Source organism: Polaribacter litoreus (assembly GCF_054584775.1).
Genome location: NZ_JBTLRD010000003.1, coordinates 1 through 57671, shown reverse-complemented (window position 1 = coordinate 57671; position 57671 = coordinate 1). Strand labels below are relative to the sequence as shown.

Sequence of the window (57671 nt, the reverse complement as noted above, 5' to 3'; positions counted from 1 at the left end):
TTTCTCCAGTAAAAATTATCATACTGTCCAATTCTTCTTTTAGATGCAGGTTCATTAAAAAGTTCTTCTATAAGTTGAAACGCATTATCGAAATCGTTCATAATCTTAGTCATAAAAGTATCTTTTTCAGCTGTATCATCATCTAAATCAGCATAAACTTTCATGATATCTCTTTGAGATAAGATTAAATTGGTTTCGGTTTGTATGATTAAAAACTTTAAAAAAGACCAATCATTAATATTTGATTTTAAGTTTTCGAAATCTTCAGGTTTTTCTGTTTTTAAAGATTTTAATGCACTACCTAATCCATACCAACCAGTAAGCGAAATTCTAGAAAGATTCCAACTAAAAACCCAAGGTATTGCTCTTAAATCTTCTAAAGATCTTGTACCTGTTCTTCTAGAAGGTCTAGAGCCAATTTTACTTTTTTCTAAAACATCTATACAGGTAGCTTTACCGTAAAAATTAATAAATCCAGGTGTTTCAATAAAATCTCTATAATGTTCATAAGATTTTTGAGATAAATACTCAATGACATCAAAAGGATATTTTTTATCCTTAGACTGGTATTTGCTTAAAATTGTTTGTTTAGCTACACCAGATGCCAAAGCATTTAAATTGTAAGTAGCAGTTACAGGATTCCCAAATAATTGTGAAATTGTTTCTCCCTGAACAGTAATTTTAATAGTACCATTAACAGTGTTTGCGGGCATACTTTCTAAAAAACGGTGGTATTTTCCACCACCTCTACTGATAGTACCTCCAGCACCATGAAAGAAATAAGCCTTAAAGTTATTTTTTGCAGCGGCTTTTGCAAGTTCTGTTTCAGCTTTGTACAAATTCCATTTGCTTGAAATTGTTCCACCATCTTTATTACTATCACTGTAACCCAACATTACTTCTTGTTCGTAATTAATTTTTGTGGCTCTTTCTTGTGATACAGGATGTTGTAAGTATTCTTCTAGTATTGCAGGTCCATTGTGTAAATCTTCAATAGTTTCAAAAAGAGGCACTACTTTTATAGGCGTGTTTAGAAGTTGTGTTTCTTTCATTAATAAATAGACAACTAATAAATCACTCAAGCTACGTGTCATACTAATAATAAACGACCCAATACCTTCAGAACCATATAAATTAATGTGATTTCTAACCACTCTATAGCAATCTAAAACATTGTCTGCTTCTTTACCATACGAAACAGAAATATCAGTTATTTGAGAGTTGTTTGCCAAACATTGGCTTAGATAAGCAACTCTTTTTTCTTCGCTCCAATTTTCGAAATCGTAATCTTTTTCTCCATTAGATTTTAATATTTGAGATATAGCTCTGTCATGGAATGCACTATTTTGTCTAATGTCTAATTTTGCTAGGTGAAAACCAAAACAATCCACAGCTCTTTGTAATGAAAAAAGTAAGCTTTCTGCCAAACCTTTCATTCCGTTTTCAACGAGAATATCTCTAAAGAAATTTAAATCATCTTGTAAATCTTTACTAGATTTATAATAGCTGTTAGAATCTGCTACTTTATTAGAAATTGTATTGTTTAACTTAACAACCAACAAATTAATATATTGTCTCCAAGGTTCATAAGGGTTTCTTTCAACAGCTTTTTTACCTGCAACTCCTAATGCATTTTTCTTTTTATCTATACTTTCTAAAAGTTGAAAAGGAATTGGATTAGTAACTGCAGAAACTGAAAATTTAATGGCAGCCTCCTTTAATTTCTCAAGAATTAAAGCCAATGCTTTTTTTCTGTGAATTTCAAGAGTTTCTTGGGTAATTGTAGGAGTAACAAAAGGGTGTCCATCTCTATCTCCACCAACCCAACTACCAAAGTTTATTTTTGGAAAAATATTTGGATTTTTTATTTTAGAAGGATCTAATCCCATTTCTACCCAAGAGTTTTGTAAATGAGCATCACTCTGTTGTAAAAGTTTTGGGAAAATTTTACTGAAATAATAAATCACATTAGCTCTTTCATCCTGAATTTGTGGTTTCTCTAAATATATTTCTCCAGTTCTCCACCAACGCTCTAAAAGACTAATAATTTCTTCTCTTGTGCTATTTTGTTCTAATTTGCTCATTGCTGTATTTTCTCTTTTTGCCAAGAGTAAATACAATTCTCTATGAATTTCGATAACAGTTACACGTTTGGCTTCTGTTGGATGTGCTGTTAAAACAGGAATAACACGAGTGTCTGCAATAGCTTTAATCATTTCGTCTTCTGAAACATTTTGATCTTTCCAAATTTTAAAAGCTTCGCCCCAACTACCTCTTATGCCATATATTTCTTTTTGATTTTCATTTTCTCTACGATATTGGGTTGCTGCGTTTTCTTCAACTAATGTCATTAATTGAAAATAAATGCTTAAAGATTGTACTACTTTATCATCAGATAGCTGCTCTTTGCCAAGAGAAGAGAAAGTATTACTTTTAATGAGTTCTACAACTTCATTTTCTTTAATTCTTAAAAGCATGTCAGTATAACAATCAATGATAAAATTTCTCTTATCCGTAATTTTTTTAAACTTGCTATTTGTTTGTGTCATTTTATTTTTGATTTAAATATAAGTTTCATGTTTAAAATTATATGACAAAAATAGAAGAGAAATATTTAGAATTAGATGATTTAAGTCATATAGCTAATTTTTTTTTAAAATTTTAGTTTACCTTCGTTTTTTTAAAAATCAAGCTTAAAATGAGTAGAACAATTAAAGACTATATTGTTGTAGGTTTAAAAGGGATGGCAATGGGTGCTGCAGATGTTGTGCCTGGTGTTTCTGGAGGTACAATTGCTTTTATATCAGGTATATATGAAGAGTTGTTAGGGTCTATTAGCAATGTTAAAATTGGTTTGTTTAAAACCTTAAAAAGCAAAGGTTTTAAAGAAGCTTGGAAAGAGTTAAATGGCAATTTTTTGTTGGCTCTTTTTATAGGAATTTTTATAAGCATTGTATCTTTAGCAAAACTGATTAAATATTTACTTGAAAATGAACCTATTTTATTATGGTCTTTCTTTTTTGGGTTGGTGTTAGCTAGTATAATATACATTGCGAAACAAATTTCAAAATGGAATTTAATTTCGGTTTTAGCTTTAATTATTGGTGCATTTTTAGCTTACTATATCACTACTTTAAATCCTTTAGTTTCTGAAAATTCATCATCTTTATATATCTTTTTTGCAGGTGCAATTGCTATTTGCGCCATGATTTTACCGGGTATTTCAGGATCTTTTATTTTGGTTTTATTAGGGGCTTATAAACCTGTTTTAGATGCTGTAAACGATCGTGATTTTAAAACAATTTTGGTATTTATGATTGGTGCCATTATTGGTTTATTATCTTTTTCTAAAGTATTAAAATGGTTATTTGCAAATTATAAAAACTACACTTTAGCTGCATTAACAGGGTTTATTATAGGCTCTTTAAATAAAATTTGGCCTTGGAAAGAAACCTTAACTTGGCGTACAAATTCACATGGAGATAAAGTTCCTTTTAATCAACAAAGTATATCTCCTTTTTCTTTTGATGGTGATGCACAATTAACTTTTGCTATTATTTTGGCAATTATTGGTTTTTCTTTAATTTTATTGATGGAAAGATTAGCAGTAAAAAAGCAATAAATGCAGCAAGAAAGAACTTTTGCAAAAAAAATAATGTTGTTTATTAAAGGTTTAGCAATGGGGGCTGCTAATAAAGTACCAGGTGTTTCTGGAGGTACAGTTTCTTTTGTTTTAGGCTTTTATGAAGAGATGATCTATTCGTTTCAAAAAATAAACTTCACCGCTTTTAAATTACTGTTTTCGGGTAAATTTAAAACCTTTTTCAAGTATGTAAATGCGCAATTTATGTTGCTTGTTATGGGAGGAAGTATTTTTAGCTACTTTAGTGTTTCGCTAATTTTAGACTACTTTTTAGAACATTATGAGCTATATGTATGGAGTTGGTTTTTTGGTATGATTATAGGTTCTGTTTTTTACATTGGTAAAGGGTTTGAAGATTGGAATAGGAAGAGTGTTATCTATATTATATTTGGAGTTACTTTAGGTATAGGAATAAGTTTTTTAACACCAGCCAAAGAAAATGATAATCTTTGGTTTGTTTTTCTTTGTGGTATTATTGGAGTTTCTGGAATGACATTACCAGGACTTTCTGGCTCATTTATTTTAATTTTACTAGGCAATTATGTGCTTCTTTTGGTAGATTCTGTAAACGTTTTGTTCAGTATTATAACCAATGTGTTAACAGGAAATTTTCAAGTGTTTTCTGATCCAGTAAAAATGAAATATTTAAAAATTATATCTGTTTTTACAGCAGGTTCTACTTTTGGTTTGGTGTCTATATCTCATGTTTTAGGGTACGTTTTAAAGCGTTGGCGTAACATTGTAAATGCCATTATTATTGGTTTTATAACAGGCTCTTTAGGTATTGTTTGGCCTTGGAAAAAAAAGGTTTATGTAACTGATGGTGAGTCTTTTTTATTAGATATAGATGGGCATAAAATTATAAAAAATTATGAACGCTTTGTACCAGATGCACTAACTACTGAAACAGTGGTTGCAGTGCTCTTTATTTTTATGGGAATTGGTTTAATTTTAGGTATAGATTATTATGAAAGAAAAAGAGGAAAATAAATTATTTGGGTTATTGGGTAAAAATATTTCATACTCTTTTTCTAGAGGATATTTTTCAGAAAAATTCAAAAACTTAGCGCTAAAAGATCATAAATATGTCAACTTTGATCTAGAACAAATTCAAGATTTTCCTTCGGTGATAGAAGAAAATAAACATTTAAAAGGAATGAACGTTACCATACCTTATAAAGAAGCTGTAATACCGTTTTTAGATACGTTAAACAAAACAGCTGAAGAAATAGGCGCAGTAAATACTATAAAAATTACCCCAAAAGGCAATCTTAAAGGATATAATACAGATGTATTTGGTTTTGAAAACTCAATGGGGCCCTTGTTACAAAAACATCATAAATACGCTTTAATTTTAGGAACAGGAGGAGCATCCAAAGCCATTGCTTATGCATTAAAAAAGAATAATATAAAGTTTAAGTTTGTTTCTAGAAATCCTAAAGGAAATAAAGAAATTTCTTATGATAGTTTAACAAAAGAAAAGATTCAAAAATATACAATTATCATTAATGCAACACCCTTAGGTACTTCACCAGATATAGAAAAGTGTCCAAACATTCCTTATCAACACATTACAACTAAACATATACTCTACGATTTAATCTACAACCCTGCACTTACCACTTTTTTATCAAAAGGTAAAGATAAAGGAGCAACCGTTAAAAACGGTTTAGAAATGTTACAACTACAAGCAGAAGAATCTTGGAGAATTTGGAAAGATTAATCAATTATCAATTTTACTTATAAATTTATCTTGGAATTACTATTAGTAGTCACTATTTTTGATGAGAATATAGTATAATACTATATACAGACCTTTTAAACATAGTAATTATGTTGGATAAAAATGAAAAAAACGTTGAAAAATCGGAAACATCTTCATCAGAAGAAGTAAAAAAGTCAATAAATACCGCATCTGAAACACCAAAAGAAGTAGTTGATGAAAATTCTGAAGCAGTAAATGAAATTGAAAATTCGGTTGCCGAAAATTCAGAAAAAAATGAGGGCAAAGCACAAGAAGCAACTATTGTAGATTATTCTAAGTTTACTTTAGAAGAGTTAGTTGTTGCTTTGCAAAAAACATTAAAAGATGGTCCGATACAAGCTATTAAATCTCAAATAGATTCAATAAAAAGTACTTTTAATCAGAAATTTGGTGCTTTATTAGCAGAAAAAAAAGCAGCATTTTTAGCAGAAGGAGGCAACGCTATTGATTTTCAATTTTCTAGCCCAGTAAAGATAGAATACAATCGTTTATTAGGAGATTATAAAAAGCAAAGAGATGCTTATTATAAAAATTTAGAAAAAGAACTGAATCAAAATTTAGAAAAACGAGTTCAGGTTATTGAAAGCTTAAAAGAGTTAATTGAAGAGGCCGATGCTAAGACAATGTATAAAAACTTCAAGCAGCTACAAGATACTTGGAAAACAATAGGTCCTGTTCCAAAATCTTATTATAACGATACTTGGAAAATATACCATCATCATGTAGAGCGTTTTTATGATTTACTGCACTTAAGCAATGATTTTAGAGATTTAGACTTTAAATACAACCTAGAAGAAAAACTTAAAATTATAGCAAAAGCAGAAGCACTAACAACTGAGGCAGATATTAATTATGCTTCTAAAGAATTGCAAGAATTACATAGAGCTTGGAAAGAAGATATAGGACCAGTAGCCAAAGAAATGCGAGAAGAGATCTGGCATAAATTTAGTGTAGCAACCAAAAAGATTCATGATAAGAGGCACAACCATTTTAAACAGATGCGCTCTAAACATCAAGAAATTATAGATAAAAAAGAGGCAGTTGTAGCTTTAATTAATGCTTACGACACATCTAATAATAAAACACATAACGATTGGCAAAAAAGTATTGATGATATTGAGACGTTAAGAAAACAATACTTTGATGCAGGTAAATTACCTTACTCTAAGAGTGAGGAAGTTTGGCAAAAATTTAAAGCTGCTACCAAAAAGTTTAATAGTGCTAAAAACACTTTTTATAAAAACGAAAAGAGTATTCAGCAAGAAAATTTAAACAAAAAACTAGCTTTAATAGAACTTGCAGAATCTTTAAAAGATAGCGAAGATTGGGAAATGGCAACTAATGCCATGAAAAAAGTTCAATCAGATTGGAAAAAAATCGGACATGTTCCTAGAAAATTTTCAGATGAAGTTTGGAAACGTTTCAAAGCTGCATGTAATCATTATTTTGATCGTTATCACCAACAAAAAAATGCTATCAGTAAAGAAGAGTTACTAACTGTTGCCTCAAAAAAACAATTTTTAGAAGATGTAAAGGAAATAAAAGATCCTACAAAAGAAACCATCTTAAAAGCAATTGAAGATTGGAGAGAATTAGGGCGGTTACCAAGAAATGCACGTCATTTAGAGGGTAAGTTTAACAAGCAAATAGATAAAATGTTAAGCAATTTATCTTTAGATAAAACCGAAGTTGCTATGTTAAAATTTACCAACGTAGTAGATGGTTATGCTGCTGAAAACGACACTAGAAAATTAGATTCAGAACAACTTTTTGTGAGAAAAAAGATAGATGAAATTGTAAGAGAAATACAGCAATTAGAAAATAATTTAGGTTTTTTCTCTAATGCAAAAGACGATAATCCTTTAGTGGTTAATGTAAAAAATAAAGTAAATGAATTTAAAGATGATTTAGCAATCTGGAAACAAAAACTAAGTTATCTAAAAAAGTTAGATTATTAATAGATTGTTAATATTTATTGCACAAAAAACTCGAAGCTTTTGCTTCGAGTTTTTTTATATTTATGCAGATATATTAAGAAAACAATTTATCCATTTTCTCTTTTTCTTCAGCAGCTAAAGCAGCATCAACTAAAATACGTCCACTATGTTCGTCTATGGTAATTTTTTTTCTATTTGCAATTTCTAATTGCACTTGAGGCGGAATTGTAAAATAAGAGCCACCAGAGGCACCTCTCTCTATAGCTACAACAGCCAAACCATTTTTTACTTTGGTTCTTATTCTATTATATGCCGCAAACAAATGCGCATCTAAAGAATCACCAAACTCTTTAGATTTTTTTAATAAAAGCTCTTCTTCTTTACGTGTTTCTTGTAAAATAGCATCTAACTCAGCTTTTTTGTGCTCTAAATGTTTTTCTTGTTTTGCAAGTTTTTCTTTAGTAGCATCAATTACCTCATGTTTTTGCGCAATTTTAGCTTTATACTCATTAATTCTTTTTTCTGCCAATTGAATTTCTAAATCTTGATATTCAATTTCTTTAGATAAAGAGTCAAATTCTCTGTTATTTCTTACTTTCTTCTGTTGTTCTTCGTACTTTTTCATTAAAGCATTAGATTCATCAATCGCTAACTTTTTGTTATTGATATCAGTTTCTAAATTAGTAACATCTTTATTTAAATTAGCAATTCGAGTATTCAATCCAGCAACTTCATCTTCTAAATCTTCAACCTCTAAAGGTAATTCTCCTCTAACATTTCTAATTTCGTCAATTCTAGAGTCTATTAATTGTAAGTCATATAAAGCTCTTAATTTTGCTTCAACCGAAATTTCTTTCTTCTTTGCCATGATTATATATAGTATATAGGATTCGTACTTTTTTCTGATAAAACGTTTGCAAAATTACTAAATTTTTTCGTAAGATAGTCAACCAAAAGGTTTTTTGTAAACTGTTCGCTTTCATAATGTCCAATATCAGCTAAAAGAATATTATTTTCTGCTTTAAAAAAGTCGTGATATTTAAAATCTGCACTTATATACGCATCTGCTCCAGCTCTTTTAGCGTTTGAAATAGCAAAACTACCTGAGCCACCTAAAACAGCTACTCTTTTTATTTTTTTGTTGATAAATGACGAATGACGTACACAGCTTGTTTGCATCGTTTTTTTTAGGTACAACAGAAATTCTTTTTCACCCATATCTTGAGGTAGTTCACCAATCATTCCCATACCAATATTTTGATGGATATTTTCTAAGGTAATAATTTCGTATGCTACTTCTTCATAAGAATGATGTTTTTGCAAAGCTTTTAAAATGTTACTTTCATTTTTACTTTCAAAAGTAACTGTAAGCTTTATTTCATTTGCAGTTTCTAATTTGCCTTTTTCACCCAAAACCGGATTCGACTCTTCATTGCCTTTAAAAGTACCCACTCCAGAAACAGAGAATGAACAATGATCATAATTACCAATGTTTCCAGCACCCGCAGCAAATAATGCAGACTTTAATTCTTCTTTATTTTCAGCGGGTACAAAAGTGTTCAGTTTTTTTATGATTCCCTTTTTAGGAATTAAAATTTTAGTATTATTCAGCCCTAAAACTTCTGCTATTTTTGCAGAAACTCCTACTTTTGAGTTGTCTAAAGCAGTATGTGTAGCGTAAATAGCAATATCATTTTTAATAGCTTTAAGAACTACACGCTCTACATAAGTAGTACCATTTAATTTTTTTAAACCGCTAAAAATAATAGGATGAAAACTTATAATTAAGTTACAATTGTTAGCAATTGCTTTTTCAACAGTTTCTTCTAAGGTGTCTAAAGTTACTAAAATACCAGATACAGTTGTGTTATAGTTGCCAACTAATAAACCCACATTGTCAAAATCTTCAGCATAATTTAAAGGGGCAATTTCTTCTATGTAATTTGTAATATCTTTTATTATCATACAGGTAAACTAAATCAGAATCCAAAGTTAGCATTTTCAACGCATCAATCCATAAAAATGACTTATTTTCGTATTGATGAAATTTTTTCGATTTTTATTATTTCCGTTAGCAGTAATTTATGATGTTGTGACAACTATCAGAAATTTCTTTTTTGATGTAGGTTTTTTTAAACAAACCTCTTTTCAAATTCCTATAATCATTGTTGGTAACCTAAGTGTAGGTGGTACAGGTAAAACCCCTCAAATAGAGTATTTAATAAGGTTGTTAAAAGAAACCTTTAAGGTATCTGTTTTAAGTAGAGGATATAAGCGTAAAACTAATGGTTATGTTTTGTTGAATGATAATCATACTGCTTTAGATGTGGGTGATGAACCTCTGCAATATTATAAAAAATTTACTAACATTAATGTAGCTGTAGATGCAAATAGGGTAGAAGGGGTTACAAATTTAATTGATCAAAAATCTCCAGAAGTTGTATTGTTAGATGATGCTTATCAGCATAGAAAAATAAAAGGCAGCTTGTATATTCTACTCACTAAGTATAACGATTTATTTACAGACGATTTTTTGTTACCAACTGGTAATTTAAGAGAAAGTAGAAAAGGGGCAGCAAGGGCAGATATTATTATTGTTACAAAGTGCCCACCTAATTTAGGTTTAGATAAGCAGCAACAAATAAAAAGAAGATTACAACATTACAAAAAGGATGTTTTTTTTACTTTTATTTCATATGGTCATTTAGTTTCTGTTAAAAATAAATTAGCAATAAACGTTTTAATAGATTATGAAGTTGTTTTAGTTACAGGAATTGCAAACCCAACTCCATTATTAGAGTTTTTAGAAATTAAAAATATTAACTTTAAACACTTAAAATATCAAGATCACCACCAATTTTCAAAGAACGATATTAAACAGATACAATCAGCCTTTAATAGTATAAAGTATGAAAAGAAAATAGTATTAACCACTGAAAAAGATTATGTTCGGTTAAAAGAATTTATAGTCGATATTTATTTTATTGAAATTGAAACTACATTTTTAGATAATCAAAACGAAGTTTTTAACAAGCAAATTACTCGTCATATACAACAAAACCGATGTTGTTAACATCGGTTTTTCTTTTTTGAGTTTTTTGTTAGAAGCTATCATTAAAATGATTACTTAACACTTGTAAGACACATTATTTTTTAACAAGTCACATTTTAAATTTTATATTGGTATTATTTTTGATATTTTTGAATAAACAAAGGTATATTATGAATAAATTCTTAGTTTTTTTTGCGATTGGCTTTTTGGCTTTTCAGTCTATGCAATCTCAAATAATTACAGCAGATAGTGTAAGCGTTTTTGAATCTAAAAAGGTTGAACTTAATTGGACACCAACGTATAAAGAAGCGCTAAAGATTTCTAGGAAAGAAAAGAAACCTGTTTTAATTTATTTTACAGGATCTGATTGGTGTGAACCATGTAAAGTTTTAAATGATGAATTATTTTATACAGATAAATTTAAATCTATTTCTGATAATGAATTAGTATTGTTAGAAGTAGATATTCCAAGAAGAAAAGATTTAATTGATCCTGATAAGATGAGTGAAAATTTATATTTAAAAGAAAAATATAAGGTAAAATCTTTTCCCACATTAATGGTAGTGAATCATAGAGGTAAAAAAATAGCAGAAAAAAAAGGGTATGTTATGACGGAATATTATTATCCTTTTTTTAAAGAAGTTATCAGAAAATATTAAACATAAAAAAACCAAAGTACAATTACTTTGGTTTTTTTATAAATGAAATTGATTCTTAATTTTGATTTACAACTCTAAAAGTTGTTCTTCTGTTTACAGAGTGTTCTGCTTCAGAACATTTAACATTGTCTGAACATTTATTAAGTAATCTAGATTCTCCAAACCCTTTTGCGAATAATTGACTTGGATTGATACCTTTAGAAATTAAGTAGTCTGTAACTGCTTTCGCTCTTCGGTCAGATAAATCTTGATTATCACTTTTAGTACCTCTCATGTCTGTGTGAGACTCAATATAAACAGCAACACCATCTTTTAAAATTGGTAATAATCTTGCATCAATAATTTGTTTTGCCCCATCATTTAAAACAGCACTAGAAAAGTCCCAATTAATTGGTAACGGAGTATTGTCAATTAGTTCACAATCAACAGCTTTCCAAGAAGTAAGCCCTCCTTTTCTAACCAAAATTTGTTTGTTAACAGATCTATATACTGCAGGTACAATTACTTCTTCAGTTCTTGCATCTTTAACCAAAATTGTCTTTTCAATAGTTTTATATTCTGGCTCTGTTTTTACAATACTAGTGGTTGGTGGCTTTACCATTACTTTTCTTTTGTAAGTTTTTTTAACACCAGGAATAGGAATTTTTGTAACAGAAGCATCTTTTTGTAGTTTTTCTACAGGCATGGTTTTAAACTCTGCAGGTTTTGGTTTGTAACACCAATATCTACAATCATCAGGATTGCTAGACTCGCAATTTGGTAGTTTTTCACTCATTTCCCAGCTTGCAGTGGCCGCCTTTATCTCAACAGTTTCAAAGCCTTGAACAAAAACTGCTTTTTCTGTTTCTATTTTTGTACCATCTTCTTTTTCAAAATACGTAACCTCTTGAGTTCCCCAAACTGCTGGTACCACTAAAATTTTTTGACCAGCCTCTTTAATTAAAACCTTTTCTTGAATTGTCTTATATTCAGCAGGATAAGTAATTATTTTCTTATATTCTGGAGATACAGCAACGTTTATAGTTTCGTTTTTATACACATCTGGCGTTTTACAACGAACATAACACTTACCAGGTTCAGGGTTTGGTGGTAAATCCTGACCAAAAGACATTGCAGCCATCATTAGAAAAACTGCGCTTAATAGAATTTTTTTCATTTTTTTAAATATTAATAAATACTTTGATGTAGTCGATTAGCATTGAGCCAAATGTACTAAAAACATTTAAAAATCGGCAGTAAAAACAAGAAATTATAGTTTGTTGTAGTATAAACTTTTTATGATACCATCTGCAAGACCAATTTTAGGAACATATATTTTTCTAGAGCCACTCCATTTCATTGCAGAAAGATAAATTTTTGTTGCAGGAATTATAACATCTGCTCTATCAGGGTTTAAACTTAATTCAGAGATTCTTTCTTGGTAGCTCATTTGTTTTAAAAATTGATATTGAGCGTTTAAATAAATGTAAGAAATGGGTTTACCTTCTGTTCTACCAGACATTTTAAACAGTTTATTGATGTTTCCTCCAGAACCAATTAAGGCTATTTTTTTAAGATTTTTAGTGTTTTTGGTAATCCATTTTTCAACACTGGCAAAGATTTCTTTATTTACTGATTTTTTATTGTTTAATAAACGCACTGTACCCATCTTAAAAGATTTTGAATTGGTGATTTTACCTCCAGAAAAAATAGTAAATTCTGTACTTCCTCCACCAACATCTACATATAAATAAGAATTATCACCTTTAATAAGCTGATTTAAATCGGTTGAAGATATAATAGCAGCTTCTTCTTTACCACCAATAATATCTATTTGAATTCCTGTTTTATCTAAAATTTCTGCAACAACCTCATTTCCATTTTTAGCCTCTCTCATTGCTGAAGTTGCACAGGCTTTATAGCGCTCTACATTATGTACTTCCATTAATAGCTGAAAGGCCTTCATAGCGTTTACCATTCTAGTAATGTTTTCATCACTAATAAAACCTTTTACAAAAGCATCTGCTCCTAAACGAATAGGTACTCGCACCAAAGAAGATTTTTTAAACTGGGTTTCTTTACCTTCTTTTATAACGATATTAGAAACTAATAGTCGTATTGCGTTAGACCCTATATCTATAGCACCATATTTTTTTATTGTTAAAGCACTCAAATTATTTATGATTTTTAGGGAATTCGATCATAAATGTTTTCCCTTTTTTAATATTTTTCCAATGTTTTTCTTGAAACTTAAGACCTATAATTCCACAAGTGGTTACATGTGCAATGGGTTTGCTGCCAAACTTATTTACAAAAGTGTTGATACCATGATCGTGACTAAAAATAATAGCAGAATTAAAGGCATCATCTAAAGCACTTACTGTTTTTACCAAATAACCGTCACTAAAACTGTATAATTGCCTGCTAATTTGAAGGTTTGATAAAGGAAAACCTAAGTTGTCACAAAATATAATTGCGGTGTGTAAGGCTCTATTTGCACTACTAGAAACAAAAACATCAGGTCTATCAATATTTTTCGACAAAAATTTAGACATTAAATGAGCGTCTTTAATTCCTCTTTTTTTTAATGGTCTATCTACATCATCAATTCCTGAATATTCCCAAGACGATTTTGCATGACGAACTATATACAGTGTTTTCATTTATTTTGGTTAATGGTTTTGTAAATATAAAAATTAAGGTGATAAACGGTCAAGTTTCCAAGAAAAATCTTTTTGTAACTCGTATCGTAACCTGTCATGCATTCTGTTGGGTCTTCCTTGCCAGAACTCTATAGAAATAGGTTTCACCAAATAGCCTCCCCAGTGTTTTGGTCTTAAAATTTCTTTTCCTTCAAAATTTCTTTCAAACATTTTTAAATTTGCTTCTAATTCTTCTCTAGATGCTACTACAGTACTTTGATTAGAGGCCCAAGCACCTAATTTACTACCATCAGGTCTAGATTCAAAATAACCATCAGATAAATTTTCGGCTAGTTTTTCGGCATTGCCTTTAATGATAATTTGCTGTTCTAAAGCTGGCCAAAAAAAAGAACAACAAATATTATTATTAGCAGCAATAGCTTTTCCTTTTTCTGAGGTATAATTGGTATAGAAAATAAAACCTTCCCAGGTGATTTTTTTTAGTAAAACAACTCTATTTTTAGGGAATCCGTCTAACCCAATAGTAGATACATGCATAGCGTTGGTTTCTTCTACAGTGTTTGATTCGTCTGCGTTTCTAAACCAAGTTTGAAATAATTCTATAGGATTTTCAGGACAATTTTTTTCTAAAAGTTCTTGCTTTTCATATGATTTTCTGTAGTCACTTAAGTCTTTAGTCATATTGTTTCTTTGAGGATTACACAAAAATACGAATGTTTTTTAGCTAATAAAAACGCGTAATTTGAGATTATTTTTAAAAAAATTAACTTTTTTAAAAACACTAAGTGTTGGTATAAAATGTTAATTTTCAATACTTAGGTGAAATAATGCATCACCTTTATTAACAATAGGTGTTTTATTAATACAAAATACAAATCCATTAAAAGGAGCATAGATTTTCTTTTTAAATTCACCAAACGGATCTTGAACGATACCTAAAACGTCTCTTTTTTTAACAAAAGTGCCATTAAAAACCATCACCTTTAACATACCAGAGTCTGAAGCTCTAATCCACTTTGATTTTTTTACAAAAATAGGTTTTTCTCTTACAGTTATTTCGCCTTTAATTAAACCTAAATGAATCAATACATTTCGTGTTCCATTAACACCTTCGTTAATAATTGTTGGATTTAATTCGTACGATTTTCCGCCCTCAAAAAGCAAAACGGTTTTACCCATTTTATGTAATGTTTCTCGTAGTGATTTTACAATGTTATTAGAAAATAAAATCATTGGTGGATTAAAAATTTTGGCTAATTGTAGTCCTTTATCATCATTTTTATTACATCTAATTTGGGCAATATTATCTCTTAAACCACCACCAGTATGAAAATCGATTACATAATCTACAAATGGGGCTATTTTTTCTGAAAACTGGTAGGCAAATTGGCTAGCTAGAGAGCCGTTTTGTGTACCAGGAAACATCCTATTTAAATCTCTACCATCAGGAAACTCTCGCGTATGTATTAAATATCCAAAAATATTAAATACAGGTATACAAATAATAGTTCCTTTTTGTGGCTTATTTAGTTTTTGATCTATAATTTCTCTAATAATGCCAACTCCATTGGTTTCATCTCCATGAATACCTGCTAAAAGTAATACTACAGGGCCAGGTTTTGTGGAGTGCTCTATAATTACTGGAACATTTATTGGTGTTCTTGTATGCAGTTTTGCAACTTTTAAATCAATTACAGTGCGTTTTCCTTCAGGAATAACTTTACCAAGCAGTGTAAACGGTTTACTCAACATGAATCTCTAAGTATCTTATAATTTCTTTGGCAATATTTTTTCCTGTGGCTACTTCTATACCTTCTAAACCAGGCGATGAGTTAACTTCTAAAACCAAAGGGCCTTTTGCAGATTGTAGCATATCAACCCCAGCAACACCTAAACCAAGTGCTTTAGTTGCTTTTAAAGCTGTTTTTTCTTCTTCATCTGTTAATTCTATTACAGTTGCATTTCCTCCTCTGTGTAAATTAGAACGAAATTCTCCAGCTTTTCCTTGACGTTTCATTGCACCTATTACTTTACCATCAACCACAAAAGCTCTAATATCTGCACCACCAGCTTCTTTAATAAACTGTTGTGCAATTACTCTGGCTCCTAAGCCATTAAAAGCTTCTAAAACTGAAGTTGCTGCATTTTTAGTTTCTGCTAAAACTACCCCTAAACCTTGTGTGCCTTCTAGTAATTTTAATACTAAAGGAGCGCCACCTACAGAATCTACTACATGTTCTACATCTTTAGTATAGTTGGTGAAAACAGTTTTTGGTAAACCAACACCCGCTCTTGCTAAAATTTGTAAACTACTTAATTTATCTCTAGATCTTGTTAAGGCTTGAGAACTAACAGAAGTAAATACCTTCATCATTTCAAATTGTCGAATAACGGCTGTACCATAAAAGGTAACAGAAGCACCAATTCTTGGTATTATGGCATCAACATTAGAAATATACTCTCCTTTATAGTAAATTTTAGGTGATTTTTTTTCGATAACAATATCACATTTTAAATGATCTACAACAAAAACCTCATGTTTTCTCTTTTCTGCAGCTTCTACTAATCTTTTTGTAGAATATAATTTAGGATTTCTAGATAGAATAACTATTCTCATTTGTTTGTATGTTTTAATTTATGTGATAGGTTTTTTTTAGCAGTATCTATGATAAATTTTTTATTCAAAAATTTTCTTCCCAATAATATGGGAAATTTCATGTCTTTTCGTTCTGTTAGTGTTAAATAAATAGGAAAGATTGTATTGAAAATTAAAATTTCTGTTTGAATCATAAATCTTGTTTCAGAAATTCCATTAGAACTTTTAACAATTTTAGAAGTGTAGTTTTTAACGGTAAACTCTTTATTATTGTACAAAGAATGCTCTGGGTCTAACAATGTAAACTTAATAAAGGGCGTATTGTTTAGAGAAATTTCTTCTATGTTAGAACAATGTATGGATGATGTATAAGCGCCTGAATCGATTTTTACATCAATTTGTTTTAAGGATAATTCAGGAAAATCGGCTTTATCAACCCTGCCAATTGTAATTTTCATAATAAAATATTAAAAAGTAAAATTAAGAATACTTATTGGTTTATGATTGAAAATATTAGATTTTTGCAATCGCAGCTTCTGCACAACGTTCGCCATCCATAGCAGCAGAAACAATTCCGCCTGCATAACCACCACCTTCTCCACAAGGGTATAAGCCTTTAATTTGTGTGTGTTCTAAATCTTGTTTTCTGGGAATGTTTATTGGAGATGATGTTCTAGATTCTACACCAACAATATTTGCTTGGTTGGTAAAATATCCATGCATTTTTCCTCCAAAAGCTTTAAAGCCTTTTCGTAGTCTACCTCCAATAATTTTAGGTAATAAAGAGTGTAATGGAGCAGATTTTAAGCCAGGTTGATAAGAAGTTTCATTTAAATCTGTAGAGAGTTTACCGTCTACAAAATCTACTAATTTTTGTGCAGGTGCTGTTTGATTTCTTCCTCCAGCAGTAAATGCTAATTTTTCTAAGTTTTTTTGAAATTCTAAACCTTTTAAAGCGCCAAAATGCTCGTATTTTTTAAAGTCTTTGTCAATATTTAATTCTACGACAATACCCGAATTTGCAAATTTATTATTTCTTCTGCTGGGCGACATTCCGTTTACAACTACTTCGCCATTTGCTGTAGCTGCAGGAACAATAAAACCTCCAGGACACATGCAAAAAGAATACACGCCTCTGTTGTTTACTTGCTGCACTAAACTGTAGGCAGCAGCAGGTAATAGTTCGTCTCTTGCACCTTCGCAGCTATACTGAATTTGGTCTATAATTTCTTGAGGATGCTCTACACGAACACCCATTGCAAAAGATTTTGCTTTTAAATGTACCTTTTTTTTATCTAATAATTCATAAATATCTCTGGCTGAATGGCCTGTTGCCAAAATAACTGAATTTACGCTGAGTTCTGTATTGTTATTGATTTGAATTGCATTTAACGTATTATTGTTAATGATAAAATCGGTAACTCTGCTGTTAAAATGAATTTCGCCACCGAATTTTAAAATAGTTTCGCGAATATTTTGAATGATTTTTGGCAACTTATTTGTGCCTATATGTGGATGAGCATCTATTAAAATTTGTTCTGTGGCACCATGAAAAACTAGGTTTTCAAAAATTCTACGAACGTCACCTCGTTTTAAACTTCTGGTATATAGTTTTCCATCAGAGTAGGTGCCAGCCCCACCTTCTCCAAAACAATAATTAGAATCTTCATTTACAATATGCTCTTGATTTATAGCCTTTAAATCTCTTCTGCGTTCTTGCACATTTTTACCGCGTTCTAAAACTATAGGTTTGTAGCCTAATTCTATGCATCTTAAAGCCGCATACATGCCTGCTGGCCCAAAACCAATGATGTGAATTTCTTTTGCATTTGAAACATCTTTATAGTCAAAAGTATAGTCAGATTGTTCTGCTGGTGTTTCATTAATATATACAGCAATTTTATAATTGAAAATGATGTCTTTTTTACGAGCGTCAATCGATTTTCTTAAAACTTTTACCGCAGAAATTTCAGTAATATTCACAGAAAGCTTTTTAGAGGCTTTGTATGTTAAGATATTTTCTTTTTTTTCTTCTACTAAATTAATTCTAAGTTGAATTTCTTTAATCATTTGTAAAATTATAATTTATAAAACATTATTTATGTTAGAATAAAGAATATCCAAATAATAATGAAAACGTTTTGTTAGCATAGTTCCAAGGTATGTCATTGCTTAAGCCATCTGTTTTTTGATACCTAAATGCTAAGGTATATTTATTTTTATGTTTTAAGCCTAATTCTAGTCCAAGAGTAGTGTCTTTACTTTTATTAATGTCTATGTTTGATCCTGAATTTAAAAGAATATTAGAATTGTTACTAATTTCTGAAACTATATTAGCATTAACGAATAGTTTGGAATTTTTATTCATATAACAATAATGTCTGATGCCAATTGGTAATTCTATTGTGCTGTAATTTAAAGTGGCACTTTGAGTTTCAGCTTCAGTTTCTGATTTAAAATACTGATAGGTAGGCTCTAAAATTATTGACCATTTGTTTTTATTAAAAGGTAAAATAAATTCGGCCTCTAAACCAATTCTAAATGCTAAACCACTATCAAAATTAGCAAATTGGGTACCAGAAATGGTATTGACAATCTTTAAATTAGAGAAATTATAACCTATTCTAAAATTTAAGTTGAAAGGTTTTTTTGTCTGCTTTGTTTCGTAATCTATATAATTTGAATTTCTACAATTATTAAAGTCTATAAATAAATTGATGAGTTGTTTTTTTTTGTATTCTAAGTTTTTTATGTCTTTGATGTTAATATTTTGACATTTTAAATTGTTCCAAATTTGCTTTTTAAAGCTTTCATTTTCTGCAACTTTATTGTGTTTAGTCTTATACAATTTAAAAATTAGCTGGTTAATTTTACCATTGTCTACGTTAAAAAAATATTTTCTTAGATTTCCATCCTCATATACAAACAAATTTGCTTTACCTTCAATTAATACTTTAAGGAAAATTGTTTCTTTTTTAAACTCAGGATCTTTTACAGCGCTTAATTTATTGATGTTAGAGGTTGACCTATCTATTTTGATTGTGTTTCTTATGTATTTTGATGCACTATCAATACCAAATTCTTTTACATTATTTATGTTTTCGTTTAGTATATTAGAATTCTCAGAAAGTTTGTAGTCAAATTTAGTTGGGTTATTTTTCCAGTCGATGTTTTTAATAAAACACACTATGTATTTACCATCATTTTTTATAAAATATCCTTTTTCAAAAGATATTTGTGCGAAGAAATTTTGAGAAAACATTAAAATTAATACGCAGTACTTTTTGTTCATTATTAATGCACTTATTAAAATCTTAATGAAATCTTTAACTGTTCTTTTGTAAAAAAAACTACAAGGCTTCTAATTTTGTTAACATTGATTTGTATTCAACAATACTTTCTTTACAAACAGGTATTACATAATTTAATTTTTCTTTGATTAGGTTTTCGTTATCATTCTGTTTTGCAAGTTGTTCTAAAGTTGTAATTTCTTCTAAACAGCTGATACCCATTAAGCCAAACGATGATTTTAAGAAGTGACATACACTTCTTACTTCTTCATAATTTAAGTTGCTAAGATTGTTTTCTAGGATTTTTAACCTTGGTGTTGTTTCTGTAAGATAAACATTAATCAATTGTATTAACATGTCTTTATCAGTACCGAAAAAACTTTTTACAGAACTTACATCAACCACATTACTAGTTAATATTTTGTCAATTTCCATAATTTTAAATATTTTGGGGGATTATTGGTAAGCTTTGTGTAAATATAAAAAAAATATTCAAGATTTTTTTAAATATGAAGTTTTAGTTTTAAAAAAAATCCTCTCTAAATTAATAGAAAGGATTCTGTTTTTATAACTAGTAATGTACTATTAAAACTGGTGCTTACGCATCGAAATAAGAAAAGGTATCACCGTCTTTAATATTTAAAAGCGTTTCATAAATCATTTTAATTACGTTTTCTACATCATCTCTGTGTACCATTTCTACGGTAGTGTGCATGTACCTTAGTGGTAAAGATATTAGAGTAGAAGCAACTCCACCATTACTATACGCAAAGGCGTCTGTGTCAGTTCCTGTAGCTCTAGATAAAGCAGAGCGTTGAAATGGAATATTTTTAGCTTCAGCAGATGAAATGACTAGATCTCGTAATTTTTGTTGCACAGCAGGCGCATAAGCTACAACAGGGCCTTTGCCAATTTCTAGGAGACCTTCTTTCTTTTTGTCAATCATTGGTGTAGTAGTGTCATGTGTAACATCAGTAACAATAGCAACATTTGGCTTAATGGTTTGTGTAATCATTTCTGCACCACGCAAACCAATTTCTTCTTGTACAGCATTGGTTACATATAGTCCAAAAGGCAACTCAATATTATTTTCTTTTAATAAACGTGCTACTTCAGCAATCATAAACCCACCCATTCTATTGTCTAATGCTCTGCATACAAACTTGTTTCCATTTAAAATATGAAATTCATCTGGGTAGGTAATTACACAACCTACATGAACGCCCATTTCTAAAACTTCATCTTTGGTTGCAGCACCAACATCGATTGTAATATTATCAGGTTTTGGAGCTTGTTCATTAGATTTATCTCTAGTATGTATTGCTGGCCACCCAAAAACACCTTTTACAATTCCGTTTTTAGTATGAATATTTACAATTTTACTTGGTGCAATTTGATGATCTGAACCTCCGTTTCTAATCACATAAATTAATCCATTATCAGAAATATAATTTACATACCAAGAAATTTCATCTGCGTGGCCTTCTATAACAACTTTATATTTTGCATCAGGATTTATGATTCCAACTGCAGATCCGTAAGTGTCAGTAATAAAGCTGTCTACATAAGGTTTTAAGTAGTTCATCCATATTTTTTGCCCTTCCCATTCGTAACCTGTTGGCGAGGCATTATTTAAATATTTTTCTAAGAATTCTAAAGATTTTTCGTTTAAAATTGATTGTTCTGCCATTATAAAATGTTTATAAAATATTAATGTAAGCTAGTAAAAACATGTAATCTAAAATTAAAAAAAACTACTTCAAATACGATATTTTTTTACTTGATTGAGCTTTTACTAACCCTGTGTTTTTGTACTTTTAAATTTAATTTAATTGTAAAAATAATACCATTTTTTAGCATATCAATTAAAAAAATCATAAAAGAGTGTAACAAAAGTCCTTATTTTTACACTTATTTTAAAATTCTAAGATTGATGAGGATAAGAATTTTAACAAAGTATTATATACAATTTGTAAGAGTGCGCTAACACTATTTAACTAAAACTATTAAGATGAAGCTAGTAATTGAAAATTTAACCAAAACCTATAAAAACGGAGTAAAAGCAATAGATGATTTGAGTATTGAAATAGGCACAGGAATGTTTGGTTTGTTAGGGCCAAATGGAGCTGGTAAATCGTCTTTAATGAGAACCATTGCAACATTACAAAGTCCAGATTCTGGATCTATTACTTTTGGTGATATTAATGTTTTGGAAGATAATATGTCGCTTAGAAAAGTATTGGGGTATTTGCCTCAATCTTTTGGCGTATACCCTAAAATGTCTGCAAACGATTTGTTAGATTATTTTGCCACTTTAAAAGGAATTGCTAGTAAATCAGACCGACAAAAATTAATTAAGGAACTTTTAGAAATTACCAATTTATATGAGGTAAGATATAAACATGTAGCAGGTTACTCTGGAGGAATGAAACAGCGTTTTGGAATTGCACAATTATTGCTAAATAACCCAAAATTAATTATTGTTGATGAACCAACTGCAGGTTTAGATCCAGCTGAAAGACATCGTTTTTTAAATGTTTTAAGAGAAGTAGGTACAAATTGCACGGTTATTTTTTCGACTCATATTGTAGAAGATGTAAAAGAGTTGTGCAATGAAATGGCCATTTTAAATGGAGGAAAAATCTTAAAGCACACAACTCCACAAGAGGCTACAAAAGAAATTGAAGGGCAAATTTGGAAAAAAATAATCAACAGAGATGATTTAGAAGAAAATGAAAAAATGTTCAATATTTTATCATCGAACTATAATCAAGATAATACATTAAACATAAGAGTTTATTCACCAGAAAAACCTAGTGAAGAATTTGAAGCGGTTACTCCTCAGTTAGATGATGTGTATTTTATCGCTTTAAAACAAGATGAACCAGTTTTAACAAGTTAAGAGTTTAAAGTTAACAAGTTCAGAGTTAAAATTCTGAAAAATATTATCAAAAAAAGAAACTCATCACGCACCACTCATCACTTTACAAAATTATGTTTTCAACAATATTCAAACAAGAATTAAAGTACTGGTTTAAAAGACCATTATTTTATATTTATATGGCAATTTTTGTTTTAATTGCTTTTTTTATTTCGGCAACTTCTGCTGGTATATGGGATAGTATTACTGGTACTGTAGGTTCATCAAGAATCGTAAATTCTCCTATAAATGTAGTTGGTAGTTTTAATGCCTTTACTACTTTAATTTTCTTCTTATTTCCTTCTATTATTGGTGTTTCTATTTACAGAGATTTTAAGAGCGAAATGCATACCATTTTATTCTCTTATCCTTTTACCAAAGCCAACTATTTATTTGCTAAATTTTTGAGTGGTATTGTTGTGGTAACAGTAATTCTGTTTGCGGTAGCTTTGGGTATGATGATTGGGTATCGATTTCCAGGTACCAACCCAGATATTGTTGGTGATTTTAATATAATGAGTTATGTAAACACTTATTTGATATATGTTTTGCCAAATATGTTATTTTTTGGAGCAGTGGTTTTTGCAGTGGTTACTTTTTCTAGAAGTGTAGGCGCTGGTTTTATTACCGTAATTATTTTAATGTTTTTTCAAGGTGCTATTGGCAATATTTTTTCAGAACCAGAACAAGAAACTTTATTAGCATTGTTAGAACCTTCTGGTTTTTCGGCCTTAAATAAATACACAAAATATTGGACTGTTTACGAACAAAATCAATTGCAAGTTCCTCTAGAAGATTTTATTATTTATAACAGATTGTTGTGGTTAGCTATTTCTAGCTTGGTGTTTGCTTTGGTATATAAATATTTTAAATTTAGCCAAAATGCTATTGCCATATCTTTTAGAAAATCAAAATCAGAAAGAGTAATTAAAAGAAATTTTAGTGGAATTATAAGCATAAAATTACCAAAGGTTACCTACAATTATTCTTTTACTCAAAATTTAAAAACGATGTGGAGACTATCTAACATCGATTTTAAATATATTTTTAAAAGCATTCCGTTTATCTGTATATTAATTGTTGGGATTGTTGTTTTAATTACTTCATTATTTACAGTGGGCGAAATTTTTGGAACATCAACACTACCTGTTACCAGACAAATGCTTGATGGTGGTGTTTTATTCGAAATTTTAGTCATCAATATTTGTACTTTTTTATATGCTGGCATGTTGGTGCAAAGAGCGAATACAGCTAATGTAAATCACTTAGTAGATTGTACACCAATACCAAATTGGACCTTGCTTTTCTCTAAATTGATTGCACTAATAAAAATGCAGATTGTATTGTTGGCGGTAATTATGGTTTCTGGAATGTTATTTCAAATTTATCAAGAGTATTATAATTTTGAAATCGATCATTATATTAAAGAATTATTTGGTTTAAAACTATTGGGTTTTGTAGTTTGGGCATTGCTAGCTATATTTATTCAAACCTTGGTAAAAAATCAATATTTAGGTTTTTTTATCATTTTTATCATTGCCTCTGTGATGCCTTTCTTGCCAATTATTGGTATAGAGTTGCCTATATTTAGATACAATCAAGGCTCAGGAATTAGTTATTCAGATATGAATGGTTATGGAACGTCATTATCAAGATATTTATGGTATAAATTGTATTGGATTTTAGGGGGATCCATGCTTTTAATTTTAAGTATTTTATTTTGGGTTAGAGGCTTGCCAAGTTCATTTGCAGAACGTATTCATATTGCAGTACAGCGTTTTAAAATACCGCAAATTGTTACATTTTCAGTGGTTTTTATGGCATTTGTAACCTTAGGAACATTTATTTATTTAGAGACCAAATCCGACAGCGAAAACTCATCTTCTAAACAAGCAGAATTGGATGCAGTTGAATGGGAAAAAAAGTATAAAAAATACGAAGACTACAAGCAACCAAGAATTGTTGCTGTTAAGGCTGATGTAGATATTTATCCAAAGAAAAGAACCTATAAAGCAAGCGCAGTCTACACAATGGTAAACAAAACTGACGAAGCTATTGATAGCGTTTTTGTAAATCACAATTCTTTAGAAAACACGTTTGAGTTTAATAAACCAAATAATCTAGTTTTAGAGGATTCCATTTTTAATTTTGATATCTTTAAATTTAAAAATGCCATTCAGCCTGGTGATTCTCTGCAGTTAACGATTCATGTAAAAAGTGAAGAAAATTCTACCTTTCGACAAAAATCACCTATAATCGAAAACGGAACATTTATCAATAACTCTTCGATGTTTCCTTCTTTAGGATATTCTTCTCAAGGAGAATTAAGAGATAATAAAACCCGTAAAAAATACGATTTACCACCAAATGATTTACGTCCTTATCCTACAGATTCAACTGCTTTAAAAAATACTTATATTGCTAAAGATGCAGATTGGATTGATTTTGAAGCCACGGTTTCTACTTCTAAAGATCAAATTGCGATAGCTCCTGGATATTTACAAAAAGAATGGGTAGAAGGGAATCGCAAATATTTTCATTATAAAATGGATAGTAAAATCTTAAACTTTTACGCGTTTAATTCTGCAAGATACGAAGTGAGAAAAGAGATGTATAAAGGGGTAAGTTTAGAAATTTATTATCACAAACCACACACGTTTAATTTAGATAGAATGCTAAAAGGGATGAAAGCTTCTTTAGATTATAATGAGAAAAATTTTAGTCCTTATCAACACAAACAATTACGAATTTTAGAGTTTCCAAGAACCTTTGGAACCTTTGCGCAATCTTTTGCAAATACCATTCCGTTTTCAGAAGGTTTTGGTTTTATTGCAGATGTGGATGATGATAATGAAGATGGAGTTGATTATCCTTTTGCAGTTACAGTTCACGAAGTTGCTCATCAATGGTGGGCGCATCAAGTAATTGGTGCAGATGTTTTAGGGGCTACAATGTTGTCCGAAAGTTTATCAGAATATGTGTCTTTAAAAGTATTAGAACATCAAAATGGAAAAACCAAAATGCGTACTTTTTTAAAGGATGCTTTAGATGGTTATTTAATGCAAAGAACCTTTGAAAGTAAGCGCGAAAAGCCTTTAATGTATAATGATGGGCAAGGTTATATTCGTTATCAAAAAGGATCTTTAGTGTTTTATGCTTTGAGTGATTATATAGGTGAAGAAAAGTTAAATGGTGCTTTAAAAAAATATGTAGAAAAGGTGAAATTTCAAGAAGCGCCTTATACTACTTCTTTAGAAATGGTGAATTACATTAAAGAAGTTACCCCAGATTCTTTACAATATGTAATTAAAGATATGTTTGAAACCATAACTTTATATAAAAACAGAATTACAGATGTAAAATCTACAGCATTAGAAAATGGCAAATACCAAGTAGATATTGAGTTTGAAGTGGCTAAATATAGAAATAACGAAAAAGGAAAAAAGATTTATGGCGAAAAAGTGGGAGACACTTTAAGTTATACTCCAAAAGATAAAAAGAAACCAATTTTATCTGTAAAATTAGCAGATTATATTGATATTGGTGTTTTTGGTACAGAAGAAGTTGATGGTGTAAAAAAAGAAGTAGAATTGTATTTACAGAAACATAAAATTACTCAGATTCATAATAAAATCAGCATAATTGTTGATCAAAAACCTACTGAAGTTGGTGTAGATCCTTACAATAAATTAATCGATACGCAGTCTATGGATAATCGTCAGAAAATTTAATATTGCTATTTGGGTTAGAACATTGCACAACAAAATACATAATATAAAAAAAGGAGATTCAAAAAAATCTCCTTTTTTAATGTGTATATAATAGATGTATTATTTTATGTCGAATCTGTCTAAATTCATCACTTTTGTCCATGCTTTTACAAAATCGTTTACAAAACGTTCTTCACCATCATTAGCACCATACACCTCGCAAACCGCTCTTAATTCTGTATTAGAACCAAAAATTAAATCTGCTCTTGTGCCATAAAATTTCATTGCTCCAGTAGCTCTATCACGTCCTATAAATTCTTTTTCTTCGGTGTTAGCGGCACTCCAGGTTAATGAGAAATCTAAAATATTAGTAAAGAAATCATTGCTTAAAGAACCAACATTTTCTGTAAAGACTCCGTGTTTAGAATTGTCATAATTAGTTCCTAAAACTCTTAAGCCACCAACCAAAACCGTCATTTCAGGAATTGATAATGATAATAGATTAGCTTTATCAACTAATAAATCTTCTGCAGCAACATTTAATTTCGGATTCATGTAATTTCTAAAACCATCAGCAATTGGCTCTAAATAGCTAAAAGATTCTAAGTCGGTTTGTGCCTGAGTAGCATCTCCTCTTCCAGAGGTAAAAGGTACAGTTATAGAATATCCAGCATTTTTGGCGGCTTTTTCAACTCCTGCAGTACCAGCTAAAACAATTAAATCTGCCATAGAAATGGTGCCTTTAAACTCTTGTTGAATTCTTTCTAAAACAGTTAAAACCTTATGTAATTCATTAGGGTTGTTAACTGCCCAGCTTTTTTGAGGTTCTAAACGAATTCTACCTCCATTGGCACCTCCACGTTTATCAGAATTTCTATAGGTTGATGCAGATGCCCAGGCCGTTTTTACGATTTCAGAAATAGATAATTCAGAAGCCAAAATCATTTGCTTTAAAGTTGCAATATCCTCATCAGATAAAACATAAGCTACTTTAGGAATTGGATCTTGCCAAATTAATTCTTCAGTTGGTACTTCTGGGCCTAAGTAACGATCAACAGGTCCCATATCTCTGTGAGTTAACTTATACCAAGCTTTTGCAAAAGCCTCTTCAAAAGCGTTATGATTTTTATGAAAATATTCTGAGATTTTTCTATAAGTAGGGTCTATTTTTAGAGCCATATCAGCAGTAGACATCATTATAGATTGTGTTCCTTTTCCACCAGCAGCTGGTGCTTTTCTGGCTTTAGACGCTTCAGTTGGTATCCATTGATGTGCACCTGCAGGACTTTTGGTCAATTCCCAATCATAATTTAATAAAACATCAAAATAATCAGCATCCCATTGAGTTGGGTTTGGGGTCCAAGCGCCTTCTAAACCACTTGTAATCGTATCGTCTAAAACACCAGATTTATATGTGTTTTTCCATCCAGTACTCATTTCTTCAATAGCAGCTCCATGAGGTTCTGCACCTACGTATTTATCAGGATCAGCAGCTCCATGTGCTTTACCAAAGGTATGACCACCAGCAATAAGGGCAACTGTTTCTTCGTCGTTCATTGCCATTCTGCCAAAAGTAATTCTAATATCGTGTGCAGATTTTAAGGGGTCTGGCTCTCCATTTGGTCCTTCAGGATTCACGTAAATCAATCCCATATGTACTGCACCTAAATGTCCTTCTAAATCACCATCAGAAGTATCATATCTTTCATCATTATCCAACCAACCCGTTTCGCTTCCCCAATACACATCCTGTTCTGGTTCCCAAACATCTTCTCTTCCTCCTGCAAAGCCAAAGGTTTTAAAACCCATAGATTCTAAAGCACAGTTGCCTGCTAAAACCATTAAATCTGCCCAAGAAATTTTACTTCCATATTTTTGTTTAATTGGCCAAAGTAATAGTCTGGCTTTATCTAAATTTCCATTATCTGGCCAGCTGTTTAGTGGTGCAAATCGTTGCGATCCAGAGCTTGCGCCACCACGTCCATCACCAACTCTGTAAGTTCCTGCACTGTGCCAAGCCATTCTGATCATAAACCCACCATAATGGCCATAATCTGCTGGCCACCAATCTTGCGAGTCTGTCATTAGGTCAATTACATCTTGTTTTAATTCATCATAATTAATGCTATTAAAAGCCTCAGCATAATTAAAATCTTTACCCATTGGGTTTGATTTTGAGGTGTGTTGTCTTAGAATATTTAGTTTTAATTCGTTAGGCCACCAATCTCTATTAGAGGTTCCACCTCCAGCAGTTTTTTTAAGGTTTCCGCTCATAAATGGGCATTTTTCTGTAGCCTCTGATTCATTTAATTTCCAAACATTTGTATTTGGATTCGATTTTTTATTTTCCATAAGTTTATGTATTATCATTTTAATAGAAATTCAAAATTACATTATTTTTTTCGATAATTTTTATCTATAATTTTTATTTGATGATAATTTATAGTTATTAAAATAGTTTTAAATCTTAATTTTTTGATATTTATTTTTAGGATAAAAAAAGTTTTAAATCATATTGAAAAAACCTATTCGTAAATAAGAATTTTCTTTTTTTTTAGTTCGTATATTCAAGAAAAGCCTATAGTTTTGCAGTGTAACAAATCCAAAGAAATTAATTAAAATAAAACAAAATGGCAACAGCGGTAGGAAAAAAATTCCCAGATTTAAATGTAGACGCAATGAATGAAATGGGAGATACGTTTAAATTAAATGTATTAGAAGAAGCAGTAAACAATAAGAAAAAAGTGTTATTATTTTGGTATCCAAAAGATTTTACTTTTGTATGTCCAACAGAATTACATGCGTTTCAAGCTGCTTTAGGTGAGTTTGAAAAAAGAAATACAATTGTTATTGGAGCATCTTGCGACACACCAGAAGTACACTTTGCTTGGTTAAGTACCTCTAAAGATAATGGTGGTATTGAAGGTGTAACGTATCCAATATTAGCAGATTCTAATAGAAATTTATCTTCTATTTTAGGGATTTTAGACATCACAAATGAAACTTTTGATGAGGCAACACAAACTGTACAAGTTGAAGGTGATAACGTAACCTATAGAGCTACGTATTTAATTGATGAAGAAGGAACTGTGTTTCATGAAGGTATTAACCATATGCCTGTAGGTAGAAATGTAAACGAATTTTTACGTTTAATTGATGCTTACGCGCACGTTCAATCTCATGGAGAAGTTTGTCCTGCAAACTGGGAAGAAGGTAAAGAGGCAATGTCTCCAAACGCAAAAGGTACAGCTGAATATTTATCAGCTCACTAAACATTAATAATAGATTATGAATTACGGGTTTACAACTCGTAATTCATAATTTAAAAAACACACAATTAAAATGGTACAAGAATTAACAACAGATAGTTTACAAGAAATTGTAAAAGAAAATGAAAAGGTAGTAGTACAATATTCTGCAACTTGGTGTGGTAATTGTAGAATTATGAAACCAAAGTTTAAAAAGCTAGCATCTGAAAATGAAAGTACAGCTTTTGTAATTGTTGATGCAGAGAAATTTCCTGAAAGTAGAAAATTGGCAGATGTTAGTAATTTACCAACTTTTGCAACTTTTGTTGGTGGCGAAAAGAAAAACCAAGTACAAACGAATAAGTTTGATGTGTTAAAAGAACTGGTATCTGAGGTTATTTAATTTCATACTACTAAATCTAATTAAAATGTAAATTATGAAGTTACCAGTTATAAAGCACCTAACCAATTTTATTGAAGAAAACGATCAAGATTATATTTTAGAAACCATTGAAACTTTAGAAGCTTTAACTGAAGTTCCGTCTTTAAAAGATGAAGAACTAGACGTTATTGGCGAGTTAATTTCTAATTTATACGGAGCTGTAGAAGTGGATAAAATGATTAAAGATGGAACCCCTAAGAAAGAAGCCTTAAATGCTTTTATGAAACGCGTGTTGGGTTCCATTGATAACTAAAATCAAAAGGTATTTGATGCTTACCTCAAGTAAAATCTTGAGGTTTTCTTATTGTATTTATGTTTAGTTTTATTTAGATTATTATTATAAATTATTTCTTCCATATAATATAACCTCTACAAAGAGGTAAAATTTCTGAAACAGTTCTAAAAAACCAATATTTAAGAAGGCATGTTATACTCAAAAGTTGTTAATATGATGATTGATTAACGTGTCGTAATCTAAATATAATAGCGATTTCAGATTTTGATTTTTTTCTTGAGAGCTAAAGAATTTCACCTCATTTTATTATGAAATATTTTTAAAATCTGTCGTTAAATTTCATACAATAGTCTTAGAAGTGACTATTGGTCTATCTCTTTAGAGTGCTCAGAATACGTTCTCCATTTCTCTAAACAATCACTAATATCTTTAGGGATTTCTGAGTCGAATTGCATAAATTTTCCAGTTACAGGATGTGTAAAACCTAAAGTTTTGGCATGTAAAGCCTGTCTTGGTAAAACTTTAAAGCAGTTTTGTACAAACTGTTTGTACTTTGTAAAAGTGGTGCCTTTTAAAATATCATTTCCCCCATAACGCTCATCGTTGAATAATGTATGGCCAACATGTTTAAAATGTGCTCTTATTTGGTGGGTTCTACCTGTTTCTAATTTACATTGTACTAAAGTTACATAGGTTAAACGTTCCAGAACTTTAAAATGAGTAACTGCGTGTTTTCCGAAATCACCTTCTGGGAAAACTGCCATTTGCAAACGATTCTTTAAACTTCGTCCAATATTTCCTTCAATTCTACCTTCATCTTCCTCTATATTTCCCCAAACTAAAGCGTAATATAAACGTTCTGTAGTTCTATCAAAAAATTGTTTTGATAAATGGGCTAAAGCAAATTCGGTTTTTGCAACTACAAGAAGTCCGCTTGTATCTTTATCAATTCTATGAACTAAACCTGGTCTTTCATTAGAATTTGTAGGTAAGTTTTCAATATGGTAAATTAAACCATTTACCAAAGTGCCTGAGTAATTTCCATGGCCTGGATGCACCACCATTCCTGCTGGTTTGTTAACTACAATTAAAGTGTTATCCTCATAGACAATATCTAAGGGAATATTTTCTGCAACCAATAGATTTTCAGGAGGAGGGTAAGCCAAAACAACACGAACAACATCATTGGGTTTTACTTTATGATTTGATTTTACAACCACATCATTTACTAAAATATTACCTGCTTTTGCTGCTTGTTGTATTTTATTTCTGGTAGCATTTTCAATAAAATTCATTAAAAATTTATCTACGCGTAAAGGTATTTGCCCATCACTTGCTACAAACTTATGGTGTTCGTACAAGTCATCGTTTTCTATATGTTGAGAAGGTTCTTCTTTCAATTGTAAGGTTTTCTAAAATTGCAAAATAACAACTAATTATTGATTTAAACTCATTACATATTTTTTTGGGGTAGTTCCAAACTTCTTTTTAAAGGCTGCAATAAAATGGCTGGCAGTACTGTAGCCTACCTGAGTGCCAACTTCGTTAACATTAAATCGGTTACTTTCTAGCAGTCTGCGAGCATGTTCCATTTTGTAATCAAATAAAAAACTGTATACAGTGTCTCCGTAAATTTGCTTAAAACCTTCCTTTAGTTTTTTTATGTTGAGGCCAATTTCGTTAGCTAACTCTTGTAAACTTGGTGGTTCAGCCATTCTGTCAATAATAATTTCTTTGGCTTTTCTAATTTTTAAAACATTTTGTTCATCTACTAAAAAAGGACAGTATTCACCCTCAACATTTTCATCTTGCTGAAAGTGTAAACTTAATAATTCGTAAACTTTACCTTTAACGTACAAATTTCTAATTGAACTATTGATGTTTGAGTTGATGATTTGCTGTAAAACAATGGAAACAGTAGGTTTTATTTCTGTATCATCATAATATTTTCGATTACTATTTTCATTGCTTAAAAACGGAATGTAACCAGATTCTTTTGAAAACAATGAGTGAAATTTTTCAATTGAAATCAACAAAGAAATTAACGTGGTCTTAGGTTGATTCTCTAAATGAATGGGTAAAGTTCTCTGCGGATTGTATAACAGAATAGATCTTCCATCTAAAACATCAAAAGAATACGCGCCGCTGTTAAATAAAAACTTTGAGTATCCTCTTAAGCAAAAATGAATTTGAATAAAAGTGCTGTTAATAGCTCTTTCAAAAACTTGTACATCTTTGCTTTCGTTCTGAAAATGAAGTACATAAAAACCGTCATCTAAGGTAATTTCTTCTAAAGTACTTTCGCCGACATTTTTAAACATGATTTTGCGTTTAAATTTGATTCTTTTTATTTAGAACGGTTCTATATAACATTATGTAAAAACCCTATAATCACTACAAAAATAAGGGTTTTTAGAGGTTTAAAGGTTAAAAAACATGTAAAAAACATTTAACGTTATAAAAAGTACTTTTAGCGATGTTTTTTTTTAAATATAGTTTTTACTTTTGACCAACTTTTAGAATAAAATGCAAGAAGTAAGGCAGGAGCACTTTTATAATATCGGGGTTAGTTACAAAAAAGCAGACGCTAACACACGCGGAAAATTTTCTTTGTCTAAAGAAAATCAAAAATCTTTATTGACTTTAGCTAAAGAAAAAGGTTTTGAAGGTGTTTTTGTGTTATCAACATGTAACCGAACAGAAATATCGGGTTTTGCAAAAAGGCCGTGTCAACTAATAGAGTTATTGTGTGAATTTTGTGAAGGTACAATTCAAGAGTTTGCCAAATTCTCAAATGTTTTTAAAGATCAAGAAGCAATTCATCAACTATTTAGAATTGGTACAGGCTTAGAAAGTCAAATTTTAGGAGATTATGAAATTGTTGGGCAATTAAGGCAGTCTTTTAAAATGGCAAAATCGTTAAAAACAACAAATGCTTATTCAGAAAGGTTGATAAATTCGGTGCTTCAAGCAAGTAAAAGAGTAAAAAACGAAACAAAATTAAGTTCAGGAACCACTTCTGTTTCCTATGCAGCAGTGCAATACATCATTAAAAATTTACCCGATTATAATTCAAAGAATATTTTAGTTTTTGGTTTGGGTAAAATGGGAAAATATACCTGTAAAAATCTTGCAGAATATACGCAGAACAAGCAAGTCTCTTTAATTAATCGAACCGAAGAGAAAGCTACTAATTTTGTTAAAGAGCATACTACAATTAGAAAGGCTTTAATCGAAAACTTGTCTGAAGAGGTAGATAGAGCAGACGTGTTAATTGTTTCTACAGGTGCTGACAAACCCACCATAACAGCCGCACACGTTGCTAAAAATCAAGAATTACTAATATTAGATTTGTCTATGCCAGAAAACGTCTCTAAAGATGTTACTAACTTTGATGGTGTAACTTTAATAAATGTAGATGAATTGTCAAAAATTACTGATGAAACATTGGCAATTCGTCAACAAGAGGTTCCTCTAGCAGAAGCTATTATTGAAACACACAAGGCGGAATTTAATAACTGGTTAAACCACAGAAGATTTACACCTGCAATTGCTGCATTAAAGCAATCTTTAGAAAATATTAAAAACGACGAAATTAACTTTCAAAAGAAAAAAATTACTGATTTTGATGAAAATCAAGCAGAAATCTTAACTTCACGTTTTATCCAAAAAATAACAACACAATTTGTGAAACATTTAAAAGATGATGAAACATCAGTTTCGCAAAGCCTTCAAGTAATTAGTAAGGTATTTCAATCTTAAAAAACTAAATGCAAAAAACCATAAGAATAGGAACTCGCGATAGCCAATTAGCGCTTTGGCAAGCTAATAAAGTACGCAAAGAATTAACGGAATTGGGTTACGAATCTGAGATTGTTCCTATAAAATCTACTGGCGATATTGTTTTAGACAAACCTTTGTACGAGTTAGGTATTACAGGTATTTTTACCAAAAACTTAGATATTGCCATGTTAAATGGCGATATTGATATTGCTGTACATTCTTTAAAAGATGTACCAACTTCTTTACCAGAAGGTATTGTACAAGCTGCAGTTTTAAAACGTGCTAATTATAGCGATATTTTAGTTTTAAAAGATACAGAAGAGTTTTTTGGTCAGCCAAATGGAGTAATTGCAACTGGTAGTTTGCGTAGAAAAGCCATGTGGTTAAATCGTTATCCAACCCATAAAGTTGTAGATTTAAGAGGTAATGTAAATACACGTTTGCAAAAATTAGAAGATAATAATTGGAATGGAGCTGTTTTTGCAGCTGCAGGATTAGAAAGAATAGGGATAAGACCTGCTGGTGCAATTAACCTTTCTTGGATGATTCCTGCTCCTGCTCAAGGTGTTATCATGATTGCTGCTTTAGAAAAAGATGATTTTGTAAAAGATGCTTGCGAACAATTAAACCATTATGAAACGCAAGTTTGTGCTGGTATAGAAAGAGAGTTTTTAAAATTGTTAGAAGGTGGTTGTACAGCGCCAATTGGTGCTTTGGCTTATGTTGATGAAAAAACTGAAGAAATCAATTTTAAAGGCGTTTTGTTAAAAAGAGATGGTTCTAAGAAAATTACCGTAAACAAAACTGCAAAAATGGGACGTCATCGTTATTTGGCAAAAGATTGTGCAGATTATGTAATTAATAGAGGTGGTAAAGAGTTAATGTTAGAAGATGAAGAAGTTTCTGTAGTTAGAAACAAAGTGTATTCTACCAAAAAATTATCAGAAGCACAAAAGAAAACCTTACCACATACTATTGGTATAGACGATAGCGATTTTATTAAAATTCGATTTAATAGAATTCCTCCAAAGGTGATGAAAAATGAAATTGAAAATGTAATTATCACGAGTCAGAATGGAGTAGAAGCAATCTTAAATTCGTTTACCAAAAACGAACTTAAATTTAAAGATATTTATTGCGTAGGTAGAAGAACAAAAAAACTGATAGAAAATAGAATTGGTAATGTAACTTACGTGGCTAAAAATGCAAAAAAGTTAGCAGAATATTTATCAAAAGAATTAGAAACTAAAGAAGTAACTTATTTTTGTAGTGATTTACGTTTAGACATATTACCAGCATTTTTAAAAACGCACGATATTGTTGTAAACGAAGTAGAGGCTTACAAAACCATGTATAGTCCAGAAAAAATAGCAGAAGATGTTTCTGGTGTTTTGTTTTATAGTCCTTCAGGAATTGAGAGTTATTTAAAAGAAAATTCTACAGATAAAGTTGCCTTTTGTATTGGAGAAACTACTGCTAAGGAAGCCAAAAAATATTTCGAAAATGTACAAGTTGCCAATTTACCAAGCGTGGATTCAGTGCTAGATTTAGTGCAAAATCATTATTCAATTTCATCTTAACCTTCAAATTAAGGAATTGTTTGAGAAAAAAATAAAACAAAGTATATGCTACTTTGTGAAATAAAAAAATATTAACCGCACAAATTCCATTGTGCTCCCCTTTGGGGAAACAGGGGCTTTTTATGTTTAGAACAAGAAGATTACGAAAATCAGAAGGAATTAGAAGATTGGTTAGAGAAACTAAATTGTCTGTAGATGATTTTATCTACCCATTATTTATAGAAGAAGGAGAAAATATAGAAACTGAAATCGTTTCTATGCCAGGAATTAAACGTTTTTCTTTGGATAAAATTTCTAAAGAATTAGATGAGGTTGTTTCTTTAAATATTCCTGCAGTTTTATTATTTGGTATTCCATCAGAAAAAGATGATGAAGGTACAGAAACTTGGAACGACAATGGAATTATGCAACAAGCCATTCGTTTTATCAAGAAAAATTACCCAAGTTTATACGTAATCACAGATGTTTGTTTTTGCGAATATACTTCACATGGGCATTGTGGAATTATTCATGATAATGATGTTGATAATGATGCCACTTTAGTAAATATTGCCAAACAAGTTATTTCTCACGCCAAAGCAGGCGTAGATATGGTTGCACCTTCTGGAATGATGGATGGAACAATAGATATGATTCGTCAATCTTTAGACAATACAGGATATCCAAACTTACCAATTATGGCATATTCTGTAAAATATGCATCAGCATTTTATGGGCCATTTAGAGATGCAGCAGATTCTGCACCCACTTTTGGAGACAGAAGAACTTATCAAATGGATCCATCAAATAGAGATGAAGGAATGCGTGAAGCTACTTTTGATGATCAAGAAGGCGCAGATATTTTAATGGTAAAACCTGCTTTGTCTTACTTAGACATCATTAGAGATTTAAAAAATAATTTTGATAGACCAATTGCATGCTATAATGTTAGCGGAGAATATGCAATGGTAAAAGCAGCTGCAGAAAAAGGTTGGATTGACGGAGAAAGAGTTATGATGGAAAGTTTGTTATCAATGAAAAGAGCAGGCGCAGATATTATTATTACTTATTTTGCTAAAGAAGCAGCAAAGTTGCTGTTAAAGGGTTAAACTGTTTAATTGTGTAACTGTACAATTACACAATTCAACAAATAAACAATTACACATTATGTTCAAAAAATCAGAAAAACTATATCAAAAAGGATTAAAAAATCTTGTAGGAGCAGTTAATTCTCCTGTAAGAGCATTTTCTTCAGTTGGTGGAAATCCGTTGTTCATCAAAAAAGCAAAAGGAAGTAAAATTTACGATGTTGATGATAATGAATATGTAGATGTAGTACTTTCTTATGGACCAATGATTTTAGGTCATAGGCATAAAAAAGTAGAAAAAGCAGCGAAAAAAGCACTAAAAAATGGCTATTCTTTTGGCGCATCAACAGAAAACGAAATTAAATTAGCAAAAATTGTTTGTGATGCTTTTCCTGAAATGGATAAAGTTCGTTTTGTAAATTCTGGAACTGAAGCTGTATTAAGTGGAATTCGTTTGGCAAGAGCATATACAGGAAAAGATAAAATTATTAAATTTTCTGGTTGTTATCATGGGCATCAAGATGCATTATTGGTAGCTGCAGGTTCTGGTTTAGCAACGTTAAGTTTACCAGGATCTAAAGGTGTACCTGAAGGAGCCGTTAAAAATACATTAATTGCAGAATACAATAATTTAGAAAGTGTACAAGCTCATTTTGACAAATACGATGATATTGCTGGTGTAATTATAGAACCAATTGGAGGAAATATGGGAGTTGTAATCCCGCAAAACAATTTCCTAAAAGAGTTAAAAGAATTGGCGCATAAAAACGGTGCTGTTTTAATTGCTGATGAAGTAATGACGGGTTTCAGATCTACTTTTGGTGGCGCCCAAGAAAAATTAGGAGTAGTTGCAGATATTACATGCTTAGGTAAAGTAATTGGAGGTGGATTTCCTGTAGGAGCTTACGGAGCAAGAAACGAAATCATGGAAAATGTAGCTCCTTTAGGAGGCATGTATCAAGCAGGAACTTTGTCTGGAAATCCAATTGCAATGGCTGGTGGAATATCAACTTTAACAGAATTGAAAAAACAAAATCCGTATGAAAAGTTCGAAGAAATTGGAGCGATTATAGAAGTTATTTTATTAGAGTCAGCTAAAAAATATAATGTAGATCTTACTGTAAATCGGTTTGGTTCTATGTTAAATCCATTTTTCACAAAAACAAAAGTGACTAATTTTGAAGAAGCTCAAACTTCAGATACAGAAAAATTTGCAGTGTTCTTTTGGGAAATGATTAAAAACGGTGTCTTTTTACCTCCAAGTCAGTTTGAAGCTTGGTTTTTATCATCAGCTTTAACAGAAAAGGATATTAAAATTATTGCAAAAGCAGTTGATAAAGCTATGGAATTAGTTTCAAAGATTTAAACTAACTAATCGTAAAGACTCAGAGTTCGCAAAGAATATGACTGAAAATGAAATTTCAAGAATAATTGTAGATTGTGCATATAAAGTTCACAAAGGTTTAGGTGCTGGTTTGTTAGAAAGCGCTTATGAAGAATGTTTATATTACGAAATAAAGAAAGCTGGACTAAAAGTTGAAAAGCAAAAAGTTTTACCAGTAATTTATTATGAAGTTGAGTTGGTAGCAGGCTATAGGATCGATTTATTAGTTGAGAACAAAGTAATAATAGAATTAAAAGCTGTTGAAAAGTTGAATAATGTACATTTAGCGCAAACATTAACTTATTTAAAACTTTCAGGATGTAGATTAGGTTTACTTATCAATTTTAATGTCGCGCTAATAAAAAACGGAATAAAAAGAGTAGTAAATAATTTATAAACCCTTTTGCGCTCTTATGCGTCTTTGCGGTTGAATACAAAAAGCGGTTAATAAAATAGTATGATTAAAAACGATTTATTTTTAAGAGCATTAAAAGGAGAAACTGTAGAAAGACCTCCAGTCTGGATGATGCGTCAAGCAGGTAGATATTTACCTGAATTTATGGAAATCAAACACAAATACGATTTCTTTACACGTTGTCAAACTCCAGAATTAGCTTCAGAAATTACAGTACAACCTATCAGAAGATATGGTATGGATGCTGCCATTTTGTTTTCAGATATTTTGGTAATTCCACAAGCCATGAATATTGAAGTGGAAATGAAACCAAATTTCGGACCTTATTTACCAAATCCAATCCGTAATCAAAAAGATTTAGATTCAGTAATTATTCCAGATATTCAAGACGCTTTAGGTTATGTAATGGATGCTATTAAAGCCACCAAAGAAAAACTAAATGATGAAATTCCGTTAATTGGTTTTGCAGGCTCACCTTGGACCATCCTTTGCTATTGTGTACAAGGTCAGGGTTCTAAAAATTTCGATAAAGCCAAAGAATTATGTTTTACAAATCCTATTGTAGCACATTCTTTATTGCAAAAAATAACAGACACAACCATTGCCTATTTAAAAGCAAAAGTTGAAGCTGGTGTAAATGCAGTTCAAGTTTTTGATTCTTGGGGAGGCATGTTGTCACCTGTAGATTATCAAGAATTTTCTTGGCAATACATTCAGCAAATTATTGATGCATTAAAAGACCATGCTCCTGTAATTGCATTCGGAAAAGGATGTTGGTTTGCACTTGGAGATATGGCCAAATCTGGCGCTTCTGCTTTAGGTGTAGATTGGACATGTTCTGCAAGAAATGCACGTTATTTATCTGGTGGTCAGATTACTTTACAAGGTAATTTCGATCCATCAAGATTGTTATCTCCGCCAAAAGAAATCAAAAAAATGGTTACTCAAATGATTAACGATTTTGGAAAAGACAGATATATTGTAAATTTAGGACACGGAATTTTACCAAACATTCCTTTAGAAAATGCAAAGGCATTTGTAGATGCAGTAAAAGAATACAAAGCGTCATAAAATAAGAAGTTGGGCGTTACTTTGTTTTGAAAAAAAACAAAGTCGCGCTTTCCATTATATCTTTTTTATGCTGAATTTATTTCAGCATCTTTCCTTATAAAATCGGAATGAATCATTAAATAAAACATTGAATCTAGATTAGCATAAAAAAGGATGTCATTTCAATCGCTAACGCACTTTTTGCTAACTTTTAGAGTTATTAAATACGTAAAAGCTTTTCAAAAATTATTATTACAGAAATGTCTAAATGGAAAATCATAAAAAGCCTAAATTTCAAACAAGTAATTGTGCTTTTTAAGTGGTTTTTAAAACATCCTATTTTTATGTATGCTACTTTTAGAGCAACTGTAAAAACGTTAAGAATTGCTCAAAAGCGATTTCCAAATATTCATAATTTCGATAATAAAGCAAACGCTTTTCGTCACGCACTCTGGAATATTTTAATAGCCAAACAATGTTTAACGTTTAGTTCAGATATAGAACAAGTTTTAGCTTGGACAAAGCAAATTACAGATTGGCATGAAGACTTTTCTCCTAATGAAATTTTAGCCCAAAAGATGGATTTAAAAAATAATCAATTGGGTAGAAAGTGGTTTGTGATCTTGAAAAATGAATCAATAATACAAATTGAACAATATTTAATAAAAAAATTAGACAGCGCTGTAAAAATTAATATGGAATCATCCTTAGATAAAATTGATAATTTGGTATTTTTGGAAGATTAAATGATTTACTATGTTAAAGAATATAATTTTAGGAATTAAAGAATATTCAGGAGCTCTCGAATTAATTTCAAAGTTAAAACTTTGGAAATACTTTATAATACCTGTGCTAATTAGTATTGTTACTGCAGTTTTAATTGGTGTAGAAGCCTATGTTTTGTCTGATAATGTAGGTGGTTTTATTGCAAAAATCTGGATTTGGGATTGGGGTAAAGAAACTTTTTCTAGTATCAGTAATTTTATAGGAGGTATAATTGTATTAATTATTGGGCTTATACTTTACAAACATATTGTAATGGCACTTTCGGCTCCTTTTATGAGTCCTGTTTCAGAAAAAATTGAAAAACACTTTTATGGAGATATCAAACATTTGCATCGTAAAACATCTAACACAGAACAGTTAATTAGAGGTTTACGCATAAATATTAGAAATTTAGCAAAAGAATTATTAATCTCATTACCTATTTTATTGTTGAAATTTATTCCGATAGTAAATATTTTTTCAACCATTTTACTGTTTTTAGTGCAAGCCTATTATGCAGGTTTTGGTAATATGGATTATACTTTAGAACGTCATTTAAATTATAAAGAAAGTGTAGACTTTGTAGGTAGAAATAAAGGTTTTGCCATTGGTAATGGAATTGTATTTATGCTTTTCTTGTTAATTCCTATCATCGGAATTATTGTTGTTTTGCCATTATCAGTAACAGCAGCATCAACCAAAACGTTAAAATTAATACATAATAAGCACGAGCTGGTTTATGAAAAATAATTATTTAGCAAGCCATTCAAATTTCCTGCTAGATCTGAATATTTCTTGCAAGGTTTCCAAAACCTTGTAGGTATATAAATATCTTAGAAATTGTCTAAGAACACCTTTAAAGATTTAAAAACATCCTGCAAGGTTTTGAAAACCTTGTAGCTATATTAAAAGGCAATAATAAACGGAAAATGAAGAACATTTATAAAATTTTTATTTTAAGCTTATTGTTTTTTTTAAGTTCTTGCTCTAATAGAGAATCTTTTTGGATAGATTTTAGTTGGATTCCCATAAATATGGGAGGATATCAATTTGACAAAGCTGCCATTTTCCTCAATTTTAAAATAGATAGTTTTCCAAACCGTTTTTCAGCACAATTTGATACAGGAGCAGAAAGTTTTTTTAAAGAAAACACAATTTCCTCTTTTTTAGAAAATAATACAAAACTGTCAAAAAAACTTGATAAGTTATCAGGGAATAGAAACTTAAATAATTTACCCGTAAAATTAGCGTTAACTAATTTAAATTTAAAATTTAAGGACACTGTAGTACTTCAAAAAAGAGTATTGTTTTACCCAAACACAGGAAAAATATTTACTAAAGAACAGTTTAATACGAGTAGAATTCATTTAGGAACTTTAGGGGTAGATTTATTAAAAAATAAAATTCTTATAATGGACTACGCTTCTAAACGAATGGCAATTTTAGAAGAAATACCTTCGAATTTTAGGATTAAAAAAAGCATACCTTTTGCATTAGATCAAATTAATAGGGTTCATTTACCAATTAAAATAAGAGACAATTCTTATTATGTAATGTTTGATACAGGTTCAAGTATTTTTTCATTAATTACAAGTGATAAAACTATTTGGAATAAGATTAAAAGAAATAGCAATATAGATACTTTAAGTGTTTCTTCTTTTGGAAAATATTATGATGTTTTTAGTTCTACTATAGAAGAAGATATTTATCTTATGCATATGAATTTAAAAAAGCATAAAATACATTACAGCACAAGACCAATGGATGATACTTATCTTAATGGAACAAAAGTTATTGGTACAACTGGAAATAAATTATTTTTAGATAAAGTAATCGCTATTAATTATAAGAATCACTCGTTGAATATTTTAGAATAATGAAAAACAAATTTTACAAATACATAGAAAACCTACAAGATACCATAACTGATAGATTAGAAAAAGTTGACGGTGTTGCTAAATTTCAAGAAGATATTTGGAAAAGAAAAGAAGGTGGTGGAGGTAGAACTAGAGTAATTGAAAATGGTGCAGTTTTCGAAAAAGGAGGTGTAAATATTTCTGCAGTTCATGGAGAATTGCCTGAAGTTTTAAGAAATCAATTTAAGGTAAAAGAAGGTAATTTTTTTGCTTGTGGTTTAAGTTTGGTTTTGCATCCTAAAAATCCTTTTGTACCTACTGTTCATGCAAATTGGCGTTATTTTGAAATGTATGATGAAGCAGGAAATATTGTGACACAGTGGTTTGGTGGTGGACAAGATTTAACACCTTATTATTTGTTTGATGAAGATGCCATTCATTTTCATACGGTTTGTAAATCCGCTTGCGACAAACATCATCCAGAATTTTATCCGAAGTTTAAAAAAACTTGTGACGATTATTTTTGGAATGCGCATAGAAATGAAGCTCGTGGAATTGGAGGTTTATTTTTCGATTATTTAAAAGAAACAGACGAGTTTTCTATTGAAGATCGTTACCAATTTGTTACTGAGGTTGGTAATAGTTTTTTAGAAAGTTATGTGCCAATTGTTGATAGAAGAAAAGAAATAGAATACAAGCAAGAACATAAAGATTGGCAAGAAGTTCGTAGAGGTAGATATGTGGAATTCAACTTGGTACATGATAGAGGGACTTTATTTGGTTTAAAAACCAATGGAAGAATAGAAAGTATTCTAATGAGTTTACCACCTGTTGTACAATGGAAATACAATCATCAACCAAAAGAAAATTCTGAAGAATCTAGATTATTAGATGTTTTAGCAAAACCTAAAAGCTGGGTTTAATATAGCTCAATAGTTTATCATACTAAAAACATGTTTTGAATGATCTCGAATTAAAAGTAAAACAAATATTTTTTTTAAAATAGTACGAGATTTTAAAAATTGAAAATTTCCCTAACATTATCGAATAATTATATATTTTGCATTAATATTGAATTGTGTGCTGTAAAAAAGCTGATATTAGGTTTTATTTTATGAATAATGTAATTTAATAAAAAATATGTTTTTCGATTTTAGGTATTTTTTAAGAAAAAATGATCCCTTTTTCGTACTTTTGCAAAACCTTAAAAAGTAAAAAAATGGCAAGATTTGAATTGAAGTTACCAAAAATGGGAGAAAGTGTTGCAGAAGCAACTATAACTTCTTGGTTAAAAGAGGTAGGAGACATCATTGAATTAGATGAAGCTGTTGTAGAAATTGCTACTGATAAAGTTGATTCAGAAGTGCCAAGTGAAGTAGAGGGTACATTACTCGAAATTTTATTTGAAAAAGACGCTGTAGTTGGTGTTGGAGAAACCATTGCTATTATAGAAACTGAAGGCGAAGATTCAAATTCTACAGATATTTCAAAAGATATTGAGCAAACTTCTCCACAAGACCAATCTCATATAGAAGAGGTAGAAAAAAGCATAGAAAAGGCCGCTGAAATTACAACAACGCCAATTTTAAAAACTTCAGATTCTGGTAAGTTTTATTCGCCATTGGTAAGAAATATAGCTCAAACTGAAGGGGTTTCCATGGAAGAGTTAGAAAACATAGCAGGTACAGGAAAAGAAGGTAGAGTAACCAAAAATGACATTTTAGGATATATTGAAAATAGAACTAACACTTCTGTCATTTCGAGTGCAGTCGAGAAATCTAGTTCTACAGAGAAATCTCAACCAAAAAAGGAAACTGTCAAATCTAACGCAGTGAATACTTCTTCAACAAAAGCAGCTCCTGTTTCTGTAAATGGTGGAGATGAAATCATCGAAATGAGTAGAATGGGTAAACTGATAGCCAAACACATGGTAGCTTCAGTGCAAACCTCTGCACACGTGCAATCTTTTATAGAAATTGATGTTACCAATCTTGTAAAATGGAGGAATAAAGTTAAAGATGCTTTCTTAAAAAGAGAAGGAGAAAAATTAACGTTTACTCCTATTTTAATGCAAGCAGTGGCTTCTACCATCAAAAAATATCCGTTAATTAATATTGCTGTTGATGGTGATAAAATTATCAAAAAGAAAAATATTAACTTAGGTATGGCAGCAGCTTTGCCTGATGGTAATTTAATAGTACCTGTAATTAAAAATGCAGATCAGTTAAATTTAGTTGGGATGACAAAATCGGTAAATGATTTGGCATCTAGAGCAAGAAACAATAACCTGAAACCAGATGAAATTCAAGACGGAACTTATACCGTAACTAATGTGGGTAGTTTTGGATCTGTAATGGGTACCCCAATTATCAACCAGCCTCAAGTGGCTATTTTAGCTTTAGGAGCAATTAGAAAAGTACCAGCAGTAATTGAAACTCCAGAAGGTGATTTTATAGGGATAAGACAAAAAATGTTTGTTTCTCATTCTTACGATCATAGAGTAGTAAATGGCGCCTTAGGGGGTATGTTTATAAAAACATTAAAAGAAATTTTAGAATCTTGGGATGTTAATCAAGATTTTTAAACTGTTCTATGAAATGTGACGTTCTGAAAATAGCAAAACATATAGTAAGTGCTAGTTTTTAATAATTTTTTAAAAACCATTTGTACGATTATAAATCAAAACTACATTACTTTGTGTATTTAAATGCTGTGTATTGCTTTAGCCTAAGCACCATTTGTTTGGTTTTCGATTTTTTTATCAATATTTCTAATGGTGATATAATATTCGTCTTGTTACCAGAAATAATTTTAAATTGAAGCAGTTTTTATTAAAATTTGCTGTTACAAAGTTCTTTTGTTTGATGAAAGATTAATGAGGATTATAAAGTTTTCTTATTTTCTTATTTTTTTCCATACAGCCACCAATTCATATCTCTACTAATTTTATAGCCTAATTTTTCGTATAGTTGTATTGCAGCATTTTCTTTATTGGTGTGTAAAATCGGTAGCTTATTTTCTTTTAAAATTTCATTTGTAGCATGTGCTACCAATTGCTTTGCATAACCTCTGTTAGTATAATTTGGATGTGTAACTACAGCACTAATTTCAATAAAAGAATAAGTTTGCATTCTTTGACCGGTAATGGCCACCAATTGATTATCTTTAAAAATACCGTAAAAATTACCAAGTTTAAAACTTTTTTTCTGATAATAGCCAGGCATTACCATTCTAATTAAATTGTAAATATCATCTAAATAGTTTTCAGTCAATAATATAATTTCGTCACTTATGGGGGTGGCTATACTACGATCTAAAACCATTTGACAGCCTTCTATTTTTTGCTTTAAAACTACTTTTGAGCTTTTTAAAATAGGAGTTTTATCTTCAGAAACAAAAAAGAAATTAGCAGCGTTTTCTACAAAATCATTTGTTGCTACTTCTGTTTTAGAACGGTCTATAAAAGCGCCAAAACTTAATATTTCTGAATTGTAAAATTTAACACTATCAAAATTAACAGAGAATTTTTTATGTGTTTCTTTTAAAGAATACCAAACAGGGTTTTTTAATTTATCTTTTAAAGTTATCATTTTGTATAAAAGTATTAAAAAAAGGAGATAAATCTGAAGTTCTTTTACTTTTGTTATCTTAAATTAGCAACTTAAAACAAAAATAAATAAAAATGAAAAAATTAGTATTCCTCCTTATTGCTGTCATTACAGTTAATCTTGCTGCTCAAGAATCTGTTGTATTACGATATAATTATAAAAAAGGTGATATTTATCAAATAAAAATGTTGATGAGCCAAGATATGGGGGCAGTTATGTCTCAAAAAACGGGCTCAATAATGACTCAAAAAACCATTGATGTAGTAGGAGATACCATTGTAAATCAAACTAAAATTGATAAGATGGTTATGGATATGAACCAAGGAGGGCAAGAAATGAATTACGATTCTTCTAAAAAAGAAGAAGATTTAGATGCTGCTGGCAAAATGATGAAAGAGCAAATGAAACCCATTCTATCTGCTTTAGTAACTACTAAATCTAATGGTTTAGGTGAAGTTTTTAGTACAGTTATAGAGCCAAATATTCCTCAGGTTGCTCAAATGGGAAATAAAGGTTCTAGTGTTGTATATCCAAAAGAGGCATTAAAAGTTGGGTCTTTTTGGTCTTCTACAAATAATGAAAGTGGTATGACAATGGCTATGAAGTATACTGTAAAATCCATTTCAGATAAAGTAGTGATGCTAACTGTTAGTGGAGATATTAGTGGTATGGGTTCAGGAACTATTTCTGGTGATATGACAATTGATAGAAGCTCGGGTGTAGCTTCAGAAACTCAATTAAAGATGAAATTGGATATCCAAGGCCAGCAAATGTTGATGAGTGTAGAAGGATCTATGGAAAAGTTGTAAATTATTTTTTAAATAAAAAGATAAAATAAAAAAAAGCTCGCAATTTGCGAGCTTTTTGTTTGCTGTAATTATTTGTGCTTTCTAATTACTTTCTGTTCTAGTTTCAGGTTTCTTTTCGCCTTTCTCAATTGTAATGGTCAATTCATCTTTAACATCATCAAAATCCATAGCAATAGTATCTCCTTCTGTTAATTTAGAGTTTACAATTTCTTCTGCCAAGGCATCTTCTATGTATTTCTGAATAGCTCTTTTTAAAGGTCTAGCACCATATTTTTTATCAAAGCCTTTATCAGCAATATAATCTTTGGCTTTTTCACTTAAATTTAAAGTATAGCCTAAATCAGAAATTCTATGTAAAAGTTTGTCTAATTCTATATCAATAATAGAGTGGATATCTTTTCTTTCTAAAGCATTAAATACAATTACGTCATCAATTCTGTTTAAGAATTCTGGGGCAAAAGATTTCTTTAAAGCACCTTCTATAACAGATTTTGCATGTGCATCTGCTTGTTCTTTTCTAGAGGATGTACCAAAACCAACTCCACCACCAAAGTCTTTTAATTGACGGGCACCAATGTTAGATGTCATGATAATAATGGTGTTTCTAAAATCAATTTTTCTACCCAAACTATCTGTAATATGTCCATCATCTAAGATTTGAAGCAACATATTAAACACATCTGGATGCGCTTTTTCAATTTCGTCTAATAGAATTACTGAGTAAGGTTTTCTACGCACTTTTTCAGTTAACTGTCCACCTTCTTCGTAACCAACATAGCCAGGAGGCGCACCAATTAAACGAGATATCGCAAATTTTTCCATGTATTCACTCATGTCAATTCTAATTAAAGAATCGTCAGAATCAAACAATTCGCGAGCCAAAATTTTTGCCAATTGTGTTTTACCAACTCCAGTTTGTCCTAAGAAAATAAAAGAACCAATTGGTTTGTTAGGGTCTTTTAACCCAACCCTGTTTCTTTGAATTGCTTTTACCACTTTAGTAACTGCTTCATCTTGGCCAATAACTTTACCTTTAATCATTGCTGGTAATTCGTGTAATCTATGACTTTCTGCTTCTGCAACTCTATTTACAGGAATTCCTGTCATCATAGAAACTACTTCTGCTACATTATCTTCAGTAACAATTTCTCGGTTTAATTTAGAATCATCTTCCCATTGTTTTTGAGCAGAATTTAAAGCAGCCTCCATATTCTTTTCATCGTCTCTTAACTTGGCAGCTTCTTCATATTTTTGACCATTTACCGCTTTTGTTTTTTTATCACGAATGATTTCTAATTGCGCTTCTAATTCTAAAACTTGTTTAGGTACTACAATATTAGTGATATGAATTCGTGAACCTGCTTCATCTAAAGCATCAATGGCTTTGTCTGGCAAGTATCTGTCTGTCATATATCTATTTGTTAAATTTACACAGGCTTCAATGGCATCATCAGTAAAATCTACGTTGTGATGTTCTTCGTATTTGCCTTTAATGTTGTGTAAAATTTGTATGGTTTCTTCAACAGTAGTAGGGTCTACAATTACCTTTTGAAAACGACGTTCTAAAGCTCCGTCTTTTTCGATATTTGTTCGAAACTCATCTAAAGTTGTAGCACCAATACATTGAATTTCGCCTCTTGCTAAAGCTGGTTTTAACATGTTAGATGCATCTAAAGAACCAGTTGCACCACCTGCGCCAACAATGGTGTGAATTTCATCAATAAAAAGAATAATATCATCATTCTTTTCCAATTCATTCATTAATGCTTTCATACGTTCTTCGAACTGACCTCTGTATTTTGTACCAGCAACTAAGCTGGCTAAATCTAAAGAAACAATTCTTTTATCAAACAAAATTCGAGATACTTTTCGATCTACAATTCGTAAAGCCAAACCTTCTGCAATGGCAGATTTACCCACACCAGGTTCTCCAATTAACATTGGATTGTTTTTCTTTCTACGACTTAAAATTTGAGAAACACGTTCTATTTCTTTTTGTCTACCAACAACAGGATCTAATTTTCCTTTTTCCGCCAAATCTGTTAAATCACGTCCAAAATTATCTAAAACAGGCGTTTTTGATTTTTTATTGGTTTTGCCTTGTTGTTTTTGTTCAAAAGGATTGGGTTTATCAGAAGCATATTCATCGTCAGAAGGTGTTTCTGCAATTGGGTTTGTAGGTAGATCGATATCAGAATCATCTACGTGCAGTTGTTTGTATAAAGCTTTAGCCTCATCATAATTAACGTGGTATTTCTGAATTAACTTTGTAGTAGGGTCATTTTCATTACGCAATACACAAAGCAATAAATGCGCAGTGTCTATAGCCTCACTTTGATACAATTTAGCCTCTAAAAAAGTTGTTTTTAATGCCTTTTCTGCTTGCCTAGTTAATCGTAAACTTGGCTTATCTGTTTGTTCTGTAAATGTTGGGTTTGATGGATTTAATTGCTCTAGTTTTTTGCGTAATAGCATTAAGTCAACATCAAATGCTGTTAAAATTTCTATTGCTTTTCCTTCTCCTTTTCTTATCAAACCGAGTAAAAGATGCTCAGTGCCAATAAATTCGTGCCCTAATCTTAAAGCTTCTTCTTTACTGAATGTGATTACATCTCTAACTTTTGGTGAAAAATTATCGTCCATATTTCTTTCTTTCTTATTTGATGTGATGTAAATTTAGTCCTTTTTTATCAAAAAAATTACAAAAAAGATGCCATTATAAAAAACTGACAGTTTGACTTGTACGACAAGGTAGAAAACCATTGGAAATCAAGCAAATAATATAGTGTTAAAAATTATTAAAAAATGTTGATAACTCTACTGTTTTGAAAAGCCGAAATCCTTTGCTAGTACTAAGAGAAATCGTATCTTGCCATGTTTTAAATTTTAGCGTAAATACTAATAAGAATTATATATGGCAGACGGAGAAAAATTAATTCCGATTAATATTGAAGAGCAGATGAAATCTGCATACATTGATTATTCAATGTCAGTAATAGTTTCAAGGGCATTACCAGATGTAAGAGATGGTTTAAAACCTGTTCATAGAAGGGTTTTGTATGGAATGCATGAGTTAGGGATTAAAGCAACTGGAGCGTATAAAAAATCTGCAAGAATTGTTGGAGAAGTGTTAGGTAAATATCATCCACATGGAGATACTTCTGTTTACGATTCTATGGTGCGTATGGCACAAGATTGGAGTGTGCGTTATATGATGGTAGATGGCCAAGGTAACTTTGGTTCAGTAGATGGAGATTCTCCTGCTGCAATGCGTTATACTGAGGTAAGAATGCAAAAAATATCAGAAGAAATGCTAGCTGATATTGAAAAAGAAACTGTAGACCACACCTTAAATTTTGATGATACTTTACAAGAGCCTACTGTTTTGCCTACTCGTATTCCAAACTTGTTAGTAAATGGTGCTTCTGGTATTGCTGTAGGTATGGCTACAAATATGGCGCCTCATAATTTAACAGAAGTAATTAATGGTACTGTTGCTTACATTGATAATAGAGATATAGAAATTGATGAACTCATGCAACACGTAACAGCACCTGATTTTCCTACAGGTGGTATAATTTACGGTTATGATGGGGTAAGAGATGCTTTTCATACAGGTCGTGGACGTATTGTTATGCGCGCAAAAGCCATAATAGAAGAGGTTAAAGGGCGTGAGTGTATTGTAGTTACTGAAATTCCTTACCAAGTGAATAAAGCAGATATGATTAAGAAAACTGCTGACTTGGTTAATGAAAAGAAAATTGAAGGTATTGCCAATATTAGAGATGAATCTGATAGAAACGGAATGCGAATCGTTTATATTTTAAAACGTGATGCAATACCTAATATTGTTTTAAATAAATTATTCAAGTATACACAATTACAAACTTCTTTTAGTGTAAATAATATTGCTTTGGTAAAAGGAAGACCAGAACAATTAAATCTAAAACAGTTAATCCATTATTTTGTAGAGCACAGGCATGAGGTAATTGTAAGAAGAACAGAATTTGAACTTAAAAAGGCTGAAGCGAGAGCGCATATTTTAGAAGGATTAATTGTAGCTTCAGATAATATCGATGAAGTTATTGCAATTATTAGAGGTTCTTCTAATGCAGACGAAGCAAGAGTAAAATTAATTGAACGTTTCGAATTATCAGAAATTCAAGCAAAAGCAATTGTAGAAATGCGTTTGCGTCAGTTAACAGGTTTAGAACAAGATAAATTGCGTTCTGAGTATGAGGAAATAATGCTTACCATTACTGATTTGAAAGATATTTTAGCTAATGAGCCTAGACGCTATCAAATCATTAAGGATGAGTTGCTAAAAATAAAAGAAAAATACGGTGATGAACGCAGGTCTACCATAGAATATGCAGGCGGAGATATGCGAATCGAAGATATGATTCCTGATACCAAAGTTGTGGTAACCATATCTAATGCTGGGTATTTAAAACGTACAAATCTTGATGAATATAAGGTTCAGAATAGAGGAGGTAGAGGGCAAAAAGGAGCAACTACTAGAAATGAAGATTTCTTAGAGCATTTATTTGTAGGTACAAACCATCAATACATGTTGTTCTTTACGCAAAAAGGAAAAGTATTCTGGATGCGTGTTTATGAAATTCCTGAAGGAGGTAAAAATACCAAAGGTAGGGCAATGCAAAACTTAATCAACATAGAACAAGATGATAAAGTAAAAGCATTTTTGGTAACCCAAGATTTAAAAGATGAAGCATACATTAATAGTCATTATGTTATTATGGCTACAAGAAAAGGTCAAGTTAAAAAAACATCTTTAGAGCAATACTCACGTCCAAGAACTAACGGAATTAATGCCATCACCATAAAAGAAGATGATGAATTATTAGAAGCAAAATTAACTACTGGAGATAGCCAAGTAATGTTGGCGTTAAAATCTGGTAAAGCCATTCGTTTTGAAGAAGCTAAAACTCGTCCAATGGGTAGAACTGCTTCTGGTGTTAGAGGAATAACTTTACAGCACGAAAATGATGAGGTTATTGGTATGGTTGCTGTAAATGATATGGAGAGTAATATTTTGGTAGTTTCTGAAAGAGGATATGGTAAGCGCTCAAAATTAGAAGATTATAGAATTACAAATAGAGGTGGAAAAGGGGTAAAAACATTAAATATTTCTGATAAAACCGGTAACCTTGTAGCTATTAAAAATGTTGACGATTCTAACGATTTAATGATTATTAATAAATCTGGAATTATTATTAGAATGGCAGTTGAAGATTTAAGAGTTATGGGACGTGCCACCCAAGGGGTACGATTGATAAATATTAAAGATGATGACAGTATTGCTGCTGTTGCTAAAGTAGTAAACGAAGACGATTCCGATGAAGCAGCTGAAAATGGCACGGAAATTGAAAACAACACAAATGAAAACCAAGAATAACAATAAATAAAATAGAGTAAAATGAAAAATCAAATATTAGCACTTTCATTAGGATTAATGTCAATTGGAATGTTTGGGCAAAAAAATGAAATTAAAGCTGCAGAAAAAGCTTTAAAAAAGAATGATTTTAAAACAGCAAAACAAACTATTGAATCAATAGACGAAAGCGCTGTTGAAGATAAGTACAAAGCAAAGTACTATTTTTTAAAAGGTGCTGCTTATGGAAAATCTAATGTAGAAAAAGCTGCTGCAGCTTACAATAAATTGTTTGCTTATGAAAATGAAATAGGAAAGCAAAAATATTCTAAAGAAGCAAGACCAAAACTAAACACGTTAGTTCAGTTTGTATCTGATAAAGCTATTAAAGCTTATAATGAAGATAAAGACTATAAAACAGCTACAAAGAATTTTTATTTAACCTATAAATTAAGTCCAAAAGACACCAGTTATTTATACAATGCAGCAGTTAGTGCTTCTTTAAATAAAGATTATGATACTTCTTTGAAATATTATAATGAATTGAAAGAGATCGGATACACAGGTAAAACTGCACAATATTTAGCAACAAACAAAGCCTCTGGTCAAGTAGAAGCTTTTCCAAGTAAAGAATTAAGAGACGTTTCTGTTAGATCAAAATCTCACACAAATCCGGTAGAAAAATATACCGAATCAAAACAAGCAGATATCATTAAAAATATTGGATATATCTTAATCAACCAAGGTAAAACAAATGAGGCAATTGTTGCAATTAAAGAAGCAAGAAAGTCTAATCCAAAAGATTTAAACTTATTGTTAAATGAAGCTCAATTATACATAAAATTAGAGCAGATGGATAAGTTTGGAGCGTTAATGCAAGAAGCAATAGAATTAGATCCAAACAACCCAACGTTATTTTTTAATTTAGGTGTTGTAAATCAAAATGAAGGGAAAACAGAAGAGGCAATTTCTTATTATAAAAAAGCAATTGAAATAAAGCCAGATTATGGAGATGCTTATATGAATTTAGCAGTAGCTATTTTATCAAAAGAACAAGCTATTGTTGAAGAAATGAACAAGAATTTATCTAATTTTAAAAAATATGATGAGTTAGAGAAAAAGCAAAAAGCCTTGTATAAAAAGGCGTTGCCATACTTAGAAAAAGCAGATGAATTAAATAGATCTGAAGATACTGTAAAATCTCTTTTAAATATATATGATGTATTGTTGATGACTGAAAAAGCAGATGCACTTAGACCTATTTATAAAGAAATGAGAGGGCAGTAAAAAACTCTTACTATCCTTTTTTTTAAAAAAAGAGCTGTTTGACAAGTAAATCTACTTTTCAGACAGCTTTTTTTATATTATCTTTTTAATAACTCTTAATTTATGTGTATGGGCTTGTAAATCAGAATTAAAAATACCACTATGATCTAAAGTATCAATTCTTACTTTTCCATGTGCATGAATTATATGGTAATCTTTTAAAATGATGCCTACATGTATTATTTCTCCTTCTTCATCATCAAAAAAAGCCAAATCACCAGGTTCACTCTCTTCAATAAAACTTAAAACTTCACCTTGTTTTGCTTGGGCACATGCATCTCTATTAAGTTGATAACCACATATTTTGTATACCATTTGAGTAAAACCAGAGCAATCAATACCAAATGGAGTTTTTCCACCCCATAAAAAAGGGGTATTTAAAAAAATAAACGCTTTTTGTACAATTTCTGTTTTAGGAAGCTTTCCAGAAAAGAAAGCTCCATCAAATCGAAATTTTCTATGATTTAAATAAAATTCTTTGTTTTTAAAAAAAGGTAATCTAGATCCGAAAGGAATTGTAAAGAAATTTTTATCCTGGTCTGTAACAAAGTCTATAATTTCACCAGCATAAGTTTCATTTTCATTAGCAAGATTAAAAAACTCATTTTCAGAAATAACCTCAAACTGTTTATTATCTAAATAACCTTCGCAACCATCAAAAGATAATTTAATTTTACTCCATTGTTTATTGCTCTCAAGAATTGTTAAACTTTCTCCAAACAAAACCTGACTAATCATTTCTGATTTGTCTGAAGGAGCCGATCGTAAGGCTACAATGCTTAAGTTACAAATTGCGTACAAATTGATATCTGCTAAATTTAAATACGTTCAATAATTAATGCACTAGCGCCACCACCACCATTACAAATAGCAGCAGCACCAATTTTTGCGTTATTTTGTTTTAAAATAGAGGTTAGGGCAATTACAATTCTGGCTCCAGAAACTCCTAATGGATGGCCAAGAGAAACAGCACCTCCATTTACATTTACTTTATCATCACTAATATTTAATATTTTCATATTAGCCAAACCAACAATTGAAAATGCTTCGTTTAACTCAAAATAATCAACATCATCAATAGAAATTTTTGCTTTTTCCAGCGCCTTGGGTAATGCTTTTGCGGGTGCAGTTGTAAACCATTTTGGCTCTTGGGCAGCATCAGCATAGCTTACAATTTTTGCAAGCGGAGTTAGGTTAAGTGTTTTTGCTTTATCTGCAGACATTAATACTAAAGCTGCACCACCATCATTTATTGTTGATGCGTTAGCAGCAGTAACAGTACCTTGTTTAGTAAAAGCTGGTCTTAATGCAGGTATTTTTTCTATTTTAACATTTTTATACTCTTCATCTTCAGAGAAAATAATGGGTTCGCCACGTCTTTGAGGAATGGTAACAGGTACAATTTCTTCGTCAAACTTTCCATCATTCCAGGCTTTAGCAGCTCTTTTGTAAGACTGTATAGCAAATGTATCTTGATCTTCTCTAGTAAATTTGTATTCTGTAGCACACTCATCAGCACAAACGCCCATTGCTACTTTTCCGTAAGCATCAACCAAACCATCTTTTTGCATTCCGTCTTCCATTGCAATTGGTCCGAATTTAGAGCCTTTTCTTGCATGTTGATAATGGGGTATTGCACTCATGTTTTCCATTCCTCCTGCAACAACAATATCAGCATCACCTAAAGCAATGGTTTGAGCCGCCAGCATTATCGATTTCATGCCAGAGGCACAAACTTTATTAATAGTTGTACATGGTACAGTTTCAGGAATACCTGCATAAATGGCGGCTTGCCTTGCAGGCGCTTGTCCTAAACCAGCAGAAACTACATTTCCCATAAAAACTTCTTGAACTAAATTGGGGTCTAAATTAATTTTATCTAAAGCGCCTTTTATGGCAATAGATCCTAATTTCGTAGCAGAAATGGTAGATAAACTCCCCATAAAACTTCCTATTGGGGTTCTTGCAACAGATACTATTACTACATCTTTCATAAATTATTGAATATTTTGTTGATGTGCTTTTTGCATCCGCTAAAATAACCATTTTAAATCAAAAAGAAATTGTATTAAAATTGTAATTTTTAGCCTTCGTATATTTACAGTAAGTTTGTTGAATTAACAAAAGCATATATGAGTGAATTTGTAAATAAAATTTATAGGCATAATACCATAATTTATAAAGTAATTTTGTTTTTAATTACTACAATTGCTATCGTGTATTTGTTTCCAAAAGGTGGCCAATTTAAGTACGATTTTAGTAACGGACAACTCTGGAAATATGATAACCTATATGCTACTTTTGATTTTGCTATTCAAAAAACTGAAGAAGAAATTAACCAAGAAAAACAAAATATTAAAAAAAATGCAAAATTATATTTTTTGTATGATGCAGAAATTGTTAGTCAAGTAAATGCTGTTTTTAAGACGAAACTAAATCAATTAAATACCAACGATTCTCTTACTGATCTTGATTTTATAAGCTTAAAAAACATTGGAAATAACATTATACAAAAGGTTTATGAAATTGGTTTTTTAGAAGGTATTAGCGAAAATCAGATTTATAACAACAATGAAATTATAGCTTTAAAAAAAGAAAATGAAGTACAGGATATTTTGTTTAAAAGTTTACGCACTTCTAAAGATGTTTTACAAATAATTAAAAACAATTTGGGAGGCGAACCTTATTCTTATGGTCAAGAAATACTTTTAGATATTTTAGCAAGTATTATAAAACCTAATGTTTCTTTCGATAAAACTTTAACAGATAAAATTATTGAAAACGAAATTAAAAATATTTCTTACACAAAAGGAAAAGTTTCTGAAGGTGAGCTTATAATTTTTAAAGGAGATATTGTTGAAGGAAAAAAATTAGCCATTTTAAATTCTTTAAAAAGTGAATCTGAATCAAAAGTATGGAAAGACTCTAATTATAATTGGATTATTTTTGGGTATACTATTTTAGTAGCCTTAGCACTCTTGATGTTGTTACTTTTTTTATCTAAATACAGAACAGAGATATTTGATAACAATAATAAAGTAACTTTTATATTTTTTAATGTTTTTGCTATTATTTTTATTCAAACTTTAGTCATTAAATATAATTCAGATTATTTATACGTCGTTCCTTTAAGTATTTTACCTATTATTATTAAAGCTTTTTTTGATGCAAGGTTAGGGTTGTTTACTCATGTTTTAACAGTTTTACTCTTGGGCTATATTGTTCCTGATAGTTTTGAGTTTATTTACCTACATATAATTGCGGGTATTGTAACTATTTTAACAGTTTCAGAATTATATAAAAGAGCTAATCTGTTTATTTCTGTGGCTCAAATAACATTGATTTATATGTTGACTTATTTTGCTTTTTCAATTATTAAAGAAGGAAATGCGTCTCAATTAAATTTAAATTATTTTATGCTATTTACCGCAAATGGTTTGCTATCATTTTTATCAATAATCCTTATTTATATTTTTGAAAAAGTATTTGGTTTGGTGTCAGATGTTACGCTTTTAGAGTTGTCTAATACCAACTCTAAACTGCTTAGAGAATTGAATGAAAAAGCTCCAGGTACATTTCAGCACTCTATGCAAGTAGCAAATTTAGCAGAAGCAGCTGCCAATGAAATTGGAGCAAATTCAATGTTAGTTAGAACAGGAGCATTATATCACGATATTGGAAAAATGTTAAATCCAATGTATTTTACAGAAAACCAGTCCACAGGAGTAAATCCACATAACGATTTATCACCAAGAGATAGCTCAACAATTATTACAAATCATGTCATAAAAGGCGTAGAGTTAGCAAAAAAACATAATTTACCAGATAGAGTTATCGACTTTATTAGAACACATCATGGAACGAGTTCTACGTATTATTTTTATAAGAAGGAGCAAGAGTTAAACCCTGATACCGAAGTTAATATTGATAAATTTAAATATAAAGGTCCAATACCATTCTCTAAAGAAACTGCTATTTTAATGATGTGTGATGCTGCAGAAGCTGCTTCTAAAAGTATTAAAAATCCAACAGCACAATCTATTAACGATTTAATAGATAAAATTATAGCAAAACAGATGGCAGATAATCAATTTTTGAACTCTGATATTACTTTTAGAGAAATTGAAGTTATAAAAAAAATCATTAAAAAGAAGTTGATGAACATCTATCATTTAAGAATTGAATATCCTGAGTAAAAAAATGATAAAAAGTTAAAAAAAATTTGGTGATTTATAATTCTTAAATTACATTTGCACTCGCAATTTATAACAAGCACTTTTGTTTGTATAAAAGGAGAGGTGGCAGAGTGGTAATGCAGCAGATTGCTAATCTGTCGACCTTTTTGGTCGCCAGGGTTCGAGTCCCTGTCTCTCCGCAGAAAATGTTTTAAAATGTAAATTTCTAATTTACATTTTAATTCGGGGTGTAGCGTAGCCCGGTTATCGCGCCTCGTTTGGGACGAGGAGGTCGCAGGTTCGAATCCTGCCACCCCGA

The 57671-nt window shown here is 30.7% G+C and carries 47 protein-coding genes and 2 tRNA genes (1 of these 49 running past the window's edge); 28 read left to right on the top strand and 21 right to left on the bottom strand.

Going from position 1 to position 57671, the window contains the following annotated elements; all coding sequences use genetic code 11:
- Positions 1-2549: the 5' portion of a phosphoenolpyruvate carboxylase gene (locus ACW9UN_RS02795; RefSeq protein ID WP_459483691.1), read on the bottom strand. It extends 148 nt beyond the left edge of the window; only the first 2549 of its 2697 coding nucleotides appear in the window; it begins with the start codon at positions 2547-2549; the stop codon falls past the left edge of the window.
- Positions 2550-2698: 149 nt separating this feature from the next.
- Between ACW9UN_RS02795 and ACW9UN_RS02790 the strand changes: the two genes are divergently transcribed.
- From ACW9UN_RS02790 to ACW9UN_RS02775, 4 genes are all read left to right on the top strand, one after another.
- Complete coding sequence (locus ACW9UN_RS02790; RefSeq protein ID WP_459483689.1) at positions 2699-3622, top strand: polyprenyl-phosphate transporter; 924 nt, start codon at positions 2699-2701, stop codon at positions 3620-3622.
- A complete protein-coding gene (locus ACW9UN_RS02785) occupies positions 3623-4633 on the top strand; it encodes a DUF368 domain-containing protein (RefSeq protein ID WP_459483688.1) in 1011 nt (336 codons plus the stop codon).
- The gene (locus ACW9UN_RS02780) at positions 4611-5366 is read left to right on the top strand and encodes a shikimate dehydrogenase family protein (RefSeq protein ID WP_459483687.1); all 756 of its coding nucleotides are present in this window, start codon (positions 4611-4613) and stop codon (positions 5364-5366) included. The genes ACW9UN_RS02785 and ACW9UN_RS02780 overlap by 23 nt, the downstream gene beginning before the upstream one ends.
- 110 nt (positions 5367-5476) lie before the next feature.
- The gene (locus ACW9UN_RS02775; protein WP_459483685.1) at positions 5477-7366 is read left to right on the top strand and encodes a DUF349 domain-containing protein; all 1890 of its coding nucleotides are present in this window, start codon (positions 5477-5479) and stop codon (positions 7364-7366) included.
- A gap of 73 nt (positions 7367-7439) precedes the next feature.
- On the opposite strand, the gene ACW9UN_RS02770 is transcribed toward ACW9UN_RS02775, so the two are convergent.
- Positions 7440-8213 carry a zinc ribbon domain-containing protein gene (locus ACW9UN_RS02770; protein ID WP_459483683.1) on the bottom strand — a complete coding sequence of 258 codons (774 nt, stop codon included), beginning with the start codon at positions 8211-8213 and terminating at the stop codon, positions 7440-7442.
- A 2-nt stretch (positions 8214-8215) separates the two neighbouring features.
- Complete coding sequence (locus ACW9UN_RS02765; RefSeq protein WP_459483681.1) at positions 8216-9310, bottom strand: Nif3-like dinuclear metal center hexameric protein; 1095 nt, start codon at positions 9308-9310, stop codon at positions 8216-8218.
- A 76-nt stretch (positions 9311-9386) separates the two neighbouring features.
- Here ACW9UN_RS02765 and lpxK point away from each other — a divergent pair, with 76 nt between their 5' ends.
- Positions 9387-10418 carry a tetraacyldisaccharide 4'-kinase gene (gene lpxK / locus ACW9UN_RS02760; RefSeq protein WP_459483679.1) on the top strand — a complete coding sequence of 344 codons (1032 nt, stop codon included), beginning with the start codon at positions 9387-9389 and terminating at the stop codon, positions 10416-10418.
- 149 nt (positions 10419-10567) lie between these two features.
- The gene (locus ACW9UN_RS02755) at positions 10568-11056 is read left to right on the top strand and encodes a thioredoxin family protein (RefSeq protein WP_459483678.1); all 489 of its coding nucleotides are present in this window, start codon (positions 10568-10570) and stop codon (positions 11054-11056) included.
- Positions 11057-11111: 55 nt separating this feature from the next.
- Here the strand turns inward: ACW9UN_RS02755 and ACW9UN_RS02750 are convergent, their stop codons facing one another.
- The 11 genes from ACW9UN_RS02750 to ACW9UN_RS02700 form a co-directional block, all read right to left on the bottom strand.
- Positions 11112-12212, bottom strand: a complete 1101-nt coding sequence (locus ACW9UN_RS02750) for an OmpA family protein (RefSeq protein WP_459483677.1) — start codon at positions 12210-12212, stop codon at positions 11112-11114.
- A 93-nt stretch (positions 12213-12305) separates the two neighbouring features.
- Positions 12306-13208 (bottom strand): Ppx/GppA phosphatase family protein, encoded by a 903-nt coding sequence (locus ACW9UN_RS02745; protein WP_459483675.1) that lies wholly within the window; start codon positions 13206-13208, stop codon positions 12306-12308.
- Position 13209: 1 nt separating this feature from the next.
- A complete protein-coding gene (locus ACW9UN_RS02740) occupies positions 13210-13698 on the bottom strand; it encodes a SixA phosphatase family protein (RefSeq protein ID WP_397446095.1) in 489 nt (162 codons plus the stop codon).
- A gap of 33 nt (positions 13699-13731) precedes the next feature.
- A complete protein-coding gene (gene pdxH, locus ACW9UN_RS02735) occupies positions 13732-14379 on the bottom strand; it encodes a pyridoxamine 5'-phosphate oxidase (protein WP_459483673.1) in 648 nt (215 codons plus the stop codon).
- Positions 14380-14499: 120 nt separating this feature from the next.
- Entirely contained in the window at positions 14500-15450 is a 951-nt protein-coding gene (locus tag ACW9UN_RS02730; RefSeq protein WP_459483671.1) for a succinylglutamate desuccinylase/aspartoacylase family protein, read from the bottom strand.
- On the bottom strand, positions 15440-16315 hold the full coding sequence (gene rimK, locus ACW9UN_RS02725; RefSeq protein WP_459483670.1) for a 30S ribosomal protein S6--L-glutamate ligase: 876 nt from the start codon (positions 16313-16315) through the stop codon (positions 15440-15442). The genes ACW9UN_RS02730 and rimK overlap by 11 nt, the downstream gene beginning before the upstream one ends.
- Positions 16312-16752 (bottom strand): ATP-dependent zinc protease family protein, encoded by a 441-nt coding sequence (locus ACW9UN_RS02720; RefSeq protein ID WP_459483668.1) that lies wholly within the window; start codon positions 16750-16752, stop codon positions 16312-16314. Before ACW9UN_RS02720 ends, rimK begins: the two co-directional genes overlap by 4 nt.
- 55 nt (positions 16753-16807) lie before the next feature.
- A complete protein-coding gene (locus ACW9UN_RS02715; RefSeq protein ID WP_459483666.1) occupies positions 16808-18364 on the bottom strand; it encodes an NAD(P)/FAD-dependent oxidoreductase in 1557 nt (518 codons plus the stop codon).
- Positions 18365-18398: 34 nt separating this feature from the next.
- Complete coding sequence (locus tag ACW9UN_RS02710) at positions 18399-19586, bottom strand: porin family protein (RefSeq protein ID WP_459483664.1); 1188 nt, start codon at positions 19584-19586, stop codon at positions 18399-18401.
- A 58-nt stretch (positions 19587-19644) separates the two neighbouring features.
- A complete protein-coding gene (locus tag ACW9UN_RS02705; protein ID WP_459483662.1) occupies positions 19645-20019 on the bottom strand; it encodes an Hpt domain-containing protein in 375 nt (124 codons plus the stop codon).
- Positions 20020-20182: 163 nt separating this feature from the next.
- Positions 20183-21274, bottom strand: a complete 1092-nt coding sequence (locus ACW9UN_RS02700; RefSeq protein ID WP_459483661.1) for a M42 family metallopeptidase — start codon at positions 21272-21274, stop codon at positions 20183-20185.
- Positions 21275-21595: 321 nt separating this feature from the next.
- Between ACW9UN_RS02700 and ACW9UN_RS02695 the strand changes: the two genes are divergently transcribed.
- Positions 21596-22486, top strand: a complete 891-nt coding sequence (locus ACW9UN_RS02695) for an ABC transporter ATP-binding protein (protein WP_459483659.1) — start codon at positions 21596-21598, stop codon at positions 22484-22486.
- 92 nt (positions 22487-22578) lie between these two features.
- On the top strand, positions 22579-26235 hold the full coding sequence (locus ACW9UN_RS02690; protein ID WP_459483657.1) for an ABC transporter permease/M1 family aminopeptidase: 3657 nt from the start codon (positions 22579-22581) through the stop codon (positions 26233-26235).
- A 99-nt stretch (positions 26236-26334) separates the two neighbouring features.
- Here ACW9UN_RS02690 and katG read toward each other — a convergent pair whose 3' ends face one another.
- Positions 26335-28566 carry a catalase/peroxidase HPI gene (katG, locus tag ACW9UN_RS02685; RefSeq protein ID WP_459483655.1) on the bottom strand — a complete coding sequence of 744 codons (2232 nt, stop codon included), beginning with the start codon at positions 28564-28566 and terminating at the stop codon, positions 26335-26337.
- Positions 28567-28844: 278 nt separating this feature from the next.
- Here katG and ACW9UN_RS02680 point away from each other — a divergent pair, with 278 nt between their 5' ends.
- From ACW9UN_RS02680 to ACW9UN_RS02670, 3 genes are all read left to right on the top strand, one after another.
- Positions 28845-29486, top strand: coding sequence for a peroxiredoxin (locus ACW9UN_RS02680; protein WP_459483653.1), 642 nt, complete (start codon positions 28845-28847; stop codon positions 29484-29486).
- A 70-nt stretch (positions 29487-29556) separates the two neighbouring features.
- Complete coding sequence (locus ACW9UN_RS02675) at positions 29557-29865, top strand: thioredoxin family protein (protein ID WP_459483651.1); 309 nt, start codon at positions 29557-29559, stop codon at positions 29863-29865.
- A 34-nt stretch (positions 29866-29899) separates the two neighbouring features.
- Entirely contained in the window at positions 29900-30157 is a 258-nt protein-coding gene (locus tag ACW9UN_RS02670; protein ID WP_397446109.1) for a DUF6952 family protein, read from the top strand.
- A 344-nt stretch (positions 30158-30501) separates the two neighbouring features.
- Here the strand turns inward: ACW9UN_RS02670 and ACW9UN_RS02665 are convergent, their stop codons facing one another.
- Together ACW9UN_RS02665 and ACW9UN_RS02660 are read right to left on the bottom strand one after the other, a co-directional pair.
- Positions 30502-31539 (bottom strand): RluA family pseudouridine synthase, encoded by a 1038-nt coding sequence (locus tag ACW9UN_RS02665; protein WP_459483649.1) that lies wholly within the window; start codon positions 31537-31539, stop codon positions 30502-30504.
- A gap of 36 nt (positions 31540-31575) precedes the next feature.
- Positions 31576-32460 carry a helix-turn-helix transcriptional regulator gene (locus ACW9UN_RS02660; RefSeq protein ID WP_459483647.1) on the bottom strand — a complete coding sequence of 295 codons (885 nt, stop codon included), beginning with the start codon at positions 32458-32460 and terminating at the stop codon, positions 31576-31578.
- A gap of 205 nt (positions 32461-32665) precedes the next feature.
- On the opposite strand from ACW9UN_RS02660, the gene hemA reads away from it, so the two are divergent.
- From hemA to ACW9UN_RS02605, 11 genes are all read left to right on the top strand, one after another.
- Positions 32666-33901, top strand: coding sequence for a glutamyl-tRNA reductase (gene hemA / locus ACW9UN_RS02655; protein WP_459483645.1), 1236 nt, complete (start codon positions 32666-32668; stop codon positions 33899-33901).
- Between the two features lie 8 nt (positions 33902-33909).
- Positions 33910-35502: a hydroxymethylbilane synthase gene (gene hemC / locus ACW9UN_RS02650; protein WP_459483643.1), complete on the top strand. Its 1593-nt coding sequence runs from the start codon at positions 33910-33912 to the stop codon at positions 35500-35502.
- Between the two features lie 122 nt (positions 35503-35624).
- Positions 35625-36590 carry a porphobilinogen synthase gene (gene hemB, locus ACW9UN_RS02645; RefSeq protein ID WP_459483641.1) on the top strand — a complete coding sequence of 322 codons (966 nt, stop codon included), beginning with the start codon at positions 35625-35627 and terminating at the stop codon, positions 36588-36590.
- Between the two features lie 55 nt (positions 36591-36645).
- Entirely contained in the window at positions 36646-37935 is a 1290-nt protein-coding gene (gene hemL, locus ACW9UN_RS02640; protein WP_459484033.1) for a glutamate-1-semialdehyde 2,1-aminomutase, read from the top strand.
- A 37-nt stretch (positions 37936-37972) separates the two neighbouring features.
- Entirely contained in the window at positions 37973-38350 is a 378-nt protein-coding gene (locus ACW9UN_RS02635) for a GxxExxY protein (RefSeq protein WP_459483639.1), read from the top strand.
- 60 nt (positions 38351-38410) lie between these two features.
- Entirely contained in the window at positions 38411-39439 is a 1029-nt protein-coding gene (gene hemE / locus ACW9UN_RS02630; RefSeq protein WP_459483637.1) for a uroporphyrinogen decarboxylase, read from the top strand.
- 239 nt (positions 39440-39678) lie between these two features.
- Positions 39679-40164 (top strand): DUF6973 domain-containing protein, encoded by a 486-nt coding sequence (locus ACW9UN_RS02625; RefSeq protein WP_459483635.1) that lies wholly within the window; start codon positions 39679-39681, stop codon positions 40162-40164.
- Positions 40165-40174: 10 nt separating this feature from the next.
- Positions 40175-40933: an EI24 domain-containing protein gene (locus ACW9UN_RS02620; RefSeq protein WP_459483633.1), complete on the top strand. Its 759-nt coding sequence runs from the start codon at positions 40175-40177 to the stop codon at positions 40931-40933.
- Between the two features lie 179 nt (positions 40934-41112).
- Positions 41113-42060 (top strand): hypothetical protein, encoded by a 948-nt coding sequence (locus ACW9UN_RS02615; protein WP_459483631.1) that lies wholly within the window; start codon positions 41113-41115, stop codon positions 42058-42060.
- Complete coding sequence (gene hemF / locus ACW9UN_RS02610; protein ID WP_459483629.1) at positions 42060-42962, top strand: oxygen-dependent coproporphyrinogen oxidase; 903 nt, start codon at positions 42060-42062, stop codon at positions 42960-42962. The genes ACW9UN_RS02615 and hemF overlap by 1 nt, the downstream gene beginning before the upstream one ends.
- Before the next feature lie 296 nt (positions 42963-43258).
- Positions 43259-44623, top strand: coding sequence for a dihydrolipoamide acetyltransferase family protein (locus ACW9UN_RS02605; RefSeq protein WP_459483627.1), 1365 nt, complete (start codon positions 43259-43261; stop codon positions 44621-44623).
- 319 nt (positions 44624-44942) lie between these two features.
- On the opposite strand, the gene ACW9UN_RS02600 is transcribed toward ACW9UN_RS02605, so the two are convergent.
- On the bottom strand, positions 44943-45629 hold the full coding sequence (locus tag ACW9UN_RS02600; RefSeq protein WP_459483625.1) for a GNAT family N-acetyltransferase: 687 nt from the start codon (positions 45627-45629) through the stop codon (positions 44943-44945).
- Positions 45630-45721: 92 nt separating this feature from the next.
- On the opposite strand from ACW9UN_RS02600, the gene ACW9UN_RS02595 reads away from it, so the two are divergent.
- The gene (locus tag ACW9UN_RS02595; RefSeq protein ID WP_459483623.1) at positions 45722-46456 is read left to right on the top strand and encodes a DUF6263 family protein; all 735 of its coding nucleotides are present in this window, start codon (positions 45722-45724) and stop codon (positions 46454-46456) included.
- 81 nt (positions 46457-46537) lie between these two features.
- On the opposite strand, the gene ACW9UN_RS02590 is transcribed toward ACW9UN_RS02595, so the two are convergent.
- On the bottom strand, positions 46538-49099 hold the full coding sequence (locus ACW9UN_RS02590) for an ATP-dependent Clp protease ATP-binding subunit (RefSeq protein ID WP_459483621.1): 2562 nt from the start codon (positions 49097-49099) through the stop codon (positions 46538-46540).
- Positions 49100-49370: 271 nt separating this feature from the next.
- Here ACW9UN_RS02590 and gyrA point away from each other — a divergent pair, with 271 nt between their 5' ends.
- Together gyrA and ACW9UN_RS02580 are read left to right on the top strand one after the other, a co-directional pair.
- The gene (gene gyrA / locus ACW9UN_RS02585; protein WP_459483619.1) at positions 49371-51875 is read left to right on the top strand and encodes a DNA gyrase subunit A; all 2505 of its coding nucleotides are present in this window, start codon (positions 49371-49373) and stop codon (positions 51873-51875) included.
- A 21-nt stretch (positions 51876-51896) separates the two neighbouring features.
- A complete protein-coding gene (locus ACW9UN_RS02580) occupies positions 51897-53138 on the top strand; it encodes a tetratricopeptide repeat protein (RefSeq protein ID WP_459483617.1) in 1242 nt (413 codons plus the stop codon).
- A gap of 72 nt (positions 53139-53210) precedes the next feature.
- Here ACW9UN_RS02580 and ACW9UN_RS02575 read toward each other — a convergent pair whose 3' ends face one another.
- The gene (locus ACW9UN_RS02575; RefSeq protein WP_459483615.1) at positions 53211-53978 is read right to left on the bottom strand and encodes a C40 family peptidase; all 768 of its coding nucleotides are present in this window, start codon (positions 53976-53978) and stop codon (positions 53211-53213) included.
- A 17-nt stretch (positions 53979-53995) separates the two neighbouring features.
- Positions 53996-55171, bottom strand: coding sequence for an acetyl-CoA C-acyltransferase (locus tag ACW9UN_RS02570; protein ID WP_459483613.1), 1176 nt, complete (start codon positions 55169-55171; stop codon positions 53996-53998).
- A gap of 138 nt (positions 55172-55309) precedes the next feature.
- Here ACW9UN_RS02570 and ACW9UN_RS02565 point away from each other — a divergent pair, with 138 nt between their 5' ends.
- From ACW9UN_RS02565 to ACW9UN_RS02555, 3 genes are all read left to right on the top strand, one after another.
- Positions 55310-57373 (top strand): HD family phosphohydrolase, encoded by a 2064-nt coding sequence (locus ACW9UN_RS02565; RefSeq protein ID WP_459483611.1) that lies wholly within the window; start codon positions 55310-55312, stop codon positions 57371-57373.
- Positions 57374-57469: 96 nt separating this feature from the next.
- Positions 57470-57552: transfer RNA gene (locus ACW9UN_RS02560), tRNA-Ser, on the top strand.
- Positions 57553-57596: 44 nt separating this feature from the next.
- Positions 57597-57671 (top strand) — tRNA-Pro (locus ACW9UN_RS02555).

What these genes read in the sequence shown, in the direction of transcription:
- ACW9UN_RS02590 (WP_459483621.1), bottom strand. Translation starts at nt 49,099, where the DNA reads ATGGACGATAATTTTTCACCAAAAGTTAGAGATGTAATCACATTCAGT.
- ACW9UN_RS02620 (WP_459483633.1), top strand. Translation starts at nt 40,175, where the DNA reads ATGTTAAAGAATATAATTTTAGGAATTAAAGAATATTCAGGAGCTCTC.
- ACW9UN_RS02615 (WP_459483631.1), top strand. Translation starts at nt 41,113, where the DNA reads ATGAAGAACATTTATAAAATTTTTATTTTAAGCTTATTGTTTTTTTTA.
- ACW9UN_RS02690 (WP_459483657.1), top strand. Translation starts at nt 22,579, where the DNA reads ATGTTTTCAACAATATTCAAACAAGAATTAAAGTACTGGTTTAAAAGA.
- ACW9UN_RS02770 (WP_459483683.1), bottom strand. Translation starts at nt 8,213, where the DNA reads ATGGCAAAGAAGAAAGAAATTTCGGTTGAAGCAAAATTAAGAGCTTTA.
- ACW9UN_RS02720 (WP_459483668.1), bottom strand. Translation starts at nt 16,752, where the DNA reads ATGAAAATTACAATTGGCAGGGTTGATAAAGCCGATTTTCCTGAATTA.
- ACW9UN_RS02595 (WP_459483623.1), top strand. Translation starts at nt 45,722, where the DNA reads ATGAAAAAATTAGTATTCCTCCTTATTGCTGTCATTACAGTTAATCTT.
- ACW9UN_RS02705 (WP_459483662.1), bottom strand. Translation starts at nt 20,019, where the DNA reads ATGGAAATTGACAAAATATTAACTAGTAATGTGGTTGATGTAAGTTCT.
- ACW9UN_RS02730 (WP_459483671.1), bottom strand. Translation starts at nt 15,450, where the DNA reads ATGTTGAGTAAACCGTTTACACTGCTTGGTAAAGTTATTCCTGAAGGA.
- ACW9UN_RS02580 (WP_459483617.1), top strand. Translation starts at nt 51,897, where the DNA reads ATGAAAAATCAAATATTAGCACTTTCATTAGGATTAATGTCAATTGGA.
- ACW9UN_RS02625 (WP_459483635.1), top strand. Translation starts at nt 39,679, where the DNA reads ATGTCTAAATGGAAAATCATAAAAAGCCTAAATTTCAAACAAGTAATT.
- ACW9UN_RS02780 (WP_459483687.1), top strand. Translation starts at nt 4,611, where the DNA reads ATGAAAGAAAAAGAGGAAAATAAATTATTTGGGTTATTGGGTAAAAAT.
- ACW9UN_RS02715 (WP_459483666.1), bottom strand. Translation starts at nt 18,364, where the DNA reads ATGATTAAAGAAATTCAACTTAGAATTAATTTAGTAGAAGAAAAAAAA.
- ACW9UN_RS02775 (WP_459483685.1), top strand. Translation starts at nt 5,477, where the DNA reads ATGTTGGATAAAAATGAAAAAAACGTTGAAAAATCGGAAACATCTTCA.
- ACW9UN_RS02700 (WP_459483661.1), bottom strand. Translation starts at nt 21,274, where the DNA reads ATGGCAGAACAATCAATTTTAAACGAAAAATCTTTAGAATTCTTAGAA.
- hemA (WP_459483645.1), top strand. Translation starts at nt 32,666, where the DNA reads ATGCAAGAAGTAAGGCAGGAGCACTTTTATAATATCGGGGTTAGTTAC.
- ACW9UN_RS02600 (WP_459483625.1), bottom strand. Translation starts at nt 45,629, where the DNA reads ATGATAACTTTAAAAGATAAATTAAAAAACCCTGTTTGGTATTCTTTA.
- lpxK (WP_459483679.1), top strand. Translation starts at nt 9,387, where the DNA reads ATGAAATTTTTTCGATTTTTATTATTTCCGTTAGCAGTAATTTATGAT.
- ACW9UN_RS02605 (WP_459483627.1), top strand. Translation starts at nt 43,259, where the DNA reads ATGGCAAGATTTGAATTGAAGTTACCAAAAATGGGAGAAAGTGTTGCA.
- ACW9UN_RS02695 (WP_459483659.1), top strand. Translation starts at nt 21,596, where the DNA reads ATGAAGCTAGTAATTGAAAATTTAACCAAAACCTATAAAAACGGAGTA.
- ACW9UN_RS02675 (WP_459483651.1), top strand. Translation starts at nt 29,557, where the DNA reads ATGGTACAAGAATTAACAACAGATAGTTTACAAGAAATTGTAAAAGAA.
- ACW9UN_RS02785 (WP_459483688.1), top strand. Translation starts at nt 3,623, where the DNA reads ATGCAGCAAGAAAGAACTTTTGCAAAAAAAATAATGTTGTTTATTAAA.
- ACW9UN_RS02750 (WP_459483677.1), bottom strand. Translation starts at nt 12,212, where the DNA reads ATGAAAAAAATTCTATTAAGCGCAGTTTTTCTAATGATGGCTGCAATG.
- katG (WP_459483655.1), bottom strand. Translation starts at nt 28,566, where the DNA reads ATGGAAAATAAAAAATCGAATCCAAATACAAATGTTTGGAAATTAAAT.
- ACW9UN_RS02790 (WP_459483689.1), top strand. Translation starts at nt 2,699, where the DNA reads ATGAGTAGAACAATTAAAGACTATATTGTTGTAGGTTTAAAAGGGATG.
- ACW9UN_RS02740 (WP_397446095.1), bottom strand. Translation starts at nt 13,698, where the DNA reads ATGAAAACACTGTATATAGTTCGTCATGCAAAATCGTCTTGGGAATAT.
- ACW9UN_RS02570 (WP_459483613.1), bottom strand. Translation starts at nt 55,171, where the DNA reads ATGAAAGATGTAGTAATAGTATCTGTTGCAAGAACCCCAATAGGAAGT.
- hemB (WP_459483641.1), top strand. Translation starts at nt 35,625, where the DNA reads ATGTTTAGAACAAGAAGATTACGAAAATCAGAAGGAATTAGAAGATTG.
- ACW9UN_RS02680 (WP_459483653.1), top strand. Translation starts at nt 28,845, where the DNA reads ATGGCAACAGCGGTAGGAAAAAAATTCCCAGATTTAAATGTAGACGCA.
- ACW9UN_RS02635 (WP_459483639.1), top strand. Translation starts at nt 37,973, where the DNA reads ATGACTGAAAATGAAATTTCAAGAATAATTGTAGATTGTGCATATAAA.
- ACW9UN_RS02765 (WP_459483681.1), bottom strand. Translation starts at nt 9,310, where the DNA reads ATGATAATAAAAGATATTACAAATTACATAGAAGAAATTGCCCCTTTA.
- hemF (WP_459483629.1), top strand. Translation starts at nt 42,060, where the DNA reads ATGAAAAACAAATTTTACAAATACATAGAAAACCTACAAGATACCATA.
- pdxH (WP_459483673.1), bottom strand. Translation starts at nt 14,379, where the DNA reads ATGACTAAAGACTTAAGTGACTACAGAAAATCATATGAAAAGCAAGAA.
- ACW9UN_RS02670 (WP_397446109.1), top strand. Translation starts at nt 29,900, where the DNA reads ATGAAGTTACCAGTTATAAAGCACCTAACCAATTTTATTGAAGAAAAC.
- hemE (WP_459483637.1), top strand. Translation starts at nt 38,411, where the DNA reads ATGATTAAAAACGATTTATTTTTAAGAGCATTAAAAGGAGAAACTGTA.
- hemC (WP_459483643.1), top strand. Translation starts at nt 33,910, where the DNA reads ATGCAAAAAACCATAAGAATAGGAACTCGCGATAGCCAATTAGCGCTT.
- ACW9UN_RS02565 (WP_459483611.1), top strand. Translation starts at nt 55,310, where the DNA reads ATGAGTGAATTTGTAAATAAAATTTATAGGCATAATACCATAATTTAT.
- ACW9UN_RS02755 (WP_459483678.1), top strand. Translation starts at nt 10,568, where the DNA reads ATGAATAAATTCTTAGTTTTTTTTGCGATTGGCTTTTTGGCTTTTCAG.
- rimK (WP_459483670.1), bottom strand. Translation starts at nt 16,315, where the DNA reads ATGAGAATAGTTATTCTATCTAGAAATCCTAAATTATATTCTACAAAA.
- ACW9UN_RS02710 (WP_459483664.1), bottom strand. Translation starts at nt 19,586, where the DNA reads ATGAACAAAAAGTACTGCGTATTAATTTTAATGTTTTCTCAAAATTTC.
- ACW9UN_RS02660 (WP_459483647.1), bottom strand. Translation starts at nt 32,460, where the DNA reads ATGTTTAAAAATGTCGGCGAAAGTACTTTAGAAGAAATTACCTTAGAT.
- gyrA (WP_459483619.1), top strand. Translation starts at nt 49,371, where the DNA reads ATGGCAGACGGAGAAAAATTAATTCCGATTAATATTGAAGAGCAGATG.